This is a genomic window from Sorangium sp. So ce145, from assembly GCF_051525985.1.
GTDB lineage: Bacteria > Myxococcota_A > Polyangia > Polyangiales > Polyangiaceae > Sorangium > Sorangium cellulosum_B.
Window position 1 is genome coordinate 8,820,070 of the sequence record NZ_CP150315.1, and the last position, 57,671, is coordinate 8,877,740.

Below are 57,671 nucleotides of genomic sequence, written 5' to 3' on the forward strand. Positions count from 1 at the left end.
GCAACGACGCGATCGAGGATGCCCAGATCCTCGAACACCTCCTGGCTGCGCGGCTGGATCCCTTTGCCGCGCGAGCCGCGAAATGGCCCGTCCAGCCGGTCGATGAGCCGGAACGCAACGCCCCGACGGGCGAGCTCAATGGCGAGGGTCAACCCAGCAGCACCTGCGCCAACGATCAGTACATCCGTCGAAAAATTAGGTTCCACGGCGAGCTCCGTTTTTTGGACCGCGTTTCAAATATGTGTACTGTGCATATAGTTGCACCCTCCGAAGCGTCAAGAGAATTTGTGCAAAATACACGGATTACAAAAAAGAAGCTCCGCGAGCTCCACGGAGCCATGGTCGATCTGGTCGCGCTCATGAATCAGCCGCAGCGCGATCAGGCGCTGCTCGCGGAGGCAGGCATCTCCCTGGATCGAGCCCTCTTTCCGCTGCTGGTCGGGATCGAGCGCTTCGGGCCGATCGGCGTGGTCGACCTCTCGGACCGAGCCGGGCGCGATTACACGACCGTCAGCCGCCAGGTCGCGAAGCTCGAGAGCCTGGGGCTGATCGAACGTCGACCGAGCCCGGCCGATCGTCGCATCCATGAAGCGGTGATCACCGACAAGGGGCGGCAGATGACGGACGCCTTGGACGCCGCGCGTCAGAGACTCGCGGCCCCTGTCCTCGCCAAGTGGAGTGAGGAAGACTTCAGCGACCTGGTGCGCCTGATGCGCCGGTTCGTGGACGACTTGATGACGCCGTCAAGCGGAACGGACAAGACCTGAGGGGTCGCAGACCTCCCGCGGCGCCGTCGTGGTGCCGGCAGGCCGTGGAGCGAGAGCGGCCCCCCTGTGAGGTATGGACTAGCTCCCGGAGCACCCGCTCGAGCACAGGACGAACGCCTCGCACTCCTCGCTTTGCATGCAGTCGTCCCCGCTGGAGGCGTAGCAGGCGGCGTCCGCAGAGAGCGCCGCCATGCACTCCATGCACTCAGCGTTGTCCCGCAGCGCCGCCACGTCGACGCCCCCCTCCTCCACACAGGCATCGGTCGCCTCATCCGCCGTATCGCACGTGGCGGCGCACGGAGCGCCGGCCTCACAGCCACAGAACCCGATCGTCAACGCGAGGAGCGCGCCAGCCCCAGCCCGGTGCGCATCGATGCAGCACTCCGTGCACGCGTCTCCGGTCGCGCCGGCGCACTCGCTGCCTCCGCCAGCGCCCCCCTCGCCCTCCACCCCCGCCGCGCCCCCCTCCCCCGCGGTCGATGAGACCGCAATCGAAACGGTCGCGCCGGACGCGCCGCCCTGGCCGTCTGCACCGCCCGGGCCGCCCGCGTCGCGAGCTCCGTCATCGCCGGAACACGCCGCAAGCGCGCACATCGTGGTCAGAATCGCCGCGAAGCCGAACGTCTTCATACTGCACCCCCTCTCCAGAAAACAGCGCACGTCCGGCTCGGACGAGCAGACGCCAGGCGCCGCCGGTCTCCGAGAGCCGCGCCTGCGCGCGGCGCCATGCGATGACACTCAGGCTCTGCCCTGTACCGGATGTCCCTCGGATATACTCTCTGCCGCACGAACGGCCATGTCGATCGCCGCACCAGCGGCGCTCCATGTGCATCGCTTCGCTCTGACCGATTGCGCCCATGACGCGCAACGACGGGTCCGTCATCGACGCTTCATTCAGCAAGCGCGGCCAGCGCCCCTGAGCGCCAACGAGGGACGAGTCGCTCCTCCCGCCCTTCTTCACGCTCGAAGCGTCCATTGGCAGCCCCACCCTGAGCGCCGCGAAGGCGCCTGTCGCGCCGCCCCGCCCGTCGCGCCGGCTCTCCTGTCGCGCTCACCCGCGCTCGGGCTCGCGCGGCCGCCCATCCCGATCGGGATTTTCCTTAAAACGTACGCCTGCTTGGCCGCGACGCGCGCGCTCCAATGAGCACTGGACGCAGCGCTCACCTCGCTGGCAGGCTGCCCGCCGGCGAGGCTCCTCGTCAGGGGCCTCGGTGAGCGATGCAGGCAGGAGACATCATCGACGGCCGGTTCTGCATCGAGCACCTCGCGGCCTCAGGCGGGATGGGGTCGGTCTACCGGGCCCGCGATCAGGAGACGAGCGAGGCGGTCGCGATCAAGCTCCTGACCACCGAGAGCGCGCAGCACCTCGTCCGCTTCGGGCGTGAGGCCCACGCGCTCGCAGCGGCCCGCGTGCCCGGCGTCGTGCGGTACGTCGCGCACGGCGCCACCGCGTGGGGACAGCCGTACCTCGCCATGCAGTGGCTCGACGGCGAGACGCTCTCCGACCGGGTCATCCGCCAGGGCCTCACCCTCGAGGAGACCCTCGAGCTCGGCCTCCACGTCGCGAGGGCGCTCGGCGCCATCCACAGGCTCGGGCTCGTCCACCGCGACCTGAAGCCGAGCAACCTGCTGCTCGAAGGCGGCTCGCTCGAGCGCGTGCACCTCATCGACTTCGGCCTCGCCCGCGCCGTCACCGACGAGCCGCTCACGGCCGCGGGCCTCGTCCTGGGCACGCCCGGGTACATGGCCCCCGAGCAGGCGCGCGGCGAGCTCAGCGTCGACGCCCGCGCCGACGTGTTCGCCCTCGGCTGCATCCTCTACCGCTGCCTCACCGGCCGCGCCGCCTTCCAGGGCAACGCCGGGCTCGCCGTGCTGATGAAGGTCCTCCTCGAGGAGCCGCCCCGCGCGCGCGACCTCCGGCCCGGCACCCCCGCCGCGCTCGACGATCTCGTCGCCCGCATGCTGGCGAAATCCCCGCTGGACCGGCCGGCCGATGGAAGCGCCGTGGCGGCCGAGCTCGCCACGATCGGCGCGCCCGAGAGCAGCGTCGGCGGGCCCCGCTCCTTCCCGCCGCGCGCGGTGGAGCTCACGACCGGCGAGCGACGCGTGACCTGCCTCGTGGTCACCCGCGAGCGCGCTACTAACGCAAGCAGCGCAGCGGAGCCGCGCTGGGGCAACGCAAGCAGCGCGGCGGAGCCGCGCTGGGGCAACACGAGCGCCGCGGCGGAGCCGCGCCAGGCAGAGCTCTGGCAGCTGCACGACGTGGCCGAGCAGTACCGCGGCGAGCTCGAGCTCCTCGAGGGCCGCTCGCCGCTCATCGTGCTGTCCGGCGCGGGCGCGCCGACCGACCTCGCGGCGCGGGCCGCCCGGTGCGCGCTCGCGCTGCAGGAGCTGCTCGGCGGCGCGCCCGTCGCGCTCGCCACCGGCCGGGCGGAGCTCTCGGCGCGCGTGCCCGTCGGCGAGCTCATCGACCGCGCCTTCCAGATGCTCGCCGCCCACGACGACCGCGCCCTCCCCGCGGGCGTCCGCATCGACGAGGTGACCGCGGGCCTCATCGGCATGCGGTTCGACGTCACCGAGGACGCCGCGGGCCGCGTCCTGCACGGGGCGCGCGACGAGCGGACCGCGCAGCTGCTCGGCAAGCCGACCACCTACGTGGGCCGCGAGCGCGAGCTCGCCATGCTCGTGGCCGAGGTCGATCGCTGCATCGACGAGGGCGCCGCGGGCGCGGTGCTCGTGACGGCCGAGGCCGGGATGGGCAAGTCGCGCCTGCGAAAAGAGCTCATCCGCAAGCTCCGCGAGCGGGGAGACAGGATCGAGGTCTGGATCGGCCAGGGCGACCCCATGGGCGCCGGCGCGGCCTTCGGCCTGCTCGCGAGCGCGCTCCGGGACGCCCTCGGCGTCGCCGACGGCGAGCCCCTGGAGGCGCGGCAGCGCAAGGTCCGGAGCCGCGTGGAGCAGTACGGGGGCACCGACGCGCCCCGCGTCGCGGCCTTCCTCGGCGAGCTCGTCGGCGCGCCGTTTCCCGACGAGCACGACGTGCAGCTCCGGCTCGCGCGGCGCGACGCCGTGCTGATGGGCGACCAGCTCCGCCACGCCTGGGAGGGCTTCCTCGGGGCGGCGTGCCGCGCGGGGCCGGTGCTCCTCGTGCTCGAGGATCTCCAGTGGGGCGACCTCCCCACCGTCACGATGGTCGACGAGGCGCTGCGCCAGCTCAAGGACATGCCGCTGCTCGTGCTGGCGCTGGGGCGGCCCGACGTGCGCCGGCTCTTCCCGAAGCTCTGGGAGGGCCGGCTGGCCCACGAGCTCCACCTCACGCCGCTCCCGCGCCGCGCGAGCGAGCGGCTCGTGCGCGAGGCGCTGGGCGCGCACGCGCGGCACGACCTCGTGGGGAGGCTCGTCGAGCGCGCCGACGGCAACGCGTTCTTCCTCGAGGAGCAGATCCGCGCGGCCGCCGAGGGCAACAGCGAGGGCCAGCCGGAGACGGTGGTGGCCATGGTGCAGGCGCGGCTGGAGACGCTCGACGCCGAGGCGCGGCGGCTCCTCAGGGCGGCGAGCATCTTCGGCGAGACGTTCAGGTCGAGCGCGGTCGCGGCGCTCCTCGGGAGCGCCGACATCGCGCAGGTCCTCGCGGAGCTGCTCCGGCGCGAGGTGATCGTGCGGCGGGGCGAGGGGCGGCCGCGGGACGACGCGGAGTACTGCTTCCGCCACGCGCTCGTCCGCGAGGCGGCCTACGGCATGCTGACGGCGCGCGACCTCCGCATCGGCCACGCGCTCGCGGGCAGCTTCCTCGAGGCCGCCGGCGAGGGCGATCCGAGGGCGCTCGCCGAGCACTTCGAGCGCGGCGAGGAGCCCGAGAAGGCCGCCGAGTGGTACCTGCGCGCGGCCGACAACGCGCTCCGCGGCAACGACCTCGCCGAGGCGATCGCCTGCGCCGAGCGCGGCATCGCCTGCAGGCCGGATCCCGCCGCGGTGGGCGCGCTCCGCCTGGTCGAGGCCGAGGCGCTGCTCTGGCGCGGCGAGCCGGCCCTCGCGGAGCAGCGCGGGATCGAGGCGACGCGGCACCTCGTGCCGGGCTCCGTGGCGTGGTTCTCGGCGTTCACGCAGCTCGCGGGGGCGGGGCACAAGCAGGGCCACTACGAGCGCGTCGAGCGCTGGATGATGGTCGTCCTCGGCACGGAGCCGCTCGACGGCGCGCGCATCGCGAGGAACGCCTGCCTGCTCGAGGGGGCGATCGTGCTCCTGCTCGGCGGCCGCTACGCGTGCGTCGACGCGCTGATCGACGCGGTCGAGCGCGCGACGGAGGACGCGTCGGCCGCGGATCTCATGATCGAGGCGAAGCTCCTCTACCTGCACGGGCTCCTCCGGCAGCACAACGGCGATCCGAGCGCCTGCATCGCGAGCATGGGCGCGGCGCTCGCCGCGTTCGAGGACATCGGCGATCGCCGCGAGGCGTGCCGCGCGCGGCTCAACATGGGCCTCTGCTACGTCCAGTTCGGGTACTTCGAGGCGGCGGCGGGGGTGCTGCGCGCCGGGCTCGAGGAGGCGGAGCGGATGGCGCTCGACGACCGGGTCCCGAACGCGCTGCAGAACCTCGGCCTCGCGCTGGCCCACGCGGGCGAGGTCGACGCGGCGAAGGCGGCCTTGCGGAGCTCGATCGAGGCGCTCACGCGCCGCGGCGACCGTCGGCGGGAGTGCGAGAGCCGGCTCCAGCTCGCGCGCGTCCTGCTCCTCGCGGGCGAGCCCGCGCTCGCCGAGGCGGAGTCGCAGGCGGCCGAGGCGCTCGCGCGGGGGGTGCCGGAGCGGCTCCCCGCGGCCATCGCGGCGCGCGCGCGCGCGCTGCTCGATCTCGGGCGCGCCGGAGAGGCGCTCGCCGCCACGACGCAGGCCCTGTCCCTGCTCGAGTCGGGCCACCGTGACGAGGAGGGCCCGCTGGTGCGCCTGGTCCACGCCGAGGCGCTGGCCGCGACGGGCCAGATGGCCGAGGCCAAGGGCGCCATCGCCCTGGCCCGCAACGGGCTGCTCGTGCGGGCCGGGAGGATCGGCGATCCCGTCTGGCGCGAGCGCTTCTTGCGCGATGTCCCCGACAACGCGCGGATCCTGGAGCTCGCGCAAGGCTGGCTCGACGGACACGCGCCCTGAAGCGTCAGCCGCCCTGTGGCGAGAGGCCATCACGGCGTCCGGGGGAGCCCACATGGCGGTGATTCCGGCCCTCAGGGGGAGCATCTTTTTGTCACCCGGGACAGGAGACGTCGCAAGTAAGCTGAGCCTCTATCTCTGACCTCCTGTTCGAACACAGGGAGGCAGCTCCATGCTCAGGTCGTCCGTCATTCTGATTCCCCTCGAGACGGACACCGACTGCGGCGGCGGCGCCGCGCCGCGCGACGACAACCCGGCGTGCCCGCCGTGCAAGACCAGCAAGGGCTGCGCGGCGGGCTCGGATTGCGAGTCGAGCGCCCCGCGCAAAGCGGGCGGCGGCCGCGCTCACCGGCGCCGCCGCCCGGCCGACGAGCTCACTGCGCCGGTTCGGGATCGCAGCCGTAGAGGACGTCGACCGCCGCCATGGCGTCGTCCTGGACCAGCCGGCACGCGTCGGGGCAGAGCGAGATCATGTCGTTCTCGATGTAGAAGGAGCCCGGGGCGCACGCTGCCGCGCTCGCCACCTGGGCGAACGATTGCGGCTCGCTCCCGTCGCCGGGCGTGTACTGGACGACCACGGTCGAGAGGTCGATGATCTCCCCCGGCGGCGAGTCCGGCACCTCGAACTCGCACGCGACCACCGCGCCCGTGATGACGCCCTCCGCGATCGCCTGGAACACCACATCATAAGAGTCCGTCTGGCAGAGCGGGAACCTGAGGCCACCCGTCCGCTTGCTGAGCGTCTGGTAGCCCGTGCCCGGCGCCACGGCGGTGCCGCACGTCTCCTCGACGACGTCCGCGTCGGGCGCGTAGGCGTCCGTAACGGTCGTGTTCTCGTGGAGCCCGACGATGCTGTGAAAGACGTAGTTGGGCGCGGTCGCGTCGCCGAAGACCGCCGGATCCAGGCCGAACAGCAGCTCCTCGAAGTCCGTGGCGACCTCCTCCCAGGGCTGCCGCGTGTCGTCGATATAGATGTTGCGGGGGAGGTGCGTCGACTGGCAGCCCACGTGGTCGTCGGTGATCACGGTGATCACCTTGAACGAGTCCTCGCGCACCCACTCCGACCACCCGGACGGCGCCACGCCGTGCTGGTCGGGCAGGCCGCCGTTGTAGCTTCCGAGGAGCACGCAGAGCGCGTCGTTGCTCCTGATCTCGTGGCTGTAATGGTAGAAGACGGGCGGGTTGTTCCCCGGCGCCTCCGGCACCGGGGTGCAGCTCGCGGCGCTGAGCGGGGCGCCGACGCAGATCGAATCGTCGACCTCCGCAGCGCCGTGCGCGGAGATCATGATGACGCGGTAATCGATGCCGCTCTCGCCGATGATCGAGGCGAAGCTCTCATTGATGTTGTTCTGTACGCTGATGATCTCGTTCGCCATGCTGGGCGAGTTGTCGATGACGAACACGATGTCGACCGGCCGCTTCGTGAGCGTGGCCTCTGCGACCGTGGCGACACAGGCCGTATCGGGCGTCACGGGGCCGCTGCCACCCGTGTTGGAGCCGCTGGAGCCGTTGCCGATCATCCCGCCGTCGTCACCGCCCTCGCCGCCCCCGCCCCCGCTCCCGCCCGCGCCGCCCTCGCCGCCCCCGCCCGTGCCGCCGGCTCCACCGACGTTCGCTCCAGCCGTCGCGCCCGCATCGCCCTCCGCCCCGGAGCTGCAGGAGCACCCTGCGGCGCCGGTCATCACCAGAACACCCAACCCAAGAAGCGGAACCAACATGGTAGACCGGGAGAGCTTCACATGAACCTCGACCGCTAGGGCGCATGAACGCGCTATTTCAGATTGCACAATTGCAACGAGATGTGGTGACGATTTTGACCTGACCGCGATTTTTCTCGGAGGCTGTTCCATGACATGTGTCATGGAAGCGTCTTTGTCATTCCACGTGGTGCGCACGGCGAGGCGCGGTGGATGGAGGCGCGGGCACGGCCACGTGGCCACGCTCCACGCGTAGCGCGAAGCGAGGGCGCCGGCTGGAACGCGGCGCCGCGGCGCCGCGGCGCGTCGGGCGCCTCGGCTCCTCGGACGCTCCGCGTGGGCTGGATGGTCTCTGCACAATGCGCCCCTAGGATGCAGGTATGAGCCTACGTCATGACTTTCCTCGCATCGGCATCGATGCGATCGCGCTCGCCGTCCCCCGCCGCTTCGTCGAGCTCACCGAGCTCGCCGAGGCGCGTGGCATCGCGCCCTCCAAGTACCTGACCGGCCTGGGGACCCGCCGGATGGCGATCGCCGCGCCCGACGAGGATCCGATCACCCTCGGCGCCAACGCGGCCCGCCGGCTGTTCCAGCGGTCGGGCGCGAGCCCCGCGGACATCGGGCTCTGCGTCGTGGGCACCGAGACCGCCGTGGACCACGCGAAGCCGGCGGCCTCCTTCCTCCACGGCCTGCTCGGGCTGCCGAGCGCGTGCCGGGTCTTCGAGGCCAAGCACGCCTGCTTCGGGGGCACCGCGGGCCTCCTCAACGCGGTGGACTGGATCGCCTCGGGCTCGGCCCGCGGCCGCGCCGCGCTCGTCGTGTGCTCGGACGTGGCGCGTTACGCGCTCGGCTCCGCGGGCGAGCCCACCCAGGGCGCCGGCGCCGTGGCGCTGCTCGTGCGCGAGCGCCCGCGCCTCGTCGAGATCGAGGTCGGCCAGACCGGCACGTATGCGCGCGACGTCTACGATTTCTGGCGGCCGCTCCACCACAAGGAGGCGCTCGTCGACGGCCACTACTCGGTGCAGTGCTACCTCGACGCCCTCGCAGGGGCCTACGGCGACTGGCGCCGCGTGGCGGGCGACGGTGATCCCCTCGCGCGCACCTGCTATCACGTCCCCTACGGCAAGATGGCCCGCAAGGCCCACCGCCACCGGCTGGCGATGGACGGCCTGACCGAGCAGGCCGCCGACGAGAGCTTCGCCGTCGAGGTGGAGCCGTCGCTCGACCTGCCGTCGCGCATCGGCAACATCTACACGGGCTCGCTCTACCTGGCGCTCGCGTCCCTGCTCAACGCGGAGGCCCGCGCGCTCGAGGGGCAGCGCGTCGGGCTGTTCAGCTACGGCTCGGGCTGCTGCGCCGAGTTCTTCGCGGGCAGGATCGGACCGGAGGCCGGGGCGCTCGTGGCCGCCCTCGAGATCGACGCCCCGCTCGACGGGTGCCGTCGCGCCTCGGTCGCGGAGTACGAGGCGCTGCGCCAGGGCGACGAGGCCGCCGACCGCCGGCCGGCGCCCGAGGGCGCCGAGCGCGGGGGCGCGAGCCTCGACAGCCGGGTGGCGTACCTGGGGCTCGACTCGAGCGAGCGGCGCGTCTACGCGAACGAGTGAGCGCCGGAGCGGGCAGCTCGCTCAGCCGGAGCCGGACGAGGGGGACGTGAGCTCCGAGAGCTTCACGGTGAAGAGCTCCGCCCCGCCGGCCGCGGCGACGACGACCCGAAGCGTGCCGGAGGGGGCCGGCCGCTTCAGGCGCGCGGCGACCGCGCGCGTGACCGGCGCGAGCGGCGCGAGGCTCTCGGCCATCGCCGAGCGCGCCATCACGCCGACCAGCATCGGCGCGCGCTCGCCCGCGGCCAGGGCGTCGCGGAGCATGCGCTCCGGTTCGAGAGCCGGGTCGCGCTGCTGCAGGCCGATCGCGATGAGGTAGCCCGTCGGTTCTCGCAAGGAGAGGAGATAACCCGTCAGCGGCGCGGGGGCGCTGCTGCGGGCCGGGAGGCTCTGCAGCAGGCGCGCGAGCTCCGGGCGATGTTCGGCGAGCAGCTCGGCCCGCTCCTCGTGATCGGACATGCCCGCCCGCCCCTGCTTCGCCTGGGCGTTCGGCGTGAGACCGCGATGCCGCGGGGTGATCGTCGCTGCGTCTTTCGGGACCATGTTCCTCCAGCGAGGGCTCCTGCCCTCCGTGTTGTTTGTTCCGGTCACCGCGCCGCGCGTGTCACGAAATCGGACGCGGCCGCGCGTCGCTCGCAAACGCGGGCCGCGCGGCGGCGGCTGCGCCCCTCGTCCATCGCGAGGGCGTGGCCCCCGCCCGCGGCGAGGGCGCGGCCCCCGCCCGCGGCGAGGGCGCGGCCCCCGTCCGCGGCGAGGGCGCGGACCTTGCGATGAGGCGCCGCGAGCTCGCTGCCCTCCGGCGCGGAGCGCTCCGGCGCCCGGCGCGCCTGCGCGGAGGAGCGCCAGCCAGAGGGAGATCCAGCCTATGCGAGATCGAATGGGGAGGATGGGACAGGTGATGGCCGCAGCCGCCATGGTGGGGGGCTGCGCCTCCACCGAGGCGCCGCGAGACCCCGCGCCGTCGATGGACGGCGCGGCGGCGGCGCCCGCGGCGCCCGACACGGCGCTGGGCCCCGCGCGCCTGCGGGCGGCGTACATCGCGGCCGTGCAGGCGTCGGCGCCCGAGGGCTACCGGGTGATCGAGGCGTCACCGGGCGGGAACGAGGCGAGCCTGCGCGCGCCGAACCCGGCGCACCGGCTCGCGGCCGATTTCAGCGCGTCGGGCGTGCGGATCGCCCCGGAAGGCGAGGCGCGGTGGAGCTTCTCGATGGCCGCCGCCCGGTACGGCTGCGCGGGCGATCTGCGCGAGGCGCCGCGCGCGGCCCCGAGCGCCACGAAGAACCGCGTGGAGCTCCGCCGGCAGGGCACATCGCCGGGCGAGGGGCTCGTGGAGTGGTACGTGAACGGGCCGCTCGGGCTTGAGCAGGGCTTCACGGTGCCCGGGGCGCCGCCCTGCCTCGCCCCCGGGGACCAGGACCTCGTCATCGAGCTCGCCCTGGGCGGCGATCTCCGCGCGACGCCGCTCGCCGGCGGCGAGGGGGTCGCGCTGCGCGAGGCGTCCGGCGCGGTGGCGATGCGGTACACGGATCTCCACGCCACCGACGCCGCGGGGCGGACGCTTCCCGCGTGGATGGAGCTCGGCGTCGACGAGCGCACGCTGTCGCTGCGCGTGGACACCGCCGGGGCCGCGTACCCGGTGACGGTGGATCCGCTCGCCGCCTCGGAGCGGGCGGCGCTCATCGCGGTCGACGGCTCGACCCCGATCCACCTGAACGGCGACGCGATCGCCATGTCGGGCGACACCGCGATCGTCGGGGCGCCCGGGAGCGCGGCGTACGTGTTCGTGAAGAGCGGCGGCGCCTGGACGCAACAAGCCAGGCTCGTCCCGGGCGACGGGGCCGCGGGCGACGGATTCGGCGCCTCGGTCGCGATCTCGGCGGACACGGCCGTGGTCGGGGCGCCCTGGGGGACCGGGGGCGCGGGCGCCGCCTACGTGTTCGTGCGGAGCGGGGGCGTGTGGTCCGAGCAGGCCAAGCTCGTCGCGAGCGGCGGGTCGTCGAACCCCGCGGGCGGGGCGGTCGCGGTCGACGGCGACCGGGCCGTCCTCTCCGCCGAGACGTCGGCCTACGTGTTCTCCCGCAGCGGCGGCGCCTGGAGCGAGGAGGTCGAGCTCGTCGCCCCGGCCGGCGCCAACGCCTGGAGCGCGCCGCCCGTCGCGATCGAGGGCGGCACGGTGGTCGTGGGCTCGCCGGGCGACTCGTCGTGGTGGGAAGGCGACGGCGAGGGCGCCGCCTACGTGTTCGACGCGAGCGACTGGGGCGGCGCGCACCGGCTCGCCGCGGACCCGCCCCAGGCATTCGACCGCTTCGGGAGCTCGGTCGCGATCTCGGGCGGGCGCATCCTCGTGGGCGCGCCGGGCGTCCTCAGCCCGCCGATGCCGTGGTACGAGCTCGGGCGCGGCCTGGCCTACGTGTTCGACCGCGGGGCGAGCGGCTGGCGCCAGGACTCCCGGCTGATCGCGACCGACGGCAGGACGGGGGACGGCCTGGGAAGCGCCGTGGCGCTCTCCGGCAGCATGGCGGTCGCCGGCGCGATCCTGGCCGACCGCGTCGATCAGCCGGACGCGGGCGCGGCGTACGTGTTCTCGCCGGCGAGCGGCGAGTGGATCGAGATCGAGAAGGGCAGGCTCACCGGCGACGGCCCGACCGACGGCGCCTTCGGCAAGGCCGTCGCCGTGTCGGGGAGCTCGGTCATCGCGGGCTCTCCCGCGTACGCGTTCGAGCTCGCGCAGGACAGCGACGGCGACGGGGTGGTCGACGACGACGACAACTGCCCTGCCGCCGCGAACCCGTCGCAGGTGGACGCCGACGCCGACGGGCACGGCGACGCGTGCGACCCGCGGTGCGTGACCTTCCGGCGCGGCCTCGGCGGGGACGTGGCCGACGCGACGCTCTGGCAGGTGTCGCCCACGTGGAACGACGGCGCGAGCACCACGCTCTCGACGGGCACCGGCACGGGCGGCGTCCGGCGGAGCCTCCTCCGGTTCGACCTCGCCGGCGTCCCGGCGAGCGCGGAGATCGCCTCGGCGACGCTGTCGCTGTACCAGACGTACAAGATCGAGAGCAGCACCGTGCGCGTCCACCGGGCCACCGCCGCGTGGACGGAGTCGGGCGTCACGTGGGGCAACTTCGGCGGCGGCGGCCATTTCGATCCGGCGATCGAGGCCTCCTTCGTCACCGGCGGTCCTTCCGGCACCACCGGCTTCCGGAACGTCGACGTGACCGCGCTCGCGCAGGCCTGGGTGAGCGGCGAGCTCGCCAACCACGGCGTGCTGATCGAGGAGGCCGCGGTGACCCGGAGCACCCTGCGGAGCAGCGAGAGCGCGAGCGCCGCGGAGCGGCCGGCGCTCACGGTCTGCTATCACGACACCTGCGAGGACGGCATCCGGAACGGCGCCGAGTCCGGCGTGGACTGCGGGGGCCCGAGCTGCGCCCCGTGCGCCCCCGGCAGCGTCCTCTGGAGCAAGCGCTTCGTCAACGGCTGGCACGAGTCGATGCGCGCGCGCGCCGTCGCGGTCGACAGCGCGGACAGCGTGATCTTCGGCGGCTACGCCTATGGCACGATCGACTTCGTCGGGCAGGGCGACCCGACGCTCATGGAGATGTTCAACACCAAGTTCCTCGCCAAGCTCGACGCCGCGGGGAACCACGTGTGGGACGAGCGCCCGCTCGGCGGCAGCACCTTCCTGAGCCTCGCCGCGTCGGACACCGGCGAGCTGATCGCGGGCTCGAACTCCGGCCTGCAGCGGTTCACCGCGGCGGGCGATCTCCTCGCGGAGGCCGCTGGCCTCGGCCAGGTCAAGGTCGCCAGCGCCGGCGCGGGCGCCGCGCTCGCCGGCGTCGTGTGGGACACGGTCGATCTCGGCACCGGCCCCCTCGCCGGCGGGCCGGGCAGCGATCTCCTGGTCGCGAAGCTCGACGCGGCGGGCGCGCCGATCTGGATCAGGACCTTCGCGAGCGACCCGTACGACAGCGACCCTGCGAGCGTCACCGTGGACGGCGCGGGCAATGTCATCGTCCTCGGCCGCTTCTCCGGCGCGCTCGACCTCGGCGGCGGACCGCTGGCGAGCTCGCCGACGGCTCACGGCATGTACCTGGCGAAGTTCGACGCGGCAGGGAATCACGTCTTCAGCCAGGTCGTCTCCGGCACGCCGGATGACGCGGACGTCGCCGCGACCCCGTCCGGGGAGCTGATCGTCGCCCTGGGCACGACCGTGACCAAGCTCACCGCCTCGGGCGCGCCCCTGTGGAGCGTCGATACGACGGGCCTCGGCCTGCTCTCCAACACCTGGGGCATCCCTGCCGTCGCCCTCGACGGCGCCGGCAACGTGTTCATCAACCCGCCCGGCGCGATCGCGAAGCTCTCGCCGTCGGGCGCCGTATTGTGGTCGGTCGACCCGATCGGCAGCGCGGACCGCGGCGATATCTTCGATCTGGCCGTGGACAGCGCCGGCAACGTGATCGGCGTGGGCACGTACGACCGCGGGGACGCGATCGTCGTCAAGCTCGCCCCGTAGCCCGGGCAGCGCCCCGGCGCGCTCGCGGTCGTCGCGGGCTCCTGGCCGCCTGGCCAGGAGCCCGGGCTCACGAGCTCCGCGCGCGTGCGGTCGACTCCAGCCCGCCGGGCACGAAGTCCGTCCCCTTCTGGACACGGTCGTTCCACGTCTCGGGGGGCTTGCCTGAAGGCACCTCCCTCATCGTGATGCACCCCGGCACCGGGCACACAAGCGCGCACAGATTGCAGCCGATGCACTCCTCCTCGTCGACGAACGGGACCCGCGACGGCGCCGCGTCCCCGCTCGGATCCGCCGTCACCGCGCGATCCGGGAGGACCTTCGGGAGGTGGGTGTGGCCCGCCGCGCGCGCCTCCGCCTCCGTCCTCCCCGGCAGGTGGATGCACTGGTGCGCCCCGTCCATGCAGGCGACGTAACAGAGCTGGCACCCGATGCACTTGTCGGCGCTGATGTCCGCGACAACGCGGTACGAGAGGTCGAGCTCGCCCCACTCCTGGACCTGGGGGATCGCCCTGCCGCGCAGCTCGTTCACCGAGCGCATCCCGTGATCGTCGAGCCAGTCGCTGAGCCCCTCGATCATCTCCTCGACGATCCGGTAGCCGTAGTGCATCACCGCGGTGCAGACCTGGACGCTCGTCGCGCCGAGCGCGATGAACTCGGCGGCGTCGCGGGAGTTCGAGATGCCGCCGATGCCGGAGATGGGCAGCCGGCCGACGCCGGGGTGGCGCGCCAGCTGGCTCAGCAGGTGGAGCGCGATCGGCTTGACCGCGGGCCCGCAATACCCGCCGTTCGTCGACGCGCCGCCGACCCGCGGGAGCGGGACCATCCGCTCCAGATCGACGCCCATGAGCGACTTGACCGTGTTGATCAGCGAGACGCCGTGCGCCCCGGAGCGGAGCACGGCCTCGCCCGGCTCCAGGATGTCGCCGACGTTGGGCGTGAGCTTCACGATGACCGGCGTCGTCGCGAACTCGACGGCCCAGCGCGCGATCTCCTGGAGGACCGCCGGCTCGTTGCCGACGGCCGAGCCCATGCCGCGCTCGCACATCCCGTGCGGACAGCCGAAGTTGAGCTCGAGCCCGTCGGCGCCCGTGTCCTCGGCCTTGCGGATGATCTCGCGCCACTCGTCCTTCGTCTCGACCATCAGCGAGGCGATGAGCGCGTGGCCCGGGTAACGCCGCTTGATCTCGCGCATCTCCTTGAGGTTCACGTCGAGCGGGCGATCGGTGATGAGCTCGACGTTGTTGAGCCCCATGAGCCGCGTGTTGCCGTAGTCGATGCCGCCGAACCGGCTCGACACATTGACGATGGGGTTCCCGAGCGTCTTCCAGACGGCGCCGCCCCAGCCGGCGTCGAAGGCGCGCCGGACCTGATCTCCGGTGTTGGTCGGCGGCGCCGAGGCGAGCCAGAACGGGTTCGGGCTCTTGATCCCGGCGAAGTCGATAGAGAGGTCGGCCATCGCTCAGCTCCCTTGCGGTGAGGGCACGGGCGCCGCGCCGCCCGCCTGCGTCATCATCGCTTCATGCATCGCGCGCGCGGCGATCTTCGCCTCGGCGACCGCGTTGACGACCTCCTTGCCGCCGTTCACGCAGTCGCCGCCGCTGTAGACCTTCGGGTTGCCCGTGCGGTGCGTCGCCGGGTCGACCACCACACGCCCCCTCGGGTCGAGCACCACCCCCTCGAACGCGAGCGCCACCTGCGTCGCCCGGCTCTGCCCGATCGCGACCGCGACGAGGTCGGCGGGCAGGAGCTCCTCTCCGGCCGGCCCCGGCGCGGGGCCCCGCGCGCCGGCGTCGGCGGGCGCGATCCGCAGCGCGACGACCTTGCCGCCCTCGCGCACCACCTCGACCGGCACCCGGTTCTCGACGAGGCGCGCGCCGGCGACCCGCGCGCCCTCGAGCTCGTGCGCGTAGCCCGACATCTCGGCCTCGGAGCGGCGGTACACGACGGCCACGTCGACCCCGAGCAGCGCCAGCTCGTGGGCGACGTCGAGCGCCGTGTTGCCGCCGCCGATGACGACCGCGCGCCGCACGCCCGCGAGGTCGAGGCCCGGGTCGGCCTTGAGCCGCTCGATGAACGCTGTCGCGCCCACCACGCCGTCGCCGTCCTCCCCGCGGAGGCCGAGGCGCGCGTCGGCGCCCAGGCCGAGCCCCAGGAAGACCGCGTCGTACTCCGCGACCAGGTCGCGCGCGGAGACCTCCCCCGGCCCGGCCGCCTGCGCGACGACCGAGACGCCGGCGCGGAGCTCGATGTCTCCGAGCGACAGGACCCACTCGAGCTCGTGGAGCGCCTCGTGCCCCTTCATCTTGTAGGGCGCGATCCCGAGCGTGTTCAGGCCGCCGGGGATCGCCTTCCGCTCGAAGATCACGGCGCGGTGCCCCTCGAGGGCGAGGTAGCCCGCCGCGGCGATCGACGCGGGCCCCGCGCCCACGAGCGCGACGCTCTTGCCGGTGGGCGGCTTCGCCCGGAAGATCCGCGGATCGCGCGCGAGGGCCGACTCGACAGCGTAGCGCTGGAGGCGGCCGATCGCGATCGGCTCGCGCCCCCACGCGTTGTAGACGCAGTCGCCCGCGCAGAGCACCTCGACGGGGCAGGCCTGCCCGCACGACTGGCCGAGCAGGTTGGCCGTGAGGATGGTGCGGGCCGCGCCCTTCACCTGACCGCCCGCGATCTTCCGGATGAAACTCGGGATATCGATCGCCGTCGGGCACGCCTTGACGCAGGGCGCGTCGACGCAATAGAGGCACCGGTTCGCCTCGGCGATCGCCTCGGCGTCGGTGTAACGCGGGCTCTTGTCCTCGAATCGCTCTTCGATCCGGCCGGACGGGAGGGCTGAGAGGCGTATCGGGGCTCGGGTCATGCTGGCGCTCGCGCGGCTCCTCTCGAATGGTGTGTGGTGACTAGAAGGCCTGGGCTCCCTGGGTCGGGCCGAGCCGGCGCGGGAGGTAGCGCCCGGCGCCCCGCTCCACGTCGAGCTTGCCGTCCACGCACTGGACCCGGCCGTTGACGATGACGTGCGTCGGCTTCCCCTTCACCTCGAAGCCCTCGAAGATGCTCCGATCGCACCGGTGATGGTGGGTCTTCGCGGAGATCGTGCTCGTCCCCTTCGGGTCGAAGACCACGAGATCCGCGTCGCCGCCCGGCACGATCGAGCCTTTGCGCGGGTACAGGCCGAAGATCTTGGCCGGCTGCGTCGAGAAGAGATCGACGAAGCGGTGGACGTCGATCCGCCCCTCGAGCACCCCGTAGGTCCAGAGCAGGGCGAGGCGGTTCTCGATGCCGGCGGCGCCGTTCGGGATCCGCGAGAAATCGTCCTTGCCCATGTCCTTCTGGCCGACCTGGTTGAAGGGACAGTGGTCGGTCGCCACGGTCTGGATGAGCCCCGACGAGAGCGCGGCCCACAGCGCGTCCTGGTGGCCCTTCGGCCGGATCGGCGGGCTCATCACGTAGACCGCCCCCTCGAAGCCGGGCTTCTCGTACACCGAGTCGTCGAGCAGGAGGTACTGCGGGCACGTCTCGGCCATGACCACCTGACCGCGGCTCCGCGCCTCGGTGACCGCGGCGAGCGCCTCCTTGCAGGTGAGGTGGACGATGTAGATCGGCTCGCCGATCATCCGGGCGAGCATGATCGCGCGCCCCGTCGCCTCGCCCTCGATCGGCGCGGGGCGGCTCTGCGCGTGGTACCGCGGGTGGGTCTTGCCCTCCTTCAGGAGCTTCTTCTGGAGCGCGACGACCGCGTCGCCGTGCTCGGCGTGCACGGTCACGAGCGCCCCGAGGCCCTTGGCGGCCTCCATCACCTGGATGAGCTCCGGATCGTCGACGCCGATGGCCCCGCGGTAGGCCATGAAGGTCTTGAACGACGGGATGCCGTGCTCGCGCGTGCAGACGGCCATCTCCTCGAGGGTATCGTCGCCGAACCAGGTGACGGCCATGTGGAAGGCGTAATCGGAGACCGCCTTCTTCGCCTTCTCGTTCCACATCGCGAGCCCGTCGAGCAGCGCCTGCCCTCGGGCCGGGATCACGAAATCGATGATCGAGGTCGTGCCCCCGGCGACGCCCGCCGCCGTGCCGGTCTCGAAATCATCGGAGCTCTCCGTCCCCATGAACGGCAGCTCCATGTGCACGTGGGCGTCGACCCCGCCGGGGAAGATGAGCTGCCCCGAGGCGTCGATCACCGTGTCCCCCGCGCGCTCCTTCGACAGGCCCGCGCCGACCGCGGCGATCTTCCCGTCCTCGCAGTAGACGTCGCCGACGAACCGGTCGCTCGCTGTGATGATCTCGCCGTTCTTGATCAGGATGCCCATGTTGCTCCTCCGCGGGTGAGCGCCGGGCGGCGGGTCCCCTCCGGGGGGCGGCGGCCGCCCTCCCGCCGCCCCGGGCCCTCAGGGCAGCTGTTCCGTGAGCTCGCCGTACGTCTCGGGCCGGCGATCGCGGTAGAACTGCCACGTCCTCCGCACCTCCTCGATCAGGTCGAGGTTCATCTCGGCGACGACGAGCTCGTCCTTGTCCTCGCTCCCCGTCGCGAGGAAGCTGCCCCGCGGGTCGCAGAAGTAGCTCGTCCCGTAGAACTTGCCGATGTTCCACGGCGCCTCGGTGCCCACGCGGTTCGAGGCGGCGATGAAGTAGCCGTTGGCCACGGCGTGCGCGGGCTGCTCGAGCTTCCAGAGGTACTGGGAGAGCCCGGCGACCGTCGCCGAGGGATTCCACACGATCTCGGCGCCGTTCAGGCCGAGCAGCCGCGCCCCCTCCGGGAAGTGGCGATCATAGCAGATGTAGACGCCGATCCGCGCATACCGCGTCTGGAACGTGGGATAGCCGAGGTTCCCCGGCTTGAAGAAGAACTTCTCCCAGAACCCGTTCGTGTGCGGGATGTGCGTCTTCCGGTACTTGCCGAGGTACGTGCCGTCGGCGTCGACCACGGCGGCCGTGTTGTAGTAGACGCCCGCCATCTCCCGCTCGTAGATCGGGATGATCATCACCATCTTGTACTTCTTGGCGTACGCCGCGAGCCGCTCGACCGTTGGGCCGGGGACGGGCTCGGCCACATCGCACCATTTCGCGTCCTGCGAAGGACAGAAGTAAGGTGTATTGAAGACCTCCTGCAAACAGAGGATCTGCACACCCCTCTTCCCCGCCTCGTCGATGAAGGAAAGGTGCTTCTCGAACATCGCGTCCCGGATGGCCATGACGGAGGCGCCGTCGTCGCCGATCGGGGTGGAGCACTGGATCAGCCCGCCAAGTACGTTCCTTGCCATCAGAACCACCTCGTGATGACGATCTTGCGCTCCGTGTAGAAGTCGATGGCCGTCGGGCCGTGCGCCTTGAGATCGCCGAAGAAGCTGCCCTTCTGGCCGCCGAAGGGGAAGAAGGCCATGGGCGCCGCGACGCCGATGTTCACGCCGACCATCCCGGCGCCCACGCGGTGCTGGAACTCGCGCGCCGCGCGGCCGCTCGACGTGTAGATCGACGCCGCATTGCCGTACTCGCTCCGGTTCGCGATCGCGATCGCCTCGTCGAGGTCGTTCGCCCGCATCAGGCACGCGACCGGCCCGAAGATCTCCTCGGTCGCGATCACCATCCCTGGCCGCACGTCGTCGAAGACCGTGGGCCCCACCCAGTTGCCGTCCGGATACCCGTCGACCCTCGCGTCCCGGCCGTCGAGAAGGAGCGTCGCCCCCTCCGCCACGCCCTGGTTGATGTACGAGAGCACCCGGTCCCTGTGCGCCGCCGAGATCACCGGGCCCATGGTCACGCCCGGCTTCGATCCGTCGCCGAGCACGATCCCCTTCGCGTGGCGCACGAGCCCGTCGCGCACGGCCTCGTAGGTGTCGCCGACGCACACGACGACGCTGCCGGCCAGGCATCGCTGGCCGGAGCAGCCGTAGATGGACTCGGCCACGTTGGCGACCGTCATCCGCCGCTCGGCGTCCGGCATCACGACGAGGAAGTTCTTCGCCCCGCCGAGCGCCTGGACCCGCTTGCCCGCCTCCGCGGCGCTCCTGTACACGTGGCGCGCGACCGCCGACGAGCCGACGAACGAGACGCCCGCGATGTCCCTGTGCGCGCAGAAGGCGTTCACGACGTCGCGGCCGCCGTGGACCAGGTTCACGACGCCGGGCGGCAGCCCGACCTGCTCGATCAGCTCGAAGATGCGCTGCTGCGAGAGCGGGACCTGCTCCGACGGCTTGAGCACGAACGTGTTGCCCGTCGCGATCGCGTACGGCAAGAACCAGAGCGGCACCATCGGGGGGAAGTTGAACGGCGTGATCGCCGCGAAGACGCCGAGCGGCTGGCGGATCGTGTGGCAGTCGATCCGGGACGCGACGTCCTCGAGGCCCTGCCCCATCAGGAGGGCCGGGATGCCGGCCGCGTGCTCGACGTTCTCGATGCCGCGGCCGAAATCGTTCCGGGCCTCGGCCAGCGTCTTGCCGTGCTCGGCGGTGCAGATCGCCGCGATCTCGTCGCGATGGGCGTCGAAGATCTCGCGCAGCTTGAAGAGGTAGCGCGCCCGCTGCACCGGCGGCGTCGCGCTCCAGCCGGGGAACGCCGCCTGCGCGGCCTTCACCGCCGCGTCGACGTCGGCCGCCGTCGAGAGGGGCACCTCCGCAAGAGATTCCCCGGTCGCCGGGTTCTTCACCTCGAGGTGCGTCGCCCCCGAGGCTCGAGACCAGGCTCCGCCGACGAAGTTTTCCAGCACACGCATCGTGAAAAACCTTTCCCCCCGGCGAGGTCGTCACTCGGCAGCCCCGACCAACAGGCCGGGCGCCGCCCCTGGCTGCTGGGCATCACAGCCCACCGATCGAGCGCTACATGCGGTGGGGGCCATCCGTCAAGCCTCGGTGCGACGCGCACCGCACCCGCCTACGGAAGATCCCCAGCGCACATCCCGTAGTATAGACCACAGAGCAGCTGGCGGCCCACAGTGCAACTGCCCAGCACCACGTCATGAAATACTTTGGAAATAACTCGGGTATGCCCTGGGTGGGCCGCGCGAACGACGCGAACGAGAGGACCCTGCCGCTCGAGCGACTCCATCCGCCCCGAGGCCCCACGTCGAGCCGGCCCGGCGCGACTCCCTCGCCGCCGCGCGCGCCACGAGGGAGTCGCGCCGAAGCGCGGCGCGGCCCGTCCACCGGAGCACCGCATCGAAAGTCGCTCGTGGTCGTTGCTGCGTCGATCGAACCGTCCTAGGTGCACCCCATGGACCTCGCGGATCCTTGCCCGGTGGCCAGGCGCACGACTATCCCAGGGGATGGCTGTGCGCGCTGGCGGCTCGGCGGTGCGCAGACGTAAGATCGGTGCGCGCTCGGTGAGACGATGACGAAGCCCAGCATGCTGTTCGACACGACGGAGCACGTGCTCATCGCCGTCCACGGCAGGGAACCGCCGAGCGACGAGGAATGGGAATCGTATATGCAGGCGGCGGGCAGTCTCCCGCCCACCTGCACGAAGACTCTCGTGGTGACCGCCGGGGGGGGACCCAACGCGAAACAGCGGGCATCCATCAACGACTACGTGAGCAAGACCGCGCTCACCGTGGCGATCTGCACGGACGCGCTCCTCGTCCGGCAGATCGGGACTGCGCTCAGCTGGTTCAACCCGCGGGTCAAGGCGTTCCGGGGCAGCGACGTCGTGGCCGCGCTGCGCTATCTGGAGATCACCGGGCCCGAGGCCGCCGAGGTGCAACACAAGGTCACGAAGATGAGACTCGAGATCGAGGGCCGGCCGTCCCGCGCGCCGCGCTGACCCGGGGGCCGCCGGGGAGATCGTGGCGACGCCTGGGGCGCGGGGGTGGTAGGAGGGGGACCGGACCACCGCGATGAACACGACCCGCTGGCAGCAGCTCATCTCCTCGCGAGAGGCGCGAGGGGCCCCGAACGGCGCGTGGCGACCCCGCTTCTTCCGCCCGGCGCGCGAGGACGACGCGGACGGGCTCGGCCGCCTGCTCCACGACGACGCCCGGATCGAGATCTTCGACACGATCGACCGGCAGCTCGCCGATCTCGTGAAGACCCGCCACCCCCGGGAGCGCCTCGGTGAGCGGGACGTCGCGCGGCTCGTGGGAGAGCACCTGAACGGCGCCCCCGTCGAGGCCTATGGAGTCTGGGTCTACTATCCGTGGTCGCACCGCCTCGTGCACCTGCTCGATGAGGCCGAGTTCGTCGAGCTGCGGACCGACCGGAACAAGCACAAGATCAGCGGCGAGGAGCAGGCGGCGCTCGCCCGCCGGCGCATCGGCGTCGTCGGCCTCTCGGTGGGGCAGTCCGTGGCGATGACCATCGCGCTCGAGCGGAGCGCCGGCGAGCTGCGCCTCGCGGACTTCGACCACCTCGATCTCTCGAACCTGAACAGGATCCGGACCGGCGCGCACAACCTCGACCTGCCGAAGGTCGTCGCCACGGCGCGCGAGATCGCCGAGCTCGATCCGTTCCTCCAGGTGACGTGCTTCCCCGAGGGGGTCACGGAGGACAATATCGAGCGCTTCCTGCTCGACGGGGGCAAGCTCGATGTCCTCGTGGACGAGTGCGACAGCCTCGATATCAAGCTCCTGCTCCGCGCGAGCGCGCGCGCCCGCCGCATACCGGTCGTGATGGAGACGAGCGACCGGGGGCTCATCGACGTCGAGCGCTTCGATCTGGAGGGCGATCGGCCGATCCTCCACGGGCTCGTCGGCGATCTCACGCCCGAGCGCGTCCGCGGCCTGTCGACCGAGGACAAGGTGCCTTATGTCATGCAGATCATCGGGCAAGACGCGATCTCGCTCCGGCTCCGCGCGTCGCTCATCGAGGTGCAGCAGTCGGTGAGCACATGGCCTCAGCTCGGGTCGGCGGTCGTCCACGGCGGGGCGGCGGCCGCGGACACGGCGCGCCGGATCGCCCTCGGGGAGCCGGTGCGGTCAGGCCGGTATTATGTCGACCTGGAGGAGCTCATCAGCGGCCCCGAGGGGGAGCCCGCCGCCGCGGGCGCGCCGCGCGCGCCGGGCCCTGCCCTCGCCGCGGCGGCGGGCCCGCTCCCGGCCGCCGAGGCCGGCGCCGTCGCGCTCGACCCGGCGCGGCTGCGGCGGCTCGTCGAGGCGGGCGTCGCGGCGCCCTCGGGCGGCAACTGCCAGCCCTGGCTCTGGGTCCACGAGGGCCGTCGCCTCGGGCTGTTCCACGACCGCGCGCGCTCCGAGTCGCTCGCCGACTTCCAGGGCGCGGGCGGCGTGGTCGCGCTCGGCGCGGCCGCCGAGAACGTCGTCCTCGCGGCGCACCGCGAGGGGCTCAGCGTGCGCGTCTCGCCGTTCCCGCGCGAGGGCGACGAGGACCTGGCCGCCACGTTCGCGTTCTTCGGCGCGCCGACCCCCGGCGCCGAGGAGCACGCCATGGATGGCCTCGCGGACGCCATCGGGCTCCGGCACACGAACCGGCGCCCTGGCCAGCGGGCGCCGCTCGCGGAGGAGCACCGCGCCGCCCTCCGCGCCGCGGTCGAGTCCATCCCCGGGGCGCGCCTCGGGCTGCTCGAGGCGCCGGCGGAGCTCGACGAGATCGGCGCCCTCATCGGCGCCGGCGATCGGCTCCGGATGCTCGCGAGGCAGACCCACGCCGACATGATGCGGGAGGTCCGCTGGACCGAGGCGGAGGCCGAGGCGCGCCGGGACGGGCTTTTCGTCGGCACGCTCGAGCTCTCGCCGACCGATCTCGCGGGGTTCAAGATCTGCCGGGATTACCGCGCCCTGGAGCTCGTGCGGCGCTGGGGCGGCGGCCGGGGGCTCGAGAGGATGGCGCAGAAGGCGATCCGCTGCGCGGCGGCCGTCGGGCTGATCACCCTGCCGCGCGCCCGGCTCACCGACTATTTCCAGGGCGGCAGGGCGGTCGAGCGCGCGTGGCTCACCGCGACGCAGCTGGGCATCGCTGTCTACCCGATGACGACGTTGCCTTACCTGTTCGCGCGGCTGATCCGGGGCCGCGGCGAGGGGCTCGACGCGGAGACCGCGGAGGCCGCGACCGGGCTCCGGGAGCGTTATCTCCGGCTGTTCGACGTCGACGACGCGACCGCGGAGGTCCTGCTCTTCCGCCTGTCGCTCGCGGGCCCCGTGTCGGCGCGCTCCCTCCGCCGCCCCGTCGACGACGTGCTCGTCGTGCGCTGACCGGCCGGCGCGGCGCCGCGGCGGCCCGCGCAGAGCCGGCCCTCACGGCGTCGGGCGATCGCCGAAGAGCCAGCTGCGCGCGGCTGCCTCGTCCTTGAAGACCCGCACGAGCTGCGCGGTCCCCGCCTCACGGGCGATCCGGCTCGCCTGCAGCGCCGCGAGATCGCTTTGCACGAGCTCGGCGGCCCTGATCACCCCCATCGCGGTCGAGGTCGCCGCGATGTCGCGGAGGAGCTCCGTCGCCTCCTCGGAGGCGATGGAAAAGCCACGGAAGTCCACGAGGACGCGGATCCTCCGGCCATAGAGCGAGCCGAGGGCCTTCTTGTAGTCCGCGGCGTACGCCTGCGCCTCCTCCGTGCGCACGACGCCTTGCAACGTGACCTCGATGAGCGCGTTGATGAGGTCGATCTTGAGCTGGTACATGCCGCCTCACCTGGAGAGCCGAGAGCGAGACCGAGACCGAGAGACCATAGCGTCGCGCCGCCGCTGATCCAGGCCGTTATCGCGGCTTCGGCTCGGTGAGCCGGTAGACATGCTCCACGAACTCCGGGACGATCTCCCTGGCGACGATCCACAGCCGTCCTTCGCCGAGGTCGTGCAAGCCGGCAGGGCCATCGAACGTCAGCTTGCCGCGCTCACCGAAGTAGATGAACGACTTCCTGTCGTGGCTGCGGAACCAGCCGCACGCCGCGTCGAGCAGCGGGCCGAGCGCGGCGTCTCCGCCGGGGCGCATCGGGAAGATGCGGACCGAGTCGAGGAGGCGGAAGAGGTTCGTGCCGAGCTCGCCGAGCTCGAGGACCGCGACCGCCAGCGGCTCGCCGTGCTGGCGCGCCACGAGGAGCGCGCGCTCCCGCTCCAGGCCCGCGCTGCGCCAGCGCTCGACGCAGGGCCCCATCCCGAGCCTGCCGGGCACGAGATCGAGCGCCTCCGCGTACATGCGCGGCGACGTCGCGCACAGGAGGCCGAGCAGCGCCGCCTGCTCCCCGGGGGTCGGCTCGCCGATCTCGATCGGCCCGCCGGCTTCGCGCGGCGCGCGCGGCGCGGCGCGCGCGTCCACCCCCATCAGGCGGAAAGGCAGCGACAGGACGTGGCCCGTCTCGTGGCGCGCGCGGGCGAACTCGAACAGCGATCGCTCGTTCCACGCGACGTGCGCCTCCGCGTAGGCGATGATCCAGCCGCACTCCGGGTCGGACATCGCGTGCTCGAAGCAGCGAGTGAACATGTCGCGGAGCACCTGCCGGGAGCTCAGGTTCGACGCGGATTTTGGCCGCTTCGCGAGCTGATGAATCATCCACGTGCTGTGGTATGGCTTCATGATCGAGAAATTGCCCTCGATCCCGTGCTCGGACAGGCACGCCACGTTGTACAGGAGGTGCGGCACCGCCGCGGCCTTCTGCGCCATGGTCAGGAAGCTCGGCTTGATGGCCTCGAAGTGCTCCGGCCGCCGCCCGGAGAGGTTGAAATAGCCGGACGAGTCGAAGAGATCCCAGAGCTCCGCCTGCCACGCGGTCCCCCCGTAGGTCGTCGCGTGCAGGATGCGGGATACGAGCCTGAGCCAGCGCCGCTCGTCCTCGCGCCGCGCGGCGGTCACGTGCACGCTGCAGAGCTGGGTGTCCGCGCCCTCCACGGCCGACACCGACCGCACCTCGCCCCGCAGGTGGACGACGCCGTCGTCGCCGTCGGGGAGCTCCAGCGAGAGCTTGTGCCTGGGGAGCAGCGGCGGGTGTCCCCTCGTCAGCGCCATCCGCAGGCCCGAGAAGGACACGTCGACCACATCGGCCTCGATCGGCGGGATGTGGAGCCACTCGGGGTGCAGGAAGCGCGCGGTGAGATCGGCCTCGACGCCCCGCTGCAGCAGGCTCTTGCGGAGGCGCTCCACGCGCGCCGGCAGCGCCGAGACGAGCTCGCCCGGGCGCACCTCGTCCGCGCGGACGTTGAAGCGAAAGACGGAGTTCTGCCCCGCGATCTCGACGGCGGCGTCCTCGCTCCAGCCCTTGATGCCGAACCACGTGACCGTCCCGGCCCCCACCTCGCCGAGCATCACGCAGAGGGGCGGCGCGCTCTCGGCGGCGCGGCGGACGACGCCCTTCCTCCGCAGCAGGAAGCCGAGGATGTTGCGCACCCTCCTGGGGTCGTCGATGATCTCGCGCACTTGCCCCGCGTCCGTGGCCGAGGGCCTGAACAGGCTCGCCGCGGCCGCCTTGGCCGTGCCCGCGTCGACGAGGGCGCGCAGCACGTCGCGGATCTGCCCCGCCGCGCGGGAGGGGGTTCCGTCCTCGAACGACAGCCCGATGAGCGGCCCCCGCAGGCCCATCGACTGGAGCACCAGCACGGCGGAGAGCGGACCGATCTCGACGTCGCCGGCGTACAGGCGCACCCGGACGACGCTGCCGAAAGGGAACGAGGTCCGGTAGTCGGGCTCGATCCAGGCGCCCATCGCGCCGAGCAGGACGATCGGGTAGCTCAGGTCGCGCCCCTCGATGCGCAGCCAGGCAGCGCCGCCGTCCAGCCAGCACGCCTCCGGCACCCTGACCGCCGGATCTCCCCCGAGGAGCGCCCGATCCAGAGGCCCCCCGTCAGCGCTGCCGCCGGCGGCCCAGCGCGCGTCCTGCCCGAAGCCGACCTTCGGAACCACGGTCACGCGGTCGCCCCCTCTGTCGTGAGGCCACGCGTTCCATGCGAGGAACAGGCAACGAGGCTGCTTCGCCACCATGGCGAGGAAGCACGGCGCTGTTCGGCGAGCTCGCCAACACCCCGCAGGAGCTCACCTGGAAGCCGGGAAGGAGGCAGATCCACTTGCGCGTACTTCCAGATCCTCTGTACCGGATGTCAACATCCCGCGTCAAGCGCCGCCCGTGCCGCGCGCGCCGCCGTGTGTCGCCCTGCAGGGTCGCCGTCGTCGACGTTGTCGCCGCCGTCAACGCCGCCAGCGCCGTTGACGCCGTTGACGTATTTTGCGTTCACGCATCCGTCGTAATCGCCGTCGGACCGCGCCCTGAACACGGGAGCAAGATCGCCCAGGATCCCCCGGAGAGCGGGGTGATGGTCCGGACGTGGCGGGCGGCCACGGCTGTCCATGCTACAAAGCGCCACCCCGATGCCCGACATGAGCGCCTTTCTGCACGCCGACGGCTGGATCACGCTGGCGACCCTCAGCGCGCTGGAGATCGTGCTTGGAATCGACAACATCGTCTTCCTCTCCATCATGACGGCGAAGCTGCCGCTGCAGCAGCAGCCGCTCGCCCGCCGCATCGGCCTCGTGCTCGCCCTCGGGATGCGGCTGCTCCTCCTGCTCGCGATCTCATGGGTGATGGGACTCAAGGCTACCCTGTTCAGCCTGCTCGGACACGACTTCAGCGGGCGTGATCTGATCCTGCTCGCTGGCGGTGTGTTCTTGATTGGCAAGGCGACCCACGAGATGTTCGATAAACTCGAGGTCGACGATCCCAAGGAAGAGCAGCCGAAGGCGAAGGCGTCGTTCCCCTCCGTCATCGCGCAGATCGTGCTGCTCGACATCGTCTTTTCGCTCGACTCGGTCATCACCGCCGTCGGCATGGCGCAGCACATCTCGATCATGATGGTGGCCATGTTCATCGCGGTGGGCGTGATGCTCGTCTTCGCCGGGAGCATCGGCGCGTTCATCCAGCGCCACCCGAGCATGAAGATCCTCGCGCTGAGCTTCCTGCTCCTCATCGGCGTGGTGCTCATGGCCGACGGCATGGGCCAGCACATCAGCAAGGGGTATATCTACTTCGCGATGGCCTTCTCGCTCGGCGTCGAGCTCATCAACATGCGCCTCCGGGTGCGCCAGCGGCCCGTCCAGCTGCGCACGAGGCTGGGGAGCTCTCCGGACCTCTCGCCGGCGCACGAGCAGGCTCCGCCAGCGGGCTGAGCCCCACGCCGGGATCTCCGCGGAAGAGCCGGAGAGGCGGCGGAGGCCGGGGCTCTTGGAGCGAGCACCGGGAGAGCCTGTAAACAATTCGCACAGAGGTGGTCTACGAGGGTCGACGGCGAGAGCGGCCGGTCCCAGAAGTGACACCGGGGTTCTCCACCGAGGTGAGCGTGAGCGACGAGCGAGACGACCAAGGAGACTCAGAGCGAGGAAGGCAGCGGCGCATCGTCGTCGTCGACGACGACGACGCGATCGTCGAGACGCTGGCGGAGGTGCTGCTGGCGGAAGGGTATGAGGTCGAGGGGTACACCGACCCCCTGGAAGCCCTGGAGCGGCTGCGCTCCCAGGCGCCGCCCGACGCCATCGTCATCGACTGCGTGATGCCGTTCCTGGACGGGCCGCGCCTCATCGAGACGCTCGCGGCCGAGGGGAGGGCGGCGCCGGTCGTGCTCGTGACCGCGCTCAGCGATCCCGGCTTCTGCATCGATCCGAACCACCCGGACGCGACGAGGATCATCAACAAGCCGTTCGACCTGGAGCAGCTGCTGGAGACGCTCGACGACCTGACGAGCGCGCCCCCGGTGAGCGAGCCAGAGGCGCGGCGGCGCACGCGGACCGCGTCGACGCAGCGGACGTAGCGGCGGGCTCAGGGCCGGGGGAGCGCCGCGGAGAGCCCGTGGACGACCTCGGCGCCCACGGGGACGGTGACGCTCGACCCCTTGAAGTCGCCGCCGACCGGCTCGTAGGAGCCGTCGAGGCACTGCGCGAGGAACGTCTCCGCGATCGCGTTGAACGACATGGAGTTCTCCGGGCGGGCGAAGCCGTGGCCCTCGTCGGGGTACAGCACGTACGTGACCGGGATCCCCTTGCTCGTCATCGCCTTGACGATCTGATCGCTCTCGGCCTGCTTCACCCGCGGGTCGTTGGCGCCCTGGCCGATGAGGAGGGGCCGCTTGATCTGGTCGGCGCGGTAGAGCGGAGAGCGCGTGCGCAGGAGATCGCGGCCGTCCTCGGTGCGGGGGTCGCCGACCCGCTTCGCGAAGAGCTCGACCATCGGCGCCCAGTAGGGCGGGATGGACTGGAGCAGGGTCACGAGGTTCGACGGGCCGACGATGTCGACGCCGCAGGCGAAGGTCTCCGGCGTGAAGGTCAGGCCGACGAGCGTCGCGTAGCCGCCGTAGCTGCCGCCCATGATCGCCACGCGAGCCCTGTCGGCGATGCCCTGCGCGACGGACCACTCCACGGCGTCGAGCAGGTCGTTGTGCATCTTGCCCGCCCACTCGAGGTCGCCCGCGTTGACGAACCTCTTCCCGAAGCCCGTCGAGCCTCGGAAGTTGACGCTCAGCACGGCGTAGCCGCGGTTCGCGAGCCACTGGTGCATCGGATCGAGGCGGAAGGAGCTGCGCGCCCAGGGGCCGCCGTGGACGAGGAGCACCATCGAGAGCGGCTTGTCCGGCTTGCCGTCGCCGTCGGGGTCGGCGGCGCGCGGCAGCGACAGGTAGCTCACGAGCTCGAGGCCGTCGCGCGCCTTGATGACCACGGGCCGCATCTTCACGAGCGGCTGCGACTCGAGCGCGGCGCGGTTCGTGAAGAGGAACGTCGCCTTCTTCGCGTCACGGTCGTAGAGGTAGTATCGCACCGGGCCGTCCGACACGGTGTATCCGACGGTCCAGCGTTTGTCGTCGAGCGACCGGCTCAGCACGTCGAGCTCGCCGTCGGCGACCGCGCGGAGGGCGTCGAGATCCGGCTGGATGCTCTTGTCGAGCACCTGCCAGCGCTTGCGCTCGCGCTCGGAGGCCGCCGCCTGGACCTTGCCCGTCTTCGGGTGGACGATCACGTGGCTGACATCGGCCTTCGCGTCCTCGGCGAGCACCGCGGGCTTCGCGGTCCGCGGATCGAGGGTGACGAGCGCGGAGGTGTCGCGGCCGCGGCTGTCCCGGAAATAGAGCGCCTTGCCGGCCGCGTCGAAGCCGATCGCCTCGCTCGTCACGGCGTCCTCGGGCCCGAACGCGACGAAGGGCTTCGGCTCCTTGCCGGTGAGATCGAGGAACTCCTGGCCTCCGTCGCGCGTCATCCGCGACGCGAGCCGCGCCTTGAAGTCATGGTCGGTGACGAACCCGACGAACCCATCGTTCTGTCGCACGAGCTTGCGCTCGCCGGTGCGCACGTCGACGCGGTAGAGGTCGTGGACCTTCTTGTCCCGATCGTTCATGCCGATCAGGATCTCGTTCGGGATCTTGGGGCTCATCCCCTCGAACATCGCGGCGATGCCCTCGAAGGGGGTGAGGTCCTTGATCTGCCCGGTCTTGAGCTCGACGGCGTAGATGTGCCAGTTCTCGTCGCCAGCCTTGTCCTGGCGATAGAGGACGTAGTCGCTCGCGTAAGGGAACAGGAAGGTGCGCACCCCGCGGCTCTGCTCCTTCGTGACCGGCTTGGCCGACGCCGGCGCCTGGGCCGGGCCGACCCACACGTTGAGCACGCCGTCGGAGGGGGCGAGGAACCCGAGCCGCTGGCCGTCCGGGCTGATCTGGGGGGAGTGGCGATCGGGGTTGCCGAAGAGCATGCGCCGGGGCATGAGCGTCGCGTCGGCGCGCGGCCCGGCCTTCGTCGGCGCGGCCGGGGCTGCGGCCGCCGGGGCCGCGGCCGCCGGGGCTGCGGGCGCTGCCGGGGCCGGCGCGGCGGCCTGTCGGGGAGGCGGCGGCGCGGACGCCGGAGCGCCGCCGCAGGCGAGCGGCGCGATCAGGGGCAGCAGGAACAGCGATCGGAGCTTCTGGGGCAAGTCCATGGGTTCACCCGGGGCGCGGAGCCACTGACGGCACCCCGCATGCGCCGGGCCCGCGCGCCGAGCGTCATAACCGAGATCCCGGAGGCCGGTCTACGGGACCGCACCGAAGCGCCCGCGATCCGCCCAGCCCGGATCGCCTGGGCTGGGGAGTGTGCCGGCTCCGTGTCAGGCGGCTTGCTGCGGAGTCGTGCTGGTGGGCTCGCCGCGCGCGTCGAGCGCGAGCTTGCTCGACAGCCACGCTCGCACGCGCTCGAGATGGATCGCCTCGTGCTGCTCGGCCACGCGGAACTCGGCGGCCATCTCGTCCTGGCCGTAGGCGATCGCCAGGTCGATGAGCATCCGCCAGCTGTCGTTGTCCGTGAGCTCGGCGACGAGCAACGCCTGCAGGCTCTGCCCGAGGTTGATCCTCGGCTCGACGGCGACCGCGAGGACGCCGGACGACGCCAGGCCGACGACGTCGGCGCCGGGCGTCATCGCGGTCGGATCGGCCCCGAGCCGCTCGATCGCGCGCTTCAGCAGCGCGAAGTGCCGGAGCTCGTCGTCGCGGATCGCCTCGAGGTCGGCGCGCGTCGGGCCCCCCTCGAAGCTCCCCTCCGCGTCGTGCTTGGCGATCATCGCCTCGTAGAGGCGCGTGCCCGACCGCTCGAACTGGAGGCGCTCGCCGAGCTTGTCGATGAGCAGCGCGGGGGGCCTGCCGTGGATGAGCTCCCCGGCTGCTTTGACGACCCCCTTGACGCTCGCCGGCGGCGGCACGCTCCCGACCGTGCCCGACTCCCTCGCGTACTCGCTCCTGACCGCCGCGGCCTCGGCCTCGCTCCCGGGGGAGCTCGGCGGGATCACCTGCGCAAACTCGATGAGCTCCTTGCTGTCGATGGGAGAGGTCGCGATGCCCGTGGTGTTGGTCCCCATCTTGATCTGTTTCATGGCGTCGCCTCCTTCTGTCCGTCGATCTTCTCCGCGCGCCGCGAGAGCTCGGTGCCCGGCGTGAACCGGTAGCCCGCGGCCACGATCTCGGAGGGGGAGCCGGCGGAGTTCATCTGCTGCCGGTAGGCGATCGTCGCGGCGCTCTCCGGGACGACCCTCGGATCGACGATGTCCTCGCCGACGGCGCGGAGCTGCACCTCCGTGGACAGCACGTCGCGCACGAACTGCCGGTGGCTCTTGTGGGAGACCGGGTCCGGGAGCGAGGCGGGGAGGATCTCGGCCGCGTCGCGCCCCTCGATCCGGTTGAGGTGGTCGATGGCCACGTGGAGCTGCCCGAGCTCGTAGTCGAGGAACCGCTCCCAGATCCGCTTCACGCGGGCGTTCTGCTCCTGCTGGAGGCAGCTCCAGTAGTTGTAGACCTCGTTGGCCTCGTGGAGGACCCACTTCTCGAGCCAGGTCTCCTCGGGGTCGATGATCGCCTCGTACTGCGTGACGTGCTGCTCCTCGATCGAGGCGATCTCGGCGTAGAGCAGCCGCGCCACCGGATCCGTGAAGAACGGCCCGACGTTGACGTAGTAGTTGTGCGTCTGCTGCTCGGCCGCCATGATGGTGAGCGCGTTGAGCTTCGTGATCCCGCTCGCGGTCCGCCGGTCGTACGGCGCGCGCACGTCGTCCTCGGGGGCGCGGTGCTCCACCGCGGTCGGGCGCCCCGCCGTCACGTCGGTGTACGATTGCAGGATGTTGTTCGCGTCCTTGCCTTCCAGGCGGTCCAGGAGCGCCGCGTAGCGATACAGGTGATCGTAGTCCTCGAGCATGCCGAAGCGATAGACCTGCGCGAGGTACGGGTCCGGCTCGGCGAGCGCCACATGCGCGGTGATCTCGATCGCGACCTGCTCGTATCCGATGGTGGTCTCGAGCGGCGACTGATCCGGCGGGTTGAGCCAGTTCACCACCGTGGTCTGGTGGTGATCGACGCGGCGCACCTGGGCGAGCACGCGCCGCAGATCCCGGTTCATGCGCGCGAAGCTGTGCAGGAACCGCACGCTCTCGAGCTCGATGCCGTTCATCAGGATGACGCGCACCCGGGTGAACGCGTCGTCGTCGAGCTTGCTGAACGGCACCTGGACGAGATCACGCCAGTTGAACGACTGGCGGTCGAGCGGTGTCCCCCGCTCTCTCAGGAGATCAAGAGCCATGTTGCCCCTCCTCGCGCGTCGTGCTCGTGCGCCGATGCGCCAATGAACGACCGCTGCGGCGGTACCTGAAGCCGCCGTCACCACGCCGCAAGCGCGGGCATATCCCGAGAGGCCGGGTCCGCGCGCCGGCCTTTCCCACATGAATCCGCCAGACGCATGTGCGCGCCCGTGTCCGCGCTGTGCTAGAACAGCGGTCACGTTGATCGAGCGAGAAATAAACCGCCAAGACACCAAGGACGCCAAGATGAGATTCTCTTCTTGGCGCTCTTGGCGTCTTGGCGGTTCGAAATTTCGCGTTTTTCAGGCAATTTCAACCCGTTTGTCGCTTCTAGAGCGGTTTTCAGCTGAGCCTGGTACGAGCGTCGCAGAGCGGCGGTCACCCGCACAGGAGACGGGTCCAGATCGGCGTTTTCGGCGCGGAAGCGCACTCACGTGCGCTGAGCACCGAAAACGTCGAGATGGGCCCGTATCCGAAGCGGGTGACCGCCGCTCTAGAGCGCCGCTCGTCCTGAAGAGAGAGCAGAGCGCCGGGGCCGCGGCGGCGCGCTGGCGGGCCGGTCGTGGAGCGGTCGTGGAGGAGGTGTCGTGATCTCCAGCAGCGTCCCCGAGCTCCGTCTCCGCACCCGCAACGCGATGCCTGTCCGCGAGGGCGGCGACTACGTCCTTTACTGGATGATCGCGAGCCGCCGGACACGGTACAATTTCGGTCTGGAGCGCGCGATCGCCTGGTCGATGGCGCTCGATCGACCGCTCGTCGTGCTGGAGGCGCTCCGGTGCGGCTACCGCTGGGCGAGCGACAGGATCCATCGCTTCGTGATCGACGGCATGGCCGACAACGCGCGCCGCCTCGCGGCGGCCGGCGTCGCGCATCATCCCTACGTCGAGCCCGCCGAGGGGGCTGGCAAGGGCCTGCTCGGCGCGCTCGCGGCGCGGGCGTGCGTGGTGGTCACGGACGACTACCCCTGCTTTTTCCTCCCGCGCATGGTCGCCTCGGCGGCGCGGCAGGCGCCGGTCCGCCTCGAGCAGGTGGACTCGAACGGCCTCTTGCCGATGCGCGCGGCCGATCGGGTGTTCACGACCGCGCGCTCGTTCCGCATCTTCTGGCAGCGGGTGATCGGCGAGCACCTCGGCGCGCAGCCGGCCGTCGATCCGCTGAAGCGGGCGAAGCTCCGGCCTGCGGCGCCCCTCCCCCGCGCGATCGCGCGCAGGTGGCCGGCGGCCTCTCCGGCGCTGCTCGGGGGCGACCCTGCGGCGCTCTCCGCGCTCCCCATCGATCACGCCGTCCCGCCGGCGCCCTGCCGGGGCGGCCCGGAGGCGGCTGGCAAGGCGCTCGCGCGCTTCGTCGCGGACCGGCTGCCGCGCTACCTGGAAGAGCGCGATCACCCCGACGCCGGCGCGACGAGCGGCCTGTCGCCGTACCTGCACTTCGGCCACCTCGCGGCGCACGAGGTCTTCGCGGCCGTCGCCCGGCGCGAGGCCTTCCGCGTCGAGCGGCTCGGCCGCCCCGGGGACGGCGTGAAGCGGCCGAGCGGCAGCCGCGAGGGGTTCTGGGGGATGAGCGCGTCGGCCGAGGCGTTCCTCGAGCAGCTCGTCACCTGGCGGGAGCTCGGGTTCAACGCCTTCGCGCTCGGGGCGAGCGAGGGAGACGGGCCGCGCCCCTCGTGGAAGCGCGATCCGACCGAGTACGAGTCTCTGCCGGACTGGGCGCTCGCGACGCTCGAGAAGCACGCGCGCGACAGGCGCCCGCGCGTCTACCCGATCGAGGCGCTCGCGGCCGGGGCGACCTACGACCGGATCTGGAACGCGTCGCAGGTCGAGCTCCTCCGCGAGGGGCGGATGCACAATTACCTCCGGATGCTCTGGGGCAAGAAGATCCTGGAGTGGTCGCGGACGCCGCGCGAGGCGCTCGAGATCATGATCGAGCTCAACGACCGGTATGCGCTCGACGGCCGCGACCCGAACTCGACCTCGGGCATCTTCTGGGTGCTCGGCCGCTACGATCGGGCCTGGGGTCCAGAGCGGGAGATCTTCGGCACGATACGTTACATGTCGTCCGAGAACACGGCCCGGAAGCTGCACCTCAAGGAGTACCTGGCGCGCTATACGCCGTAGCGCGCGGCCACCGGCGGCTCGGGTGGCGCGCCGGGGGAGCTCGCCCTCGGGGTTCCGGGGGGCGCTGGGGGCTCACCCGCGGGAGCAGCCCGGCGGGGCGGCCAGCGATGCAGGGCGACTCACCGCCGGCGGCGCCCGTGTGAACGGCGGCGCTGGACGCCGGCGGCGCGCTGGCGGCCGGGGCGCACGCGGAGTTCGACGCGGCCGCCGAGGTGAGCTATCGAGCGGCGGTGGATCTCCTCCGTGAATTTTTCAGCAGGCTGAGGGAGCTCGAGTCGCTGCTCCAGTGGGGCGGCTACCCCGTCCTGATGATCATCATCTTTGCCGAGACGGGCCTGCTCATCGGGTTCTTCCTGCCCGGGGACTCGCTGCTCGTCACCGCCGGGGTGCTGGTCAACGCGGGGCTCATCAACCCGCTCGGTTTGCCGAACTTCCAGAACCTGCTCCTGATGAACGTCACGCTGATGACGATGGCGATCATCGGCGACGCGGTGGGCTTCTCGATCGGTCGGCGCGCCGGCCCGAAGATCTTCACGCGCGAGCAGTCGCTCCTGTTCCGGAAGGATCACCTGATCGCGACGCAGAAGTTCTACGAGAAGCACGGCGGCAAGACGATCATCCTCGCGCGCTTCATGCCGTTCGCCCGGACGTTCGCGCCGGTCGTGGCGGGCGTGGGGCAGATGCAGTACCGGCGCTTCGCCATGTTCAACGTGGTGGGCGGCGTGCTCTGGGTCTTCTCGATGACCTTCCTCGGCTACTTCCTTGGCAAGGTCTTCGACGCCAAGCAGATCGAGCGGGTCGTCTACCTGATCATCTTCGTCTCCGTGGCGCCGGTCGTCTTCGGGGCGATCAAGCACAGGCTCCAGCAGAAGAAGGACGCCGCGCGGATCGAAGCCGAGCCGTAGGCGCTCTCCGGCGGACGTCGCGAGCGGATCGCGTCGAGTACGTCACGCGCGAGCCCTCCCGGGTCGGGCGCTCGCGAGCGGCCACCGAGGCCGCCCGCCCCTTGTACTCCGCACCACCTCCCCGCTACGCTCTCCTCTCACCATGGCGCAGCAGCCCGCCGTCCCCGCCGGCGTCCCGGTTCCCGGCGACGTCCTCGCGGGCAAGTACCGCATCGAGCGCGTCCTCGGCGCGGGGGGCATGGGCGTGGTCTTCGCGGGCTGGGATGTCGTCCTGGAGCGCCGCGTCGCCGTCAAGCTCCTCCTCCCCGAGGCCGCCGCGCTCCCCGACGCCGGCGCTCGATTCCTCCGCGAGGCCCGCGCCGCCGCGGCCCTCGACGGACAGCACATCGCGCGTGTCCTCGACATGGGCACGCTGGGCACCGGCGCCGCTTACATGGTGCTGGAGTACCTGACCGGCGACGATCTCGGCCAGGTGCTCCAGACCCGCGGCGTCCTCCCGCTCGCCGACGCCGCCGACTACGTGCTCCAGGCCTGCGAGGCGATCGCCGAGGCCCACGCGCGCGGCATCATCCACCGCGATCTCAAGCCGAAGAACCTCTTTCTCACCCGCCGCCCCGACGGGACTCCCCTCCTCAAGGTCCTCGACTTCGGCCTGTCGAAGTTCACCGCCACGGGCGACTCTGTCAAAGAGGCGAGCCTGACCGCGACGGGCCTCATCATGGGCTCCATCCATTACATGTCGCCGGAGCAGATTCGCAGCCTGAAATACGCGGATGTGCGCACGGACATCTGGGCTCTCGGCGTGATCCTGTATCGCATGCTCACCGGGCGGCACCCGTTCGAGGGCGACAGCATCACCGCGGTCACGGCGGCCATCATCATGGATACGCCCACCGCCGTCCTGGCCCTGCGGCCGGACCTGCCGCCCGCCGTCGGGGAGCTCGTGGGCCGGTGCCTTGCGAAGGACCCGGGCGCCCGCGTCCAGAGCGTCGCCGAGATCGGCCGCGTGCTCGCGCCATTCGGGACGCAGCGCGGGCGGCTCTCGTTCGAGAGCATCGACCGGATCCTGCCCGAGCGTGCTTCCCGCGCCGGATACCCGCCGGTGGGCGCTCCCCCCGCGGCGCCCGGCGCGCTCGGCGCGTCCTCGCCCGCGTGGCGTGGAGCGCCCGGAGCGGCCGAGGCCGCGACGGCGCCCATGCCGGATCGCCCGGACATGCCGTCGTCGCCCGGGAGCGAGGTGGCGGGAGCAGCACACGCGACGCTGCCGCACGCTTCCTGGGGCAACACGACGCGGACCCGGGCGCCGCGCAGCCGCGTGGCGCTGCTGGCAGGCGCCGCCGGCGCGCTCGTCCTGACCGGGATGTTCGTTGCGTGGCGGCTGACGCCGAGCGGGTCTCCGGACAGCGACTCGCCCGTGGCCTCATCGAGCGCTGCGCCCGAGCTCGGGCCGGCGTCCCCCGGCGCGGCCGGCGCCCCCGGCGCGGCCGGCGGGGTAACGGCGGCCCCCACCGTTGCCCCGATGGAGACCGCGAGCGCTGCGCTCGAGGCCAGCGCAGCGCCGCTCGCGAGCGCCTCCCCGGACGCCGGCGCGAAGGCAGCGGCATCTTCGACAGCGGCGACACCGCCGGTGAAGGCGGGCAAGAACGCCGTGAGCACGACCAGACCGCCGTCGTCTCCACAGGTCAGGACGCAGAACAAGCCCGAGGATCCTTGGACCAAATGGGACTGAGACAAGCAAGAGGTACTCGCGCGATGCGCTGCGCCGCCCTGTGCGCCGTCCTCTGCGCGATGAGCCACCCGGCTTCCGCGCAGCCCAAGGATCCGAAGGCCCAGGCACAGGAGCTCTTCGAGCAGGGCCGCGCAGCGGTGGAAGCGCAAGACTGCGCGCGCGCGATTCCGCTCTTCCGCCGGAGCCAGGCGGCCTATCCGTCGCGCGGCACGCTGCTCAACCTGGCCCAGTGTGAAGCGGATCTCGGGCGCGTGGCGAGCGCATGGCAGCACTTCAAGGAGCTGCTCACCCAGCTGACGCCCGGCGATCCCCGTCTGCCCATCACCGAACAGCGCATCAGGGAGCTCGAGCCGCGCGTGCCCAGGCTGGTCGTCGAGCTCCCGGAGGGCGCACCGGCGCCGGCGGAGCTGCTCGTCGATCAAGCGCCGCTGCCGCAGGCCAGCATCGGCAGCGAGCTCCCGCTCGACCCCGGGAACCATGCTGTCGTCGCGCGATGGCCCGGCGGCCGGCAGACGGACGCGCCCGTGACCCTCGCGGAGGGTGCGCGCAACGTGGTGCACCTCGAGCCGCCGCCGGCCGCCGCGCCGCCTCCGGTCCCCGTGCCCGACGCGCCGCAGGCCTCCGCGATCTCCTCGGGCCCGCCCCCCACCCCCGGCGCTCCCTCGAGCTTCAAACGCACGCTCGGCTTCGTCATCGGCGGCGTCGGCGCCGCGGCCCTGGGCGGGAGCCTCATCACGGGCGGGCTCGCTCTCGGCACGAAGGGCGACCTCGAGAAGGAATGCCCAGATCCCTCGCGGTGCAGCGACGACGGCATGTACCTCAGCTCGCGGGGCCAGACGCTCACCACCACGAGCACCGTGCTCGGCGCCATCGGCTTCGCCGGGATCGGCGCTGGCCTGGTGCTCCTCCTGACGGCGCCGGAGCAGCGCAGCTCGGTCGCCCTCGCGCCCGCGATCCTGCCGGGCGGCGGCGGCGCGCTGCTGCGCAGCCGCTTCTGAGGTCCCGGACCGGCGCGGCGGGCGGGCCAGTTGCTCCAATTATCAATAATTACGAGCACTTGACAGCATCTCAAAAAAAAGATCGCCGGGCGTGTCGATCCCGCGCCCCGCCGTTCGTCGTGACGATGAAGCCACGGTTCGCCCCGGGCAAGAGCCCCTCCGGAGCCCAGCTCCACCAAGGAAGCAAGGAGACACGACCATGCGATTCATGATCCTGATCAAGGCCACCAAGGACAGCGAGGCGGGCGTCATGCCGAGCGAGCAGCTCTTCACCGAGATGGGGAAGTTCAACGAAGAGCTCGTCAAGGCCGGCGTGATGGTCGCGGGCGAGGGGCTCCACCCGAGCGCGAAGGGCGCGCGCATCCGGTTCTCGGGCGACAAGAGGACCGTCATCGACGGGCCCTTCGCCGAGACGAAGGAGCTGATCGCGGGCTTCTGGATCTGGGACGTGAAGTCGAAGGAAGAGGCCATCGAGTGGGTGAAGCGCTGTCCCAACCCGATGTACGAGGACTCCGAGATCGAGATTCGCCAGGTGTTCACGGCGGACGACTTCGGCCCTGCGCTCACGCCCGAGCTCAGGGAGCAGGAGGAGCGCCTGCGCGCGCAGGTGGCGGAGAAGAAGTAAGCCCGCGCGCCTCGGGGGCGTGCGCCCGCGCGGGGGGCGTGCGCCGGCGGCGGGGGCTTGCGCCGGCGGCGGAAGGTGTTCTGATCGGGCGCCGTGACGGCCCCCGAGGTGCATCGCGCCATCCACGCGGTCTTCCGCATCGAGTCGGCCAGGCTCATCGCCGGCCTCGCGCGGATGGTGCGCGACGTCGGCCTCGCCGAGGAGCTCGCGCAGGACGCGCTCGTCGCCGCGCTCGAGCGGTGGCCGGAGTCGGGCGTCCCGGACAAGCCGGGCGCCTGGCTCATGGCCACCGCGAAGCGCCGCGCGATCGACGAGCTCCGCCGGAACAAGCGGCTCGAGCGCAAGCACGAGGAGCTCGGCCACGAGATCGAGGCCCAGCACGCGCTGGCCGCGCCGGATCTGGACGCCGCGCTCGACGATGACGTCGGCGACGATCTCCTGCGCCTCGTGTTCACGGCCTGCCATCCGGTCCTCTCGACCGAGGCGCAGGTCGCGCTCACGCTCCGCCTGCTCGGAGGCCTGACGACCGAGGAGATCGCGCGCGCGTTCCTCGTCCCGGAGCCGACCGTCGCCCAGCGGATCGTCCGCGCCAAGCGGACCCTCGCCGAGGCGCGCGTCCCCTTCGAGGTCCCCCGCGGGGCCGAGCTCGCGCCCCGCCTCTCGTCGGTGCTCCAGGTCATCTACCTGGTCTTCAACGAGGGCTACTCGGCGACGGCCGGCGGCGACTGGATGCGGCCTGCCCTCTGCGAGGACGCGCTCCGCCTCGGCCGCATCCTGGCCGAGCTCGCGCCGAAGGAGCCGGAGGTCCACGGCCTCGTCGCGCTGATGGAGATCCAGGCGTCGCGCTCCAGGGCGCGGGTCGGACCGTCGGGAGAGCCCATCCTGCTCCTGGCGCAGAACCGCGCGCGCTGGGATCACCTGCTGATCCGCCGCGGCCTCGCGGCGCTCGAGCGCGCCGAGGCGCTCGGCGGCGCGCGCGGTCCCTACGCGCTCCAGGCGGCGATCGCCGCCTGCCACGCGCGCGCGCGCACCGCGGAGGAGACGGACTGGGCGCGCATCGCGGCGCTCTATGCGGCGCTCGCCCAGGTCACGCCGTCGCCCGTCGTCGAGCTGAACCGCGCCGTCGCGCTCTCGATGGCGTTCGGCCCGGCGGCGGGCCTCGCCGTCGTCGACGCGCTGACCTCGGAGCGCTCCCTCGAGAGCTACCACCTCTTGCCGAGCGTGCGCGGCGACCTCCTCGCGAAGCTCGGCCGCCTCGACGAGGCGCGCGCGGAGCTCGAGCGCGCGGCGTCGCTCACGCGCAACGCGCGCGAGCGCGACCTGCTCCTCGCGCGCGCCGCCGCGTGCGCGGGCGGCTCGGCGCCGCCGTCGCGGTGACAACGGCGGGCTCGGCGCCGCCGTCGCGGTGACAACGGCGGGCTCGGCGCCGCCGTCGCGGTGACGGACTGGCTCCACGCCGAGGAGCGCTCCCCGAAGGGCGCGGCCCTCGGCCGCCGCCCCTACCGAGCGGCGGACAGCCGCCGGCTCACCCTCGATCCACGGCCGCCGCGAACGCCGCCCCGCTCGCCGCCGTCGCCGCGCTGACGAGCCATCGCTCCAGCGCTCCAGGCTCGCCGCACGCGAGCACCCGCGCCTGCACCGCCTCCGGCACCGCGAGCCCCCGCGCCGAGAGCACCGCGAGGATCGCGCGCGCCTGGGTGCGCGCCTCGACCCACTCGTCCGTGAACTGCGCCGCGTCGCGCTCCTCGAACAGCGCCGCGACAGGCACGGCGCCGAGGCCGTGCTTGCCCAGCTCCGGCAGGAGGGGCACCTCCGCGCCGGGACGGTAGGTGATCGACGCCGTCCCCGGCCGCACGACCTCGAGCTCCCGCCGCTCCGCGTGCGCGATCCACACCCACGGCCACTCGTGCTCCAGGTAGAGCTTCACCTTCTCCTCGAGGTAGCGCCTCGACTGCGTGCCCCGGATCTCCACCGCCAGCACCGGGGTGCCGCGGTAGGCGTCGTTCCGCGGCGACGAGAGATCGCCCACCACCACCACGTCCGGCGCCCGGAGCGACGGCCCTGCCGGGTCGCTGAGATCACAGTACACGTCGGTCATCACCGTGAAGCCCTGGCGCGCGTGCGTGCGGAAGAGGGCGGCGAGGAGCGCCATCACGATGCCATGGATATCCTTGCTCCCCATCTGCTCGATCAGCTCCCCGCGGTGCAGCTCCCACGGGCTGCCGTCGTAACAATCGTCGGGCGTGCCCAGACGGCGGCCGGTCGGGCCGAAATCGCGCAGCTCGATCGGCCCCGTGTTCCGGGGCGGACGGGTCGGCAGGCCGTTCGTGCGTGCAGTCATGCCCGCGATCCTAGCACGTCGCCGCGCCCCCCCTCGCCGGGCGCGGTCGCCGCAGCCACGGACGTGCTCTTCCGGCGGCCCGTGAAGGGCCGCCTCGCGCTCGAGGTCCTCAGCCCGAGAGCCGCTGATCCGCCACGTCGAGCGCCGCGTCGAGCGCCGCGATCCCCTCGTCGATCTCCGCCTCGCTGATGATGAGCGGCGGCGCCACGAGCAGGTGGCTCACCCACCCCATGAGGGACACCCCGCGCTTCGCCGCTTCGGCGACCACCGCGTCGACCACCAGGGGCCGCCGAGCCGCCTTGTCCTGCGGCACGTTGAACGGCTCCTTGGTCGCGCGGTCCTTCACGAGCTCCACCGCCCAGAACAGGCCGATCCCGCGCACGTCGCCGATCGAGGGGTGCTTCTCCTTGAGGGCGCGGAGCTTCGCGCCCACGACGTCTCCCATCTTCGTCGCGCGGTCGAGGAGGTCCAGCCGGCGATACTCGTCGATCGCGGCGATCACCGGGGCCAGCGTGAGGGGGTGGGCCTCGTAGGTGTGGCCGTGCGCGAACATGTTGTCGTCGAAGTAGTCCGCGATCGCGCGGGAGGTCGCGACGACCCCGAGCGGCGCGGCCGCGTTCGTCACGCCCTTCGCGGTCGTCAGGATATCCGGCACCACGCCCCAGTGATCGACCGCAAACCACTTTCCGGTCCTGCCCCAGCCGCTCATCACCTCGTCCGCGATGAGCAGCACGCCACGCTTCCGCGCGACCTCGGCGATCTTCGGCAGGTAGTCGGCCGGCGGGATGAGGACGCCGTTCGTGCCCACGACCGGCTCGACGATCACCGCCGCGACGTTCTCCTCGTGATCGATCATGTAAGCCAGGTAGTCGGCGCACGCGACGCCGCACTCGGGGTGGCTCCGGCCGAGCGGGCAGCGGTAGCAGTTCACCTCCGGGCCGAACACCACGCCCGGGATCTTGCCGGCCGGCTCGATGAACCAGCGACGAAAGTCGCCGGTCGCCGCGACCGAGCCCGCGGTGGACCCGTGGTACGACGTGTAGCGCGCGATGATCTTGTGCTTGCCGGTGTAGAGCCGGGCCATCTTGAACGCCGCCTCGTTCGCCTCCGTGCCCGACGTCGCGAAGAAGAACTTGTCGAGCCCCTTCGGCATCACCTCCAGGAGCTTCTGCGCCACCCTGGCCCGCACCTCGCACGTGTGCGCCGGGCTGATGTAGGCGAGCTGCCTCGCCTGCGCGCAGATGGCCTCGATCACGGCCTCGTTCTGGTGGCCGAGGTTCGAGCAGATGAGCTGCGAGGACAGGTCCAGGTAGCGCTTGCCGGACGCGTCCCAGAACGCGCAGCCCTCCGCGCGGGTGACATGGATCGGCTTCCAGCCGCGCTGGGCGCGCCAGGTGCCGTACGTGTGCTTCGTGGTCAGCTCGACGATGTCATCGCTCATGGCAACCTTCGCGGTTCGAGGAGGCGCTCAGCGTAGAGGGTGATCAGACCTCCTCGCACGCGAATTCCCCGGCGCCGCTCGCCCGCTCGCGCGCGCCGCGCCGGCGATTCCGTGCAGCGCGCCCGCGATTCCGCGCGGCGCTTCGCCGTCGCCGCCGCGATGCTCGGACGGATCGAGCGTGCTCGCGGCGCCGCGCGCGATCCCGTCACCAAGGACGGTCGTGATCCGTCCATGAGCGGGCGAGCTCGCCGCCGTGCCGGTCGGTTGACATATTAGAGATTACTAATATGGTGCAGCGCATGACCGCGAGCCATGACCCCCCCGCTCCTCCCCCCATTTCGCCCTACCTGACGGTCGACGACGCCCGCGCGGCCATCGACTTCTACCGGCGCGCGTTCGGCGCGACGGTGGTGGCCGAACAGCCGACGCCGGACGGCAAGAAGCTCATCCACGCGGCCCTCCTGGTGAACGGCGGCCTCGTGATGCTCAGCGACGATTTCCCGGAGCAGCGCGGCGGGGTGAGCCGCACGCCGAAGGCGTTCGGCGGCACCGCGGTGACGCTCCACCTCGATCTGCCCGACGTCGACGCGACGTGGAAGAGCGCGGTCGAGGCGGGCGCCAGCGTCGAGATGCCGCTCGCGGACATGTTCTGGGGCGACCGATACGGCATCGTGACCGATCCGTTCGGCCACCGCTGGTCGCTCGCGACGCGGAAGAAGGCGGCCACGCAGGAGGAGCTCGACGCCGGCGCCAAGAAGCACTTCCCCGCGGCAACGTGAGGTGACGTGAGGTGACGTGAGGTGACGAACGCGCGCTTCCCGGACGAGACGTTCCGCGCGATCGCGGACCCCACGCGTCGCGCGATCCTCGACGCGCTGGCCGGCGGGGAGCGCTCTGTCACCGAGCTGTGCGCGATGTTCGACGTGACCCAGTCGGCGATCTCGCAGCACCTCAGGGTGCTGCGCGACGCCGGGCTCGTCGCGCCCCGCCGGGAGGGGCGCTCGCGGCTCTACCACGTGGAGGCCGCGCCGCTGCGCGCGGTCTACGACTGGGCCGCTCATTACGAGCGATTCTGGGCGAAGAAGCTCGACGCGCTGGGCGCGCTGCTCGATCGCGAGGCGGACATCGCACGCAGGGGGGGCAGATCTTGAGACGCTCGCGCCCTTCGCCGTCACGCTCGATCAGCTCGGCGCGTGCGGGCTTCATTTCTCTCTCCTCCTGATGATGGCCTCCTCATGATGGAACGGGCGTGTCGTCGATCTCGAGATTGCCGATCATGGCGGCGAGGACACGGCTCGTGGTCTCAAGTTCTGCGGCCGGAATGCCCCGCGTCGCGCGGCGCTCCACCTCGACCACCACGTCCTGTACCCAGTCGTACTCCGCGATCTGAGGCGTGAAGCGCACGCGGAAGGCGCGCGCGTCGCTCTCGTCAGGGGTCCGCTCGAGGAGCCCCTTCTTTTCGAGGCGGCCGACGAGGGCCGAGAGCGACGCGGCAGTGATCTGCAGCCGCTCGGCGAGCTCACGCTGGGTGAGCCCCACGCGCTCTCCGAGCAGCGCGCCGATCAGGCGGAACTCCGCGAGCGTGACCCCCCGCTCGGCGAGGCGCTCCTGAATCAGCTGCAAGGCAGTGCGATCCACGCGAGCGATCCGCGCGAGCAGCAGCGTGGTGAAGACCGTCAGCGTGTCGGGCACCCCAATAGTTAGTAAGGCTAACTAACATTATCAAGTGGGATCGCAGGGCCGGCGAGAGCCCCTTCGCCGGGCCGAAGCGTGCGGCGAGGGGGGCGGCGCCCGGTCCCCTCGCCCGTCGGGCGCCACCGGTGCCCCGAGGTGCAGGTTGCAGGTCGGCGGGCCCCTGGGGCGGCGCGCGCAACGGGCCTCACGATCGCCGCCGAGGCGGGCTGCCCGTGCACCGCGCAGGAGCTCGCGAGGGCGTACGACGAGCACGTGCGCGCGCAGCCCGGCGCGTCGACCTGTGACATCGGGTATCCGGTGGTCGATCTCAGCCTCCGCGCGCCTTCGGACCTGAGCCACGCGGCGGTGTACCTGAGCCTTCGCGCTTCTTCGAGCCCCGGCGCCCAGCTGTCTTCCTGAGCGACGCCCGCGCGCCCCTGATTGCGAAACGCCGGCGCCCCGCCCGACGCTCGCTCGTATGCAAACCGCGGCGCCACGCTCCCCCGGAGAACTGGCCATGATCCGCTCCCCCGGTCCGAAAGCGCACCCTCTGCACGGCTCCTGGCCGGAGTTCCGCGCGGATCCCCTCGCCTTCCTGCTCGACGGCACCCTGGCGTACGGCGATTTCTACCGGTTCCGGCTGGGGCTCAAGCGGTGGCAGGAGACGAGGTGCTCGTGAGCCCGTATGTCATGCAGCGGCTTCCGCGGTACTGGAAGCGCCCGGAGGAGTTCCTCCCGGAGCGCTTCGAGCCGGGCTCGCCATGGCACGAGGAGCGCCCGCCTTCGGCGTTCATCCCCTTCGGGCTCGGGATGCGCAAGTGCATCGGCGAGCGGACCGCCGTGCTGCAGATGAAGCTCATGCTGGCGGCGCTGGTGCGGGAATTCCGGTTCGAGCTGCCCGCAGGGTACGAAGCGGGCGCAGGCGGCCGGCGGGCGCTCGTGCCGCGGGATGGGCTGCCGCTCGTCGTGGAGCGCCGCCGGAGGGCGGATCGGCGTCCGCGCGAGCACGAGCTGACGGGATGAAGGCCAGAGCGCGCCGCCGGCCGGCCGCGCGCGAGGAGACCGGGTGAGCGGCGTTCAGGAGAAGCCCATGGGGCACCGCCCTGCCGGCTGCGGCGCGGCGGGCCGGAGCGCCGGCTCCGCGGGGCTGCCCTGGACCGCAGCCGGGCGGCCTTCCGCCCTCGCTCGCTCGCGCTCCCCTTCCAGGATCATCGCCACATCCCCGCTCGGCCCCATGGTGAGCCCGCGGCGCACGTGGTGAATGGGCGCCTGGCTCTCGAGCCGGAGCCGGTATCTACCGAGGATCGTGCCGAGGGCGACCTTCATCTCGTACATCGCGAACGCCGCGCCCAGGCACCGGCGGGCGCCGCCGCCAAAGGCGATGAACTCGAAGGGTGTGAATTTCCGATCGAGGAACCGCGAAGGGCGGAATCGCTCCGGCGACGGGTAGAGATCCTCGCGGCCGTGCAGGAGCAGCGGCGAGGCGGCGATCGCCTCGCCGGCCGGGATGGTATAGCCCTTGAGCCGGAACGGCCTCTTCACGACGCGGGCCACGTCCACCACCGGCGGGTGGAGGCGAAGCGCCTCCAGGCACACCGCCTCCAGGTACGGCAGCGACGCGAGCGCGTCCGCCTCGGGCGCGGGACCGAGCGTGTCGAGCTCGTCGAGGAGGCGCGCGAGCACGGCCGGCTCGCGGTGCAGCCAGTACATCGCCCACCCGAGCGACATGGCCGTCGTCTCGTGGCCAGCGAACAGGAGCGCCCGGAGCTGGTCCGCGATCTCGACGTCGCTCATGCCCGCGCCGTCGTCGTGGCGGGCGCTCATCATCAGGCCCAGGATGTCCTGCGAAGCGTCCCCTTCCGCGCGCCTCGCCCGGATCTCCTCGAAGAGCAGCGCGTCGAGCGCCCTGGCCGCGCGCTTGTGGCGCGCGTAAGGGCCGAAGCCGGCGAAGTCGCGGCGGAGCGCGGGGATGATCATGAAGCTCGGGCTCAGCGACTCGATGAGCCCGAGCACGGCCTCGCGGGTCCTGCCGACGCGCGCCTCGCCCCGCACGCCGAAGACCACGCGGACGATCACGTCGAGCGCGATCGCCTGGGTCGCCGCGAGCATCGAGAACGAGCGGCCCGGCCGCCACCGCGACGCCACGTCCAGGCTGATCTCCGCGATCGCGCCACCATAACCCCGCATCGCGCCGGCGCTGAACGGCGGGGCGAGCAGCCGCCGATCGCGCCGGTGCCGCGCGCCCGCCGTCACGACCACCGACGAGGTCCCGAAGACCGGCTCCGTCAGCTGGACACCCCAGACATCGAACTCGTCGGGGTCGGCCGTGTAGACCGCGCGGATCGCCTCCGGATCGCCCGTGATGGTCAGTATCCCGTTCGGCGACCTCAGGCGAAACGTGGGGCCGTACTCGGCGGCGTAGCGCCTGAAGACGGGCTCGGAGGAAATGAATCCTGCGCGAATGGTATCCACAAGGCTGAGCGACTTCGGCCCGGGCGGCAGATTTCCCATCGAGCTGCTCCGTGAGTGAACGAGGGTTGTCGGGATGTCCCCGGCCGGAGAAGACCAGGGCGCCGGGGACATTCCGACACGTGGACCGGCGTTCGGTTCCCTCGGTTCCCTCGATTCCCTCGGTCCCGTCGATTTCGTCGATTCCGAGAGATCGCCGGCCCGCGCTCAGGCGAGCGGCGCTCGGCTTCGTGGCGACCCCACGGCCGCGCGCGCGGCGTCAGCGTGACGGATCCGGCTCGCCCCGCGCGGCCTCGGCGCCAGGCGGACGGACAGCGACCGCGCGGGACAGGAGCAGCGCGCCGGTGAAGAGGTAACCCGAGCAGGAACGGAAGACATCGTAGGAGCGGCCCAGCAGCGGAGCGCTCCGAAGAATGTCCCCGATGCGCCACATCTCCTCGTGGCGCGTGATCTCGAAGCTCTCGCCGCCGTCGATCATGCAGAAATCGTAGGTCAGGATCACCCGCACGGGGTACGCGCAGCGCGGGAACAGCCGCAGGTACAAGGTGCTGTCGACCAGGGCGCGGCCCGCGTCACGCGGCTCGGAGAGCCGGACGCTCAGCTGAGAGACGTCGAGGTCGAAGCGGCCGCCGACGCGAGCTCCAGAGAGGCCGACCTGGTACGTCTCGATCCCGCGCACGCGCCGCCATGGATTGACGAACTCGATGCCACGGGCAAGGTAGGGATAGACCTCCTTCTCGAGCGTCGCGATCGGAACCTTCGTGTCGTACATGAGGAGCGAGATACGTCGGAAGCGCGCCTCCAGGTCGGCGAGCCCGAGGCGCGGCATCGTGGGGATCGTGAACGGGAGGCAGTTCACTTTTGTCGCCATGTCGTGACTCTCCATCCGGATACGCCCCGCCCGGTGTGAAGCGCCGGTCCGGGCGCGGAGCGATGAAGGCCGAGACGCAATGCATGGGCCGAGGCGGAGCGTGCTGGAGGTGCGTGCTCTGCGGCGCGTCGCTCCGCGCCGCGCGCCGCGTGTGCGCCGCCACGCAAGGCGCTCGAAAGGCGCTGTTGTCCGCGTGGTTCAGGGAGAGAATCGGCGCGTCCGCCGTGGATTGCCCTGGTCCCTGGGGCGCCCGCGGTTATCTTCCCGCGCCGTTCGGCACGAAGCGCGCGGCGTTTCGCCCTCTCTGCCGGCGGCGAGTCACGAGGAGAAGAAGTGTCACGGGTTGTGGAGCGCGCAGCGAAGACCGCCAGCAGTCTCACGGAGCGGCGCAGAGCCACGGCGCGGCGGGTCGCCGCGTTCATGGCGCTCACCCTGGCCTCGGCGGGGTGCGCCGCGCAGGGAGCGCCGGCGCTCGCCGCGCGAGGCGGCGCGGACCCCGGCACGGGCGCTGGAGCGCCGGCGCCCGCCGCGCGCGGCGGCGCGGACGGCGCGGACGCCGGCGCGAGCGCGGCGGCAGAGCCCATCTTCCGTGAAGCGGAGTCGCTCGCGGGGCGCTACCGCGTCATCGGCGTGCAGCTCTTCGTGCTCGACCAGGCCGCGGAGGCGGGCGCGGCCGGCGGGCGCGGCGCGGCGCGGCGGGCGGCGCTCGAAGCAGAGGCCGCGCGGCTGCGGGCGGGCGTCGCGGCGGCCTACGCGGCGCTCGTCGACGCGCCGGCGCTGCGCGCGGCGGAGCAGCGGCCGCGAGCGCTCCTCGCGCTCGCGCGGGCGCTCCAGGACAGCGGGGACGCGCGCGGCGCCGAGGCGCGGCTGCGCCAGCTCGCGCTCGAGCACCCGGCGTCCGGCGAGGCGGCCGAGGCCTACCTCGCGCTGGCCGACCTTGCGTTCGCCGCGGGGCGCCTCGACGAGGCGGTGATCGCCTGCGACGGCGCGCTCCGCGGCGCCGCGGGGGCGCCGCTCCGCAAGCGCGCGCTCTACGTGAAGTCGTGGAGCCTGCGGGGCCTCGGCGGCCGAAGCGCCACCGAGGGGGCCATGAGGGCGCTGCGCGCCATCGTGCAGCTCGGCCCCGCGCGCGCCGGCTCGCTGGAGGCGACGATCGACGAGGCCGCGGAGCGAGAGCTCGTCGAGCTCTACGCGGCGCACGGCGACCTCGCCCAGGCCCGCGCCTTCTTCGCGGGCGCGGGCGAGCGCGCGGGCCCGCGGCTGCTCGGCGAGGTGGAGGCCCGCGCCGCGCGGCGCGGGCGCCCGGAGCCGCCCGATCGACCGGCCCTGTGAGGAGCGCGGCCGCCGCCCGAGAGCCGGCTCGCGCCGCGCACCAGCGCCGCACGGCGAGGACAGGCGCGCAGGTGCTGCCTCTCACGACGGCGGGGCAGCGCAGCGCGGCACAGACCGCGCGGCCATTGCGCTGCCCACAGCGCGCACGGAGAATGTCGCTCCGGAGAACAGCAGCGCATGATCCCGTGCCCGTCCGACGACGCCCTGGCCACCTGGCTCGCGGGCAACTTCCCGCACGACGACGCGGCGAGCATCCGCGGGCACGTGGCCGGCTGCGACGGCTGCCGCGCGCGGCTCTCGACGCGCCCGAGCGAGAGCGACCTCGGGGCGCCGCTCTTCCTCCACGCGACGCACCAGCGCTTCGGCGAGAGCGAGCGGCCGCCGTCGCCCCCGCTCTCGTGGGCGCCGCCGTCGGCCTTCGACGACTACCGCGTGGTGCGGCCGCTCGGCCGCGGGGGCATGGGGCAGGTGTACCTCGCCCACGACGAGGTCCTCGACCGGCCCGTCGCGCTCAAGTTCGTCGCGGCGGACAGCCCGGATCCCAGGACCATCGAGCGGCTGCGCGTCGAGGCCCGCGCGATCGCGCGCCTCCAGCACCCCAACGTCGTCGCCGTCTACCGGATCGGCGAGGTGCGCGGGCGGCCGTACATCGCCTACGAGTTCGTCGAGGGCGAGCCGCTCGAGCTGCTCCCGAAGCCGATCCCGTGGCCCGCCGCGCTGCGCCTCGCGCTCGGCCTCGCGCGCGGGCTCGCCGCGGCGCACCGGCGGGGCGTCCTCCACCGCGACATCAAGCCGGCGAACGTGATGCTCGACGCGAGCGGCGAGGTGAAGCTGCTCGACTTCGGCCTCGCCAAGCTCGCCGACCGGCCCGGCGCCCCCGCCCTCGACGCGGGCCCTCGCGCCGCGCCGAGCTCCGCCGTCGCGCCCGCGCCGTGGGCGCTCACGGACATGTCCGCCCTGACGACCGCGATCCCGATGGCGCTCGACGCGGCCTCCACGCTCGGGACCGCGAGCCTCACCGACGGCGGCATGATGATGGGCACGCCGCTCTACCTCGCGCCGGAGCTCTGGGCGGGCACCGCCGGCACGTCCCGCTCCGACGTCTACGCGCTCGGGCTGGTCTTCTACGAGCTGTGCGCGGGCCGGCTGCCTCACGCGGGGCTCGATGTGCACGCGATCGCCAGCTGGGTGACGGCGCGGGCGCTCCCGCCGCTGCGGTCGCTCTGCCCCGACGTCCCGGAGATGCTCGCGGCCGTCATCGATCGCTGCGTCCTGCGCGAGCCGGAGGCGCGCTTCGCGTCGGCCGAGGAGGTGCAGGCCGCGCTCGAGGAGACCGAGGCGCTCTGCCGGGCGTTCCAGATCGTCCGCCCCGCGTCGTCCCCCGCGAGCGCGCAGGACGCGGGCGCGGGCGTCGTGCGCGCCTCGTTCGAGCGCCTCGCCCCGCGCGCCGAGGCGCTCGTGACGCGCTTCTACGAGCGGCTCTTCGCCCGCGAGCCGGCGCTCCGGGCGCTGTTCCCGCCGGACATGCGCGAGCAGCGGCTCAAGCTCGCCGCGGCGCTTCAGCTCGTGGTCGACAACCTGCGCGCGCCGGACAAGCTGGTCGAGATGCTCGAGGCGCTCGGTCGCCGCCACGCGACGTACGCCGCGTTGCCCGAGCATTTCGACGCCGTGGGCCGCGCGCTGCTCGAGGTGCTCGAGGAGCTCGAAGGGGACGCGTGGTCGCCCGCCACCGCGCGGGCCTGGGCGAGCGCGTACGCGCAGGTCGCCGAGGCGATGCGGCGCGGGCTCGAGGCCGCGCGGGAGGGGGTGGTCTCCTCCACGCGGGCGCCCGCGCGGCTGCACGCCGCGGAGACCCGCTTCGCCACGAGCGCCGACGCGAGCCTGGCCTACAGGACCGCGGGCGGCGGGCCGATCGATCTGGTGCTGGTCCAGGGGTGGGTGACGCACGTGGAGGCCGCGTGGGAGGGCGCGCTCATCTCCCGGTTCTTCGCCGAGCTCGGCGCGTGGGCGCGGCTCATCGTGCTCGACCAGCGCGGCACCGGGATGAGCGAGCGCGAGGGCGCGGGCGCTCCGGCCGAGCAGCAGGCGGAGGATCTGCTGGCGGTGCTGGACGCGGCCGGCGTGGCGCGCGCCGCGCTCCTCGGCGTCGGCGCCGGGTTCGCGCCGTGCGCGCTGCTCGCGGCGGCGCACCCGGCGCGGGCGCGCGCCCTGGTCGCGCTCGGGAGCGCGGCGCAGATGTCTGCCTGGCCGGGGTGCCTCTTCGGGCTCGCCGGCGAGGACGCCGAGGAGGCCGAGCGCGCGCTGCGGAGCGGCTGGGGCGAGCCGCTCTTCCTCGAACGCCTGGCCCCGTCCGCGGCGGAGGACGGCGCGTTCCGGCGCTTCTGGGCCGCGTACCTGCGCCACGGCGCGAGCCCTGGCGGGGCGGCGCGCATGCTCCGGGCACACGCGGCGGCCGACGTCCGGTCCGCGCTGGGCCGGGTGAGCGTCCCGACGCTCGTGCTGCACCGGGCCGGCGATCGGGCCGTCCCGGCGGCAGCCGGGCGCGATCTCGCCGGCCGCATCCGCGGCGCGCGCCACGTCGAGCTGCCGGGCGACGATCACCTCCCCTTCGTCGGCGAGTCAGGTCCGCTGCTCGCCGAGCTGCGGGCCTTCCTTGGCGTGAATGCCGGGGGGAGCCCCGTCTCGAGCCTCGTGCCCTCCGCGGCGCTCGGCGCTGCCTCCGGCGGCTGACGCGCTCGGCGCGGGGCCAAGCACGCGACGCGTCGTCGCCCGTCTCGCGCCGCGGAGCTCTCGTGGACACTCCTGCGCTCGCACGACGAGCCGCCGGACGCGCGCCCGCCTCTCGGACGCTCGCGCTCGCTGCGCTTCCTCAACCGAAGTTTGCCCGCGCTACGATGCGCTGTTGAAGCGGATGAAGCGGATGAAGCGGATGAAGCGGATGAAGCGGATGAGCTCGAGTTCAGCCTGCGGACGTCCGCGTCTCCGGCTTCGCCCGATACGACTTGAGAGTTCTCCTTATCTCGATGTCTCTCCGGGAAAAAGGAAACATCCTGTCTACCTTGCGATCCCGTGATTCCCCCGCTAGCTTGAATTGATGATGGGATGGTCGCGCCCGCTGACCTGCTGTGTCGCTGCCGTGCTTGGCGCATTCGCGAGCGCTTGCTCCGGGACGGAGCAGGGCTCTGCCGGCGCAGCGGCGGGCGCAGGCGGGGCGGGAGGCGACGGCGGAGCCGAGAGCGCGGGCGGCGAGGACGCGGGCGGGGGCGCCGACAGCCCTCCTGGTGAGGAGGGCTGTCCCTGTGGGCCTCTGGGCCAGTGCGACGACGGGCTCCGCTGCGCAGACGGCGTATGTATTTCGGAGTGTGCCAGCGCCGATGATGATCCGATGGTCGACGGCGACTGCGACTGGCGGGGAGGCCCGGAGGACCCTTCATTCCAGCGCTCGGATACGTGGGGCACCACGGGGGCAGCGCTCGTCTCCCCCGAGGCCGAGGGCAACGGCAACCCCGGGGCCGGCATCATCGGGAGAGACGCGGTGTGCCAGATGGCCGGCTTCTATCAGCGCCTCTCGATGCCGGACCTCGCGTGCGCTGGACCGCTCCTGCTCACGTTCGCCGCGCGCATCGGCTGCGAGCTCGCGATGGACTGCCTCGGCCCGCCGGGGGTCGGGGTCCGGATCGACGGAGGGTTCACCAACCTCGATCTCATGCCCTCTTCGTCCTTTGCCCCGCAACGCGTGTGCCTGGGAGAGCGCGCCTACGGCAGGCCGATCGAGCTGCTCCTCGGGCCCGCCCGGCGTTCTCCCTTGTGCGATGAGGACACCGGACAGGACTTCACGCTGACGTTCGATGACGTCGCCCTTCAGCCTGATGAAATGAACGAGTGCCCGCCGCCTGGCCAGGTGCTGAACGGCGACTTCGAAGCAGGCGCCGCCGGCTGGAAGGCGACCCCCGAGGGCGGCGTCTCCGAGATCGAGCGCGGCCTGGGCCAGGGCGGCGGCAAGGGCGGACATCTCGCCACCACGCTCTTCTGCCAGGTTCCCTCGCTCGAGGGCACGCTCTCGGCGCCCTTGCCGTCCGCCGCGCTGCCGAGCCCAGCGCTCCGCATCTGGAGCCGTGGCAGCCCGGGGGCCATCGTCGATGTGATGCTGAGCACGCACCGGCTGACGGCCCTGACGGGCACGGGCGAGGCGCAGGTCTCGCATACCTGCCTGCCCCGGTGGGCGCTCGGCATGGCGCACCGCCTCGCGTTCGCCTTCCGGAACCGGCACAGCCAGCGGTGCATGGAGGAGAACAAGCGGGATTTCACGGTGGATGACCTCGCCATCGTCTCCGACGACCGCTGCCCCGGGGACGCGCCGCTCTTCGACCCCGGCTTCGAGAACGACGGCGCCGACGCGGGCCTCTCGCCGACATGGGTCCTCAACGCGGAGGACCCCGCGCGCGGCAGCGCCAGGCTCGCCGTCGACTCAGCGGCCGCGCACGCCGGCGACGTCTCGCTCTCGCTGTCCGTGCGGAAGCCGTGCCGCGAGCCCTCGGCCTCCACCGTGTTCACCGTCCCCGAGCCTCAGGGGACGGCCGGTCCGGCGCTGAAGTTCTGGTACCGCACGAGCCACCTCCTCGCGGCGACCGCCTCCTCGACGCCAGGAGGCGCCCTGGCTGCCAGCGAGCGCTGGACGCAACAGACGATCTGCCTGGATCCGCGCACGGCGGGCAGGCCCCAGCAACTCTCGTTCAAGATAAGAGCCAGCGGGACCTGCGACGCGCCGCTCGACAACGAGGCCTTGCACGTGGACGACGTCGAGGCGACGACCGATCCCTCCTGCCCGGCCGCGCCGCTCCCCTGAGCTGCGGAGCCCTGGCGCCTCGATTCGCCGCGCAGAAGGCGCCTCTCGGCTCAGCCGCGCTTCCGGCCCACCAGGATGACGATCGGATAGGCGAAGTGGACCTCGTCCCCCCGGAGCTCCGCGCCCACGCCGAGCGCGTCGACGCCGACGTCGGCGCGGTAGAGGGCCCGGAGCCGGTCCGCTCCGCCGGGCTCCGGGAAGGAGGCCCGGAGCGCGGCCTCGAGCTCCACCTCGAGCCGGTACCGCGTCGTCGTCTCGATCTCCAGCCCCGCGGCGTCGAACAGGGCGCCGAGCTCGCGCTCGGTGAGCGCGCTCGCGTGCGACGGATCGCGGATCTTCTCGGCAGCGTCGTACGCCGCCCGCTTGTCCTCGGCCGGCGCCACGTCGATCACGGCGACTCGCCCGCTCCTCTGGCACACGCGGGCCATCTCGCGCAGCGTCACAAGCGGCTCCAGCAGGTGATGGAAGCTGTAGCGCGTCGTGACCAGGCGATAGCTCTCGTCCGGATAGGGCAGCCGGCTCGCGTCGCCGAGCTCCCAGGTGACGTTGGCGAGGCCGAGGCTCGCCTGCCTCTTCCGCGCCTCCTCCAGCATCGCCGGGACGATGTCGAGCCCCCGCACGCTCGCCACGCGCTGGGCCAGCGCGCAGGCGACGATCCCCGGCCCGCAGGCCACGTCCAGGGCCGCGTCGCTCGGCGCCGGGTCGAGCGCGTCGAGCAGCAGCCCCATGGCGGATTCCGCCGAGTGGGCCCGGACCTCGGCGAACGGCCTGGCCTGGCGGGTGAACTGTTCCTGTATCAACGCATCGTGCGCCGCGGGAGTGGCTTGCTTCATGGCGCTCGAAGATGGACGCGCTCCGGCTTTACGGCTGCCGGCGATCGGACAAAGATCACCGCCGAGAGGCCACGCCTTGCAAGCCCGCGTCCTGACCCCGACGGAGACCACCGAGCACCTCGCGCGGCTCGGGCTCGACCATGCCGGCGCGCGCGCGTTCTCCTACGAAGACGAGCTGCGGGGAGCCGTGTACGGCTGGCACACCCACGCGCGGCACCAGCTGCTCTGCCCTCTGGCCGGCACGGCGCGCCTCGAGGTCGAGGACGCGTCCTTCCTGCTCCCCCCGCTGCTCGCCGCGCTCATCCCCGCGGGCGAGCGGCACGCCACCACCTGCGGCGACGCGTCCATCGTCTCGATCTATTTCGAGCCCGCCGCGTTCCCTTCCCCCCTCGCGGCGGTGAGGATCTTCGAGATCCCCGCGCTCCTGCGCGAGATGGTGATCTACGCGCGCCGCTGGCCGGTCGCGCGGCGTCCGGACGACGCCGCGGCCAACACGTTCTTCGCGGCGATGGCGGACATCATCGGCCCGCTCCTCGATCGCGGCGCCACGTACCGGCTGCCCCGCGGCAAGACGCGGCCGGTGCAGCGCGCGATCGAGTGCGCGCTGCGCGACGTCGCCAGCGCCGATCTCACGCGGGCCGCGGCGTTCGCAGGGGCGACCGAGCGCACGCTGCGGCGGCGGTTCCGCGAGGAGACCGGCGTCACGTGGCGCGGCTTCGTCACGCGCGCGCGCGTGCTCCGGGCGATCGACCTGCTCTCCGGCTCGAGCGCCAGCATCACGCAGGTCGCGCTGGACGTCGGCTTTCAGAGCCTCGGCGCGTTCGCCGCCGCGTTCCGCGCCGTCACCGGCCAGACGCCGAGCGAGTTTCGCAGGACCGCCCGGCCATCGCCGGGCGGTGGACACGAGAGCTGACCTGACGGCGCGGACGCGCCCCTCGAAGAGCGCGCCGCGCGCGGGCGGCCCCCCGCGGCGCGCGCCGCGAGATCGCGGGTTACTGCGTGATCGCCCGGAGGTCGAGCATCTCTTCGACGCTCGGGACCACGATGAGGTCGCAACGGCGGTTCTTCTGCCGGCCCTCGTCGGTGTCGTTGGTCGCGACCGGATCGGTGTCCGCGAAGCCCGCCGCGCTCCAGTTCGCGACGGGGAGCGCGCCCCCGCCGCCCTTGACGTCGGCCGGGCTGACGAGGAACACGAGCACCTCGCGGGCGCGCATCAGCGACAGGCCCCAGTTGTCGCGGAACTGGCCGCCCACGAGCGGCTTGTTGTCCGTGTGGCCGGCGACCTGGTAGTCGCGCTGGAGCAGCGACTTGTCGTTCTTGACGACCGTCGCCACCTTGAGGAGGATCTCCTTGCCCTCCTTCTTCAGCGTCTCGCGCCCGGAGTCGAAGAGGACGTCGCCCGGCAGCGAGATGACCATCCGGTTGTTCCGGATGTTCACCGCCAGGCCGAGCTTCGTGAGCTCGTCCAGCTTCTTCTTGAGCGTCTCGAACCGCGCCTTGATCGCCTCCAGCTGGCGGGCGCGGGCCTTGAACTCGGCGAGCGCCTTCTCGCGCTCCTCCAGCGTCGAGCTCAGCTGCGACACCTGCGTGCTCGTCGCCTGGAGGTTCTCGTTCAGCTTGCCGATGTCGACCCCGGCCGCCTCGAGCTGCTTCGTCAGCTCCGCGACCTTCGCCTGGGCCGCCTCGAGCTCCTTCTGCGTCTCGGCGAGGCGGCCCTCCGTGGTCTGGTGCTGGCTCTGAAGGCGGTTGTACTTGTCGAGCTGGGCCTTCCACTCCTCCTCGGAGTAGCCGCACCCCAGCGAGGACGACGCGATCACGGCAGGCAAGAAGGCCGCGAAGGCGGTTCTGCGACCTTTCAAGACACGAGGGTGCATGAGCACGCTCCTTCACTCTAGTTGGTGAACATGAGCTGGGGCCGATGGCTCGGCCCGCGCCCGGTTCCAGGTGACAGCGGCCTGTCAGGCCGTGCGGACGCGTACCCTACCGAGGTCGCGCGCGATTGTAAAAGGCCGTATCGAGCCGCCCGACCCGCCGCCTCGCGCGCCTCTCTCCGTCGCCGCGCCCCGTCACCGCGTCCACCAGGCGCGGCGCGCTGACGCGGCGCGTGGTTTGCGCCATTGCAACACTACCGCGCTTGTCCATTGTTCCCGCCTGCGCACCTGCTAATGGGACGGCCCATGGCCTATCGCATCACGCTGATCCCGGGCGACGGCATCGGCCCGGAGGTGGTGACGGCGACTCAGGATGTGGTCTCCGCCGCCGGCGTCGCCGTCGACTGGGAGATCCACCACGCGGGCATCGAGGTCGCGAAGCTGACGGGCTCGCCGCTCCCCCTCCCCGTGATCGACGCCGTGCGGAAGAACCGGATCGCCCTGAAAGGCCCGGTGACGACGCCGATCGGGGGCGGGTTCCGCTCGGTCAACGTCACGCTCCGGCAGACGCTCGACCTCTACGCGAACGTGCGGCCGATCCGCAGCCTGCCGGGCGTCGACCCGCGGTTCGACGTCGACATGGTCATCGTGCGCGAGAACACCGAGGGGCTCTACGCCGGGCTCGAGCTCATGATCCTGCCCGGCGTGGCCCAGAGCATCAAGCTCACGACCGAGCGGGGCTCGACGCGCATCGCGGAGTTCGCGTTCCGGTACGCGAAGAAGCACGGCCGGAGCAAGGTGACCATCGTCCACAAGGCGAACATCATGAAGATCTCCGACGGCCTCGCGCTCGACTGCGCGCGGCGGGTGGCCGTGGGGCACCCCGAGATCCAGCTCGGCGAGATGATCGTCGACGCGGCGGCCATGACGATGGTCCGCGATCCGAACCGGCTCGGCGTGATCGTGACGGAGAACCTCTACGGC

At 72.1% G+C, this 57,671-nt stretch carries 45 protein-coding genes (2 of these 45 only partly in view); 24 read left to right on the plus strand and 21 right to left on the minus strand.

Going from position 1 to position 57,671, the window contains the following annotated elements; all coding sequences use genetic code 11:
- Window positions 1-206 carry the beginning of an FAD-dependent oxidoreductase gene (locus WMF34_RS32645; protein ID WP_012239005.1) on the minus strand. Its footprint begins 1,309 nt before the window's first position, so 206 of the gene's 1,515 nt are visible here — the first part of the coding sequence; its start codon is at window positions 204-206; the stop codon falls past the left edge of the window.
- Window positions 207-239: 33 nt separating this feature from the next.
- Here WMF34_RS32645 and WMF34_RS32650 point away from each other — a divergent pair, with 33 nt between their 5' ends.
- Complete coding sequence (locus WMF34_RS32650) at window positions 240-767, plus strand: MarR family winged helix-turn-helix transcriptional regulator (RefSeq protein ID WP_044966356.1); 528 nt, start codon at window positions 240-242, stop codon at window positions 765-767.
- Window positions 768-845: 78 nt separating this feature from the next.
- On the opposite strand, the gene WMF34_RS32655 is transcribed toward WMF34_RS32650, so the two are convergent.
- Entirely contained in the window at window positions 846-1,397 is a 552-nt protein-coding gene (locus WMF34_RS32655; RefSeq protein WP_012239007.1) for a hypothetical protein, read from the minus strand.
- A 588-nt stretch (window positions 1,398-1,985) separates the two neighbouring features.
- On the opposite strand from WMF34_RS32655, the gene WMF34_RS32660 reads away from it, so the two are divergent.
- On the plus strand, window positions 1,986-5,909 hold the full coding sequence (locus tag WMF34_RS32660; protein WP_437990266.1) for a serine/threonine-protein kinase: 3,924 nt from the start codon (window positions 1,986-1,988) through the stop codon (window positions 5,907-5,909).
- Window positions 5,910-6,280: 371 nt separating this feature from the next.
- Here the strand turns inward: WMF34_RS32660 and WMF34_RS32665 are convergent, their stop codons facing one another.
- Window positions 6,281-7,588: a hypothetical protein gene (locus tag WMF34_RS32665; RefSeq protein ID WP_437990267.1), complete on the minus strand. Its 1,308-nt coding sequence runs from the start codon at window positions 7,586-7,588 to the stop codon at window positions 6,281-6,283.
- 395 nt (window positions 7,589-7,983) lie between these two features.
- Here WMF34_RS32665 and WMF34_RS32670 point away from each other — a divergent pair, with 395 nt between their 5' ends.
- Window positions 7,984-9,207, plus strand: a complete 1,224-nt coding sequence (locus WMF34_RS32670; RefSeq protein WP_437990268.1) for a hydroxymethylglutaryl-CoA synthase family protein — start codon at window positions 7,984-7,986, stop codon at window positions 9,205-9,207.
- Window positions 9,208-9,228: 21 nt separating this feature from the next.
- Here the strand turns inward: WMF34_RS32670 and WMF34_RS32675 are convergent, their stop codons facing one another.
- On the minus strand, window positions 9,229-9,747 hold the full coding sequence (locus tag WMF34_RS32675; RefSeq protein ID WP_012239011.1) for a hypothetical protein: 519 nt from the start codon (window positions 9,745-9,747) through the stop codon (window positions 9,229-9,231).
- Window positions 9,748-10,102: 355 nt separating this feature from the next.
- Here WMF34_RS32675 and WMF34_RS32680 point away from each other — a divergent pair, with 355 nt between their 5' ends.
- Window positions 10,103-13,720, plus strand: a complete 3,618-nt coding sequence (locus WMF34_RS32680; RefSeq protein ID WP_437994679.1) for a DNRLRE domain-containing protein — start codon at window positions 10,103-10,105, stop codon at window positions 13,718-13,720.
- Between the two features lie 67 nt (window positions 13,721-13,787).
- On the opposite strand, the gene preA is transcribed toward WMF34_RS32680, so the two are convergent.
- From preA to WMF34_RS32705, 5 genes are all read right to left on the minus strand, one after another.
- Complete coding sequence (gene preA, locus WMF34_RS32685) at window positions 13,788-15,176, minus strand: NAD-dependent dihydropyrimidine dehydrogenase subunit PreA (protein ID WP_012239013.1); 1,389 nt, start codon at window positions 15,174-15,176, stop codon at window positions 13,788-13,790.
- A 3-nt stretch (window positions 15,177-15,179) separates the two neighbouring features.
- Window positions 15,180-16,577, minus strand: coding sequence for an FAD-dependent oxidoreductase (locus WMF34_RS32690; protein WP_437990269.1), 1,398 nt, complete (start codon window positions 16,575-16,577; stop codon window positions 15,180-15,182).
- A 40-nt stretch (window positions 16,578-16,617) separates the two neighbouring features.
- Window positions 16,618-18,021, minus strand: coding sequence for a dihydropyrimidinase (gene hydA / locus WMF34_RS32695; protein ID WP_437990270.1), 1,404 nt, complete (start codon window positions 18,019-18,021; stop codon window positions 16,618-16,620).
- 78 nt (window positions 18,022-18,099) lie between these two features.
- Window positions 18,100-18,972, minus strand: a complete 873-nt coding sequence (locus WMF34_RS32700) for a nitrilase-related carbon-nitrogen hydrolase (RefSeq protein ID WP_012239016.1) — start codon at window positions 18,970-18,972, stop codon at window positions 18,100-18,102.
- Window positions 18,972-20,420 (minus strand): CoA-acylating methylmalonate-semialdehyde dehydrogenase, encoded by a 1,449-nt coding sequence (locus WMF34_RS32705; protein ID WP_012239017.1) that lies wholly within the window; start codon window positions 20,418-20,420, stop codon window positions 18,972-18,974. Before WMF34_RS32705 ends, WMF34_RS32700 begins: the two co-directional genes overlap by 1 nt.
- Before the next feature lie 614 nt (window positions 20,421-21,034).
- On the opposite strand from WMF34_RS32705, the gene WMF34_RS32710 reads away from it, so the two are divergent.
- Both WMF34_RS32710 and WMF34_RS32715 read left to right on the plus strand, forming a co-directional pair.
- Window positions 21,035-21,463, plus strand: a complete 429-nt coding sequence (locus tag WMF34_RS32710; RefSeq protein ID WP_012239018.1) for a hypothetical protein — start codon at window positions 21,035-21,037, stop codon at window positions 21,461-21,463.
- A gap of 73 nt (window positions 21,464-21,536) precedes the next feature.
- Window positions 21,537-23,843: an Rv1355c family protein gene (locus WMF34_RS32715; RefSeq protein ID WP_437990271.1), complete on the plus strand. Its 2,307-nt coding sequence runs from the start codon at window positions 21,537-21,539 to the stop codon at window positions 23,841-23,843.
- Between the two features lie 42 nt (window positions 23,844-23,885).
- On the opposite strand, the gene WMF34_RS32720 is transcribed toward WMF34_RS32715, so the two are convergent.
- Together WMF34_RS32720 and WMF34_RS32725 are read right to left on the minus strand one after the other, a co-directional pair.
- The gene (locus tag WMF34_RS32720) at window positions 23,886-24,266 is read right to left on the minus strand and encodes an STAS/SEC14 domain-containing protein (protein ID WP_012239020.1); all 381 of its coding nucleotides are present in this window, start codon (window positions 24,264-24,266) and stop codon (window positions 23,886-23,888) included.
- A 76-nt stretch (window positions 24,267-24,342) separates the two neighbouring features.
- Entirely contained in the window at window positions 24,343-26,484 is a 2,142-nt protein-coding gene (locus WMF34_RS32725; RefSeq protein WP_437990272.1) for a hypothetical protein, read from the minus strand.
- A gap of 465 nt (window positions 26,485-26,949) precedes the next feature.
- Here WMF34_RS32725 and WMF34_RS32730 point away from each other — a divergent pair, with 465 nt between their 5' ends.
- Both WMF34_RS32730 and WMF34_RS32735 read left to right on the plus strand, forming a co-directional pair.
- Window positions 26,950-27,735: a TerC family protein gene (locus tag WMF34_RS32730; RefSeq protein WP_012239023.1), complete on the plus strand. Its 786-nt coding sequence runs from the start codon at window positions 26,950-26,952 to the stop codon at window positions 27,733-27,735.
- Window positions 27,736-27,905: 170 nt separating this feature from the next.
- Entirely contained in the window at window positions 27,906-28,373 is a 468-nt protein-coding gene (locus WMF34_RS32735) for a response regulator (RefSeq protein ID WP_231864366.1), read from the plus strand.
- An 8-nt stretch (window positions 28,374-28,381) separates the two neighbouring features.
- On the opposite strand, the gene WMF34_RS32740 is transcribed toward WMF34_RS32735, so the two are convergent.
- From WMF34_RS32740 to WMF34_RS32750, 3 genes are all read right to left on the minus strand, one after another.
- Entirely contained in the window at window positions 28,382-30,520 is a 2,139-nt protein-coding gene (locus tag WMF34_RS32740) for a S9 family peptidase (protein ID WP_012239025.1), read from the minus strand.
- Window positions 30,521-30,685: 165 nt separating this feature from the next.
- Window positions 30,686-31,444, minus strand: a complete 759-nt coding sequence (locus WMF34_RS32745; protein WP_437990273.1) for a ferritin-like domain-containing protein — start codon at window positions 31,442-31,444, stop codon at window positions 30,686-30,688.
- Window positions 31,441-32,640: a hypothetical protein gene (locus WMF34_RS32750; protein WP_012239027.1), complete on the minus strand. Its 1,200-nt coding sequence runs from the start codon at window positions 32,638-32,640 to the stop codon at window positions 31,441-31,443. Before WMF34_RS32750 ends, WMF34_RS32745 begins: the two co-directional genes overlap by 4 nt.
- A gap of 585 nt (window positions 32,641-33,225) precedes the next feature.
- Between WMF34_RS32750 and WMF34_RS32755 the strand changes: the two genes are divergently transcribed.
- From WMF34_RS32755 to WMF34_RS32780, 6 genes are all read left to right on the plus strand, one after another.
- On the plus strand, window positions 33,226-34,752 hold the full coding sequence (locus tag WMF34_RS32755) for a deoxyribodipyrimidine photolyase (RefSeq protein WP_437990274.1): 1,527 nt from the start codon (window positions 33,226-33,228) through the stop codon (window positions 34,750-34,752).
- Between the two features lie 212 nt (window positions 34,753-34,964).
- On the plus strand, window positions 34,965-35,657 hold the full coding sequence (locus WMF34_RS32760; RefSeq protein WP_437990275.1) for a VTT domain-containing protein: 693 nt from the start codon (window positions 34,965-34,967) through the stop codon (window positions 35,655-35,657).
- Window positions 35,658-35,799: 142 nt separating this feature from the next.
- The gene (locus tag WMF34_RS32765) at window positions 35,800-37,386 is read left to right on the plus strand and encodes a serine/threonine-protein kinase (RefSeq protein ID WP_437990276.1); all 1,587 of its coding nucleotides are present in this window, start codon (window positions 35,800-35,802) and stop codon (window positions 37,384-37,386) included.
- A gap of 23 nt (window positions 37,387-37,409) precedes the next feature.
- Window positions 37,410-38,384: a tetratricopeptide repeat protein gene (locus WMF34_RS32770; RefSeq protein ID WP_437990277.1), complete on the plus strand. Its 975-nt coding sequence runs from the start codon at window positions 37,410-37,412 to the stop codon at window positions 38,382-38,384.
- 199 nt (window positions 38,385-38,583) lie between these two features.
- Window positions 38,584-39,009 carry a YciI family protein gene (locus WMF34_RS32775; protein WP_012239032.1) on the plus strand — a complete coding sequence of 142 codons (426 nt, stop codon included), beginning with the start codon at window positions 38,584-38,586 and terminating at the stop codon, window positions 39,007-39,009.
- 93 nt (window positions 39,010-39,102) lie between these two features.
- The gene (locus WMF34_RS32780) at window positions 39,103-40,386 is read left to right on the plus strand and encodes an RNA polymerase sigma factor (protein WP_044966358.1); all 1,284 of its coding nucleotides are present in this window, start codon (window positions 39,103-39,105) and stop codon (window positions 40,384-40,386) included.
- A gap of 148 nt (window positions 40,387-40,534) precedes the next feature.
- On the opposite strand, the gene WMF34_RS32785 is transcribed toward WMF34_RS32780, so the two are convergent.
- A complete protein-coding gene (locus WMF34_RS32785) occupies window positions 40,535-41,350 on the minus strand; it encodes a Uma2 family endonuclease (RefSeq protein WP_012239034.1) in 816 nt (271 codons plus the stop codon).
- A 109-nt stretch (window positions 41,351-41,459) separates the two neighbouring features.
- The gene (locus tag WMF34_RS32790; RefSeq protein ID WP_012239035.1) at window positions 41,460-42,791 is read right to left on the minus strand and encodes an aminotransferase family protein; all 1,332 of its coding nucleotides are present in this window, start codon (window positions 42,789-42,791) and stop codon (window positions 41,460-41,462) included.
- 299 nt (window positions 42,792-43,090) lie between these two features.
- Here WMF34_RS32790 and WMF34_RS32795 point away from each other — a divergent pair, with 299 nt between their 5' ends.
- Both WMF34_RS32795 and WMF34_RS32800 read left to right on the plus strand, forming a co-directional pair.
- Window positions 43,091-43,570: a VOC family protein gene (locus WMF34_RS32795; RefSeq protein WP_437990278.1), complete on the plus strand. Its 480-nt coding sequence runs from the start codon at window positions 43,091-43,093 to the stop codon at window positions 43,568-43,570.
- A 21-nt stretch (window positions 43,571-43,591) separates the two neighbouring features.
- Window positions 43,592-43,942, plus strand: coding sequence for an ArsR/SmtB family transcription factor (locus WMF34_RS32800; RefSeq protein ID WP_437990279.1), 351 nt, complete (start codon window positions 43,592-43,594; stop codon window positions 43,940-43,942).
- 82 nt (window positions 43,943-44,024) lie between these two features.
- Here WMF34_RS32800 and WMF34_RS32805 read toward each other — a convergent pair whose 3' ends face one another.
- Window positions 44,025-44,483 carry a MarR family winged helix-turn-helix transcriptional regulator gene (locus WMF34_RS32805; RefSeq protein WP_012239039.1) on the minus strand — a complete coding sequence of 153 codons (459 nt, stop codon included), beginning with the start codon at window positions 44,481-44,483 and terminating at the stop codon, window positions 44,025-44,027.
- Between the two features lie 138 nt (window positions 44,484-44,621).
- On the opposite strand from WMF34_RS32805, the gene WMF34_RS32810 reads away from it, so the two are divergent.
- The 3 genes from WMF34_RS32810 to WMF34_RS32820 all read left to right on the plus strand — a co-directional run bounded on the left by WMF34_RS32810 (window position 44,622) and on the right by WMF34_RS32820 (window position 45,488).
- Complete coding sequence (locus WMF34_RS32810) at window positions 44,622-44,885, plus strand: hypothetical protein (RefSeq protein ID WP_437990280.1); 264 nt, start codon at window positions 44,622-44,624, stop codon at window positions 44,883-44,885.
- Between the two features lie 97 nt (window positions 44,886-44,982).
- A complete protein-coding gene (locus tag WMF34_RS32815; RefSeq protein WP_012239040.1) occupies window positions 44,983-45,144 on the plus strand; it encodes a hypothetical protein in 162 nt (53 codons plus the stop codon).
- Complete coding sequence (locus WMF34_RS32820) at window positions 45,141-45,488, plus strand: cytochrome P450 (RefSeq protein WP_437990281.1); 348 nt, start codon at window positions 45,141-45,143, stop codon at window positions 45,486-45,488. Before WMF34_RS32815 ends, WMF34_RS32820 begins: the two co-directional genes overlap by 4 nt.
- Window positions 45,489-45,542: 54 nt before the next feature.
- Here WMF34_RS32820 and WMF34_RS32825 read toward each other — a convergent pair whose 3' ends face one another.
- Together WMF34_RS32825 and WMF34_RS32830 are read right to left on the minus strand one after the other, a co-directional pair.
- Entirely contained in the window at window positions 45,543-46,976 is a 1,434-nt protein-coding gene (locus WMF34_RS32825; protein WP_437990282.1) for a cytochrome P450, read from the minus strand.
- A 217-nt stretch (window positions 46,977-47,193) separates the two neighbouring features.
- Window positions 47,194-47,805: a hypothetical protein gene (locus WMF34_RS32830; protein ID WP_157907069.1), complete on the minus strand. Its 612-nt coding sequence runs from the start codon at window positions 47,803-47,805 to the stop codon at window positions 47,194-47,196.
- Between the two features lie 333 nt (window positions 47,806-48,138).
- Here WMF34_RS32830 and WMF34_RS32835 point away from each other — a divergent pair, with 333 nt between their 5' ends.
- The 3 genes from WMF34_RS32835 to WMF34_RS32845 all read left to right on the plus strand — a co-directional run bounded on the left by WMF34_RS32835 (window position 48,139) and on the right by WMF34_RS32845 (window position 53,983).
- Window positions 48,139-49,137 carry a tetratricopeptide repeat protein gene (locus tag WMF34_RS32835; protein ID WP_012239044.1) on the plus strand — a complete coding sequence of 333 codons (999 nt, stop codon included), beginning with the start codon at window positions 48,139-48,141 and terminating at the stop codon, window positions 49,135-49,137.
- Between the two features lie 177 nt (window positions 49,138-49,314).
- On the plus strand, window positions 49,315-51,867 hold the full coding sequence (locus WMF34_RS32840) for an alpha/beta fold hydrolase (protein WP_437990283.1): 2,553 nt from the start codon (window positions 49,315-49,317) through the stop codon (window positions 51,865-51,867).
- 655 nt (window positions 51,868-52,522) lie between these two features.
- Entirely contained in the window at window positions 52,523-53,983 is a 1,461-nt protein-coding gene (locus WMF34_RS32845; protein ID WP_437990284.1) for a hypothetical protein, read from the plus strand.
- A 50-nt stretch (window positions 53,984-54,033) separates the two neighbouring features.
- On the opposite strand, the gene WMF34_RS32850 is transcribed toward WMF34_RS32845, so the two are convergent.
- The gene (locus tag WMF34_RS32850) at window positions 54,034-54,816 is read right to left on the minus strand and encodes a class I SAM-dependent methyltransferase (protein WP_437990285.1); all 783 of its coding nucleotides are present in this window, start codon (window positions 54,814-54,816) and stop codon (window positions 54,034-54,036) included.
- Window positions 54,817-54,892: 76 nt separating this feature from the next.
- On the opposite strand from WMF34_RS32850, the gene WMF34_RS32855 reads away from it, so the two are divergent.
- Window positions 54,893-55,729: a helix-turn-helix domain-containing protein gene (locus WMF34_RS32855; RefSeq protein WP_437990286.1), complete on the plus strand. Its 837-nt coding sequence runs from the start codon at window positions 54,893-54,895 to the stop codon at window positions 55,727-55,729.
- Between the two features lie 79 nt (window positions 55,730-55,808).
- On the opposite strand, the gene WMF34_RS32860 is transcribed toward WMF34_RS32855, so the two are convergent.
- Window positions 55,809-56,690: an OmpA/MotB family protein gene (locus tag WMF34_RS32860; protein WP_012239049.1), complete on the minus strand. Its 882-nt coding sequence runs from the start codon at window positions 56,688-56,690 to the stop codon at window positions 55,809-55,811.
- A 303-nt stretch (window positions 56,691-56,993) separates the two neighbouring features.
- Here WMF34_RS32860 and WMF34_RS32865 point away from each other — a divergent pair, with 303 nt between their 5' ends.
- Window positions 56,994-57,671, plus strand: the 5' portion of a protein-coding gene (locus WMF34_RS32865) for an isocitrate/isopropylmalate dehydrogenase family protein (protein WP_012239050.1). 339 nt of this gene lie beyond the right edge of the window; only the first 678 of its 1,017 coding nucleotides appear in the window; its start codon is at window positions 56,994-56,996; its stop codon lies off the right edge, out of view.

Bases quoted from the DNA above. Each gene is read 5' to 3' on its own strand.
- WMF34_RS32825 (WP_437990282.1), bottom strand. From the start codon at position 46,976: ATGGGAAATCTGCCGCCCGGGCCGAAGTCGCTCAGCCTTGTGGATACC.
- WMF34_RS32845 (WP_437990284.1), top strand. From the start codon at position 52,523: ATGGTCGACGGCGACTGCGACTGGCGGGGAGGCCCGGAGGACCCTTCA.
- preA (WP_012239013.1), bottom strand. From the start codon at position 15,176: ATGGCCGACCTCTCTATCGACTTCGCCGGGATCAAGAGCCCGAACCCG.
- WMF34_RS32715 (WP_437990271.1), top strand. From the start codon at position 21,537: ATGAACACGACCCGCTGGCAGCAGCTCATCTCCTCGCGAGAGGCGCGA.
- WMF34_RS32775 (WP_012239032.1), top strand. From the start codon at position 38,584: ATGCGATTCATGATCCTGATCAAGGCCACCAAGGACAGCGAGGCGGGC.
- WMF34_RS32705 (WP_012239017.1), bottom strand. From the start codon at position 20,420: ATGCGTGTGCTGGAAAACTTCGTCGGCGGAGCCTGGTCTCGAGCCTCG.
- WMF34_RS32650 (WP_044966356.1), top strand. From the start codon at position 240: ATGTGTACTGTGCATATAGTTGCACCCTCCGAAGCGTCAAGAGAATTT.
- WMF34_RS32730 (WP_012239023.1), top strand. From the start codon at position 26,950: ATGAGCGCCTTTCTGCACGCCGACGGCTGGATCACGCTGGCGACCCTC.
- WMF34_RS32700 (WP_012239016.1), bottom strand. From the start codon at position 18,972: ATGGCAAGGAACGTACTTGGCGGGCTGATCCAGTGCTCCACCCCGATC.
- WMF34_RS32740 (WP_012239025.1), bottom strand. From the start codon at position 30,520: ATGGACTTGCCCCAGAAGCTCCGATCGCTGTTCCTGCTGCCCCTGATC.
- WMF34_RS32720 (WP_012239020.1), bottom strand. From the start codon at position 24,266: ATGTACCAGCTCAAGATCGACCTCATCAACGCGCTCATCGAGGTCACG.
- WMF34_RS32745 (WP_437990273.1), bottom strand. From the start codon at position 31,444: ATGAAACAGATCAAGATGGGGACCAACACCACGGGCATCGCGACCTCT.
- WMF34_RS32840 (WP_437990283.1), top strand. From the start codon at position 49,315: ATGATCCCGTGCCCGTCCGACGACGCCCTGGCCACCTGGCTCGCGGGC.
- WMF34_RS32655 (WP_012239007.1), bottom strand. From the start codon at position 1,397: ATGAAGACGTTCGGCTTCGCGGCGATTCTGACCACGATGTGCGCGCTT.
- WMF34_RS32675 (WP_012239011.1), bottom strand. From the start codon at position 9,747: ATGGTCCCGAAAGACGCAGCGACGATCACCCCGCGGCATCGCGGTCTC.
- WMF34_RS32790 (WP_012239035.1), bottom strand. From the start codon at position 42,791: ATGAGCGATGACATCGTCGAGCTGACCACGAAGCACACGTACGGCACC.
- WMF34_RS32710 (WP_012239018.1), top strand. From the start codon at position 21,035: ATGACGAAGCCCAGCATGCTGTTCGACACGACGGAGCACGTGCTCATC.
- WMF34_RS32795 (WP_437990278.1), top strand. From the start codon at position 43,091: ATGACCGCGAGCCATGACCCCCCCGCTCCTCCCCCCATTTCGCCCTAC.
- WMF34_RS32670 (WP_437990268.1), top strand. From the start codon at position 7,984: ATGAGCCTACGTCATGACTTTCCTCGCATCGGCATCGATGCGATCGCG.
- WMF34_RS32665 (WP_437990267.1), bottom strand. From the start codon at position 7,588: ATGACCGGCGCCGCAGGGTGCTCCTGCAGCTCCGGGGCGGAGGGCGAT.
- WMF34_RS32860 (WP_012239049.1), bottom strand. From the start codon at position 56,690: ATGCACCCTCGTGTCTTGAAAGGTCGCAGAACCGCCTTCGCGGCCTTC.
- WMF34_RS32660 (WP_437990266.1), top strand. From the start codon at position 1,986: ATGCAGGCAGGAGACATCATCGACGGCCGGTTCTGCATCGAGCACCTC.
- hydA (WP_437990270.1), bottom strand. From the start codon at position 18,021: ATGGGCATCCTGATCAAGAACGGCGAGATCATCACAGCGAGCGACCGG.
- WMF34_RS32690 (WP_437990269.1), bottom strand. From the start codon at position 16,577: ATGACCCGAGCCCCGATACGCCTCTCAGCCCTCCCGTCCGGCCGGATC.
- WMF34_RS32680 (WP_437994679.1), top strand. From the start codon at position 10,103: ATGGCCGCAGCCGCCATGGTGGGGGGCTGCGCCTCCACCGAGGCGCCG.
- WMF34_RS32770 (WP_437990277.1), top strand. From the start codon at position 37,410: ATGCGCTGCGCCGCCCTGTGCGCCGTCCTCTGCGCGATGAGCCACCCG.
- WMF34_RS32750 (WP_012239027.1), bottom strand. From the start codon at position 32,640: ATGGCTCTTGATCTCCTGAGAGAGCGGGGGACACCGCTCGACCGCCAG.
- WMF34_RS32850 (WP_437990285.1), bottom strand. From the start codon at position 54,816: ATGAAGCAAGCCACTCCCGCGGCGCACGATGCGTTGATACAGGAACAG.
- WMF34_RS32815 (WP_012239040.1), top strand. From the start codon at position 44,983: ATGATCCGCTCCCCCGGTCCGAAAGCGCACCCTCTGCACGGCTCCTGG.
- WMF34_RS32785 (WP_012239034.1), bottom strand. From the start codon at position 41,350: ATGACTGCACGCACGAACGGCCTGCCGACCCGTCCGCCCCGGAACACG.
- WMF34_RS32830 (WP_157907069.1), bottom strand. From the start codon at position 47,805: ATGGCGACAAAAGTGAACTGCCTCCCGTTCACGATCCCCACGATGCCG.
- WMF34_RS32765 (WP_437990276.1), top strand. From the start codon at position 35,800: ATGGCGCAGCAGCCCGCCGTCCCCGCCGGCGTCCCGGTTCCCGGCGAC.